This window comes from Enterobacter genomosp. S, assembly GCF_001631805.1.
GTDB classification, from domain to species: domain Bacteria; phylum Pseudomonadota; class Gammaproteobacteria; order Enterobacterales; family Enterobacteriaceae; genus Enterobacter; species Enterobacter quasihormaechei.
Map to the genome: position 1 here is coordinate 1 of NZ_LVVA01000004.1, position 57,671 is coordinate 57,671.

Genomic DNA, 57,671 nt, shown 5'->3' on the forward strand with positions numbered 1-57,671 from the left:
TGCCGAACTCAGAAGTGAAACGCCGTAGCGCCGATGGTAGTGTGGGGTCTCCCCATGTGAGAGTAGGGAACTGCCAGGCATCAAACAAGTGAAAAGGCCATCCTTGCGGATGGCCTTTTTGCGTTTATACGTCGAAAAAAATGTAGGCCAGGTAAGGCGAAGCCGTCACCTGGCAGATCTCAGACTGCACACCACTCCACAATAAACTCAGCAATCCCGTTCACATTATTCAAATCCAGAACCGGTACGTCCAGCGACAACGCAACGTCACTGGCTACGGCAATAACATGCTCATCCAGCGTTAACTCACTTACGTCATGCCCGGCATCGCTTCTGAACAGCAGGATCTTCGCAACAGCCTCATGCTTGAACCCCTCAACCAGCACCAGATCCAGCGTGGAGTGATCCATCCGACTGACAAGATAAGCGAGATCCAGCGGGGCTTCATCTGGGGTTTCTGTCATTAACGCCCAGCGCTGGTGACTCGCCACCATCGTTTGCGCAGCGCCAGCCTTACGCAGCTCATAGCTATCTTTCCCCGGCTTATCGACGTCCATGTTATGGTGCGTGTGCTTAATCAGTCCGGGGCGAATGCCTTTAGCGCAAAGTGCAGGTATCAGTTTTTTTAGCAGCGTAGTTTTCCCGGTGCCGCTCCAGGCAGAGATCGCTAAAACGGGTATCATTTCTTCTCCTGCATCATCTGCAAATCTTCCGTCGTGTTTACATTTACAAACGCCGATTTCATGTCGCTAAAATCAACGGCGTGCCCCCCTGACTGGCGCATAAATACCATTACGCGTCGCTCTCCTGAATCCAGATAAGCGTCCAGTGCGGGGATTAACGCGCGGTGAATCAATGCGATCGTTGGATGGTCGCGTTCACCGTCGTGCACCCAGACGACGGGAGCACCATCGCGCCGCTGCACCAGACGTTCAGCCAGACAGGACGGGATGAAGGGCGTATCACATGAACAAAAGAGAAACCACTCTCCGTGTGACTGCTGCATAACGGAAAGCATTCCCGCCAGCGGGCCGGGGTAGTCCACCAGGTTATCCTGATAAACCGGATATCCACTGCGCTGATAAATATCGATATGCCGGTTAGCGCTGATCGCCATCGACGACACCTGATTTGCCAGCGTATCAGCAACATGCTGCCACAAGGGGGTATTGTTCAGGAGCTGAAGACCTTTATCTTTTCCGCCCATTCGCGTTGCCCGGCCCCCGGCCAGAACGACCCCGATGATTTGCTGGCATTGATTCACGAATATCGCCTCTTTTATTGTGGGATTGACCCTGCTAACGTGTCTCTCTAAATGAAAGGAGCACTACCATGAAATGTAAACGTCTTAATGAAGTCATTGAGCTTCTCCAGCCGGCCTGGCAAAAAGAGCCAGAGCTGAATCTGATGCAATTTTTACAGAAACTGGCGAAAGAGTCAGGTTTTGATGGTGAACTGGCAGACCTTTCTGACGATATCCTGATCTACCACCTCAAAATGCGTGACTCGGCTAAAGATGCTGTAATCCCTGGTATTCAGAAAGATTATGAAGAGGATTTTAAAACCGCATTACTGCGCGCCCGAGGCGTAATTAAAGAGTAAAAGCTTGTAAGCGGAGCCACCGAAATCGCTACAAGATGATATCCTGAATCATTCGTATAATTTCCGGATGATCGGATGAACGACCAGGCTTTTACTTTCCAGACATTACACCCGGATACCATTGTGGATGCGCTGTTCGAGCAGGGTATTCGGGTGGATTCCGGGTTAACCCCTTTAAACAGCTACGAAAACCGCGTCTATCAATTCCAGGACGAAGAGCGCCAGCGCTTTGTCGTAAAGTTCTATCGTCCGCAGCGCTGGTCCGCAGAACAAATTCAGGAAGAGCATCAGTTTGCCCACGATCTGCTGGATGACGATGTTCCCGTTGCGGCACCGATCACATTCAATAACCAAACGCTGCTGAGCCATCAGGGCTTTTACTACGCGATATTTCCGAGCCTGGGCGGAAGACAGTTTGAGGCGGATAATATCGATCAGATGGAATGGGTCGCCCGCTATCTGGGGCGCATTCATCAGACGGGACGCAAAAAACCGTTTGTTGCCCGTCCGACGATTGGTGTTCAGGAATACCTTATTGAGCCGCGACAGGTATTCGAAACATCGGCGCTGATCCCGAAGGCGCTTAAGGATAAATTTCTTACGGCGACCGATAAGCTTATTAATGCAGTAAGAACCTGCTGGCGGGATGATATTACCGCTCTGCGCCTGCACGGTGATTGCCACGCCGGGAATATTCTCTGGCGTGATGACCCCCTGTTTGTCGATCTCGATGACGCACGTATGGGGCCCGCGGTTCAGGATCTGTGGATGTTGCTCAATGGTGATAAAGCCGAGCAGCGCATGCAGCTTGAGACCATAATTGAAGCTTATGAAGAATTTAGCCCCTTTAATTCAGACGAAATTGCCTTGATAGAGCCTTTACGTGCGATGCGATTTGTTTATTATCTCGCGTGGTTAATCAGGCGTTGGGAAGACCCGGCTTTTCCCCGAAATTTCCCCTGGCTTACCGGGGAGGATTACTGGCGCAGCCAGATATCCACATTTACCGAGCAGGTTAAGGTTCTTCAGGAACCCCCTTTGCAATTAACGCCGATGTATTAATTGGACACACTCAGGAGAGAGTTAATCATGAAAAAAATTTGGCTGGCGCTGGCTGGTATGATTCTGGCATTTAGCGCAACTGCTGCGCAGTTTACCGACGGCAAGCAGTACATTACGCTGGACAAGCCTGTTGCTGGCGAGCCTCAGGTGCTGGAGTTCTTCTCCTTCTACTGCCCGCACTGCTACGAGTTTGAGCAGGTGCTTCATGTTTCTGACAACGTGAAGAAAAAGCTGCCGGAAGGCACCAAAATGACGAAATACCACGTTGAGTTCCTTGGCCCATTGGGTAAAGACCTGACTCAGGCGTGGGCGGTGGCGATCGCGCTCGGTGTGGAAGATAAGATCACCGCGCCAATGTTTGAAGCCGTACAGAAAACCCAGACCGTACAGACCACGGCAGATATCCGTAAAGTGTTCGTGGATGCCGGCGTGAAAGGGGAAGACTACGACGCAGCCTGGAACAGCTTTGTGGTGAAATCTCTCGTGGCACAGCAGGAAAAAGCTGCCGCGGACTTCCAGTTGCAGGGCGTGCCGGCGATGTATGTTAACGGCAAATACCAGGTGAATATGCGTGGTATGGACACGACCAGCATGGATATCTTCGTACAACAGTACGCTGATACCGTGAAACACCTGGTTGAGAAGAAGTAACAAACATAAAGAAAAACGCCGGTCATTGACCGGCGTTTTTGTATGAAGATTTAATCTTCGCTATCTGTTCGTCTTTCTCTTTCCAGAGTGTATTAAGCCAAAGCTGGAAACGACGTTTGAAATTCTTATCGTTTACGTAATCACCGTGCAGCGCCGTGTCTACGGGCACCAGATCAACGCGGACTACGATACGTGTCAGCCTGCCGCTGAGCATATCGTAAAACGGCGTCCTGTCGTTTTCCGGATAGCAGAGCGTTACGTTCAGCAACTTATCAAACTGCTCGCCCAGCACGTTGAGCGCCATTGCGATACCCGCGGCCTTTGGCGGCAATAGATTCTGATAGGGAGAGCGCGTCTGCTGTCGCTTCTCTTCGGTAAAGCGTGACCCTTCGACGAAGTTAACGATAGTGGTGGGATGCGCGCGAAACTTCTCGCAAGAACGGCGTGTGGTTTCCACATCCTTACCGCGGCGTTCCGGATGACGAATTAAATAGCTGCGTGAATAGCGTTTCATAAACGGCATATCCAGCGCCCAGCAGGCCAAACCAATGAAGGGCACCCAGGCCAGCTGTTGCTTCAGGAAGTACTTATTCATCGGGATATGTTTGCGAAACAGCACACACAATACAACGATGTCGGCCCAGCTGTGGTGATTGCAGATCAGCAGATACCAGTGCTTTTTGTTCAGCTTCTCCAGGCCCTGAACGTCCCACTTCAGCCGGGGGTTCAGATACAACAGGATCGCCAGCCCTTCACACCAGCAGTACATCATAAAATTACAAAAAGCAGACACTGCGCGCCATACCGGAGGGACGGGCAGCAGGAGCTTAATTATTCCGGCAACGATGATTGGCACAGAACAGGCAATGGTAACCAGAATAGTTAATATAACGCTTAGCAATAAAGTTATCGCAGCGAGAAGTCTCGACATAATGATTATTTTCAGATAGTTAGCTGTAATTGAGCAGCCGGCTATCCGGTGCTGGGCGCCGATCTTATCAGAAATATGCCCAGACCAGGGCGCTTTCACACGAAGAGGCTGCTGCTTTTCCTGTCATACAGCAAAATTCTCTATATAGACACGGTGCTTAAGGCTTATATCCACATAGACTAAATAAACACCAGTGGGAAGGGATCTTAAGTGATCTCAATTCAACCGATTGTTTTTATTAAATAAATAAGTTTACGCCATCAGTTTTATAGAACTGTTATTCACCAGTATTAAAAATATGCACAAACTTATCCACAGTTTGATTTTGCGAGCGATCTTCACGATCGCAAAATCTTTTCCTGTATAAAGCGCTAAAACCTGATGTTTTCATCCTTCTGTGGCATCCTTTACCCATAAATTCATAACAGGCACGGACATTATGGTTCAGATCCCAGAAAACCCACTTATACTCGTCGATGGCTCTTCTTACCTGTATCGGGCGTATCATGCGTTTCCTCCTCTGACCAACAGCGCAGGGGAACCTACCGGCGCAATGTACGGCGTGCTGAATATGCTACGCAGCCTCATTCTGCAATATCACCCAACCCATGCGGCCGTGGTGTTTGATGCGAAGGGTAAAACCTTCCGCGATGAATTATTTGAGCATTACAAATCTCACCGTCCTCCCATGCCTGACGATCTGCGTGCGCAGATTGAACCGCTGCACGCTATGGTAAAAGCGATGGGGCTGCCGTTGCTGGCGGTCTCAGGTGTTGAAGCTGATGACGTAATAGGTACTCTGGCGCGCGAAGCGGAAAAAGCTGGCCGCCCGGTCCTGATCAGCACCGGTGATAAAGATATGGCGCAGCTGGTAACGCCAGGGATCACGCTGATCAACACCATGACCAATACCATTCTTGGCCCGGAAGAAGTTGTCGCCAAATATGGCGTGCCGCCAGAACTCATTATTGATTTCCTCGCCCTGATGGGGGATTCCTCAGATAACATTCCTGGCGTGCCGGGCGTGGGCGAAAAAACGGCTCAGGCGCTGCTGCAAGGGCTGGGTGGGCTGGATACGCTGTACGCACAGTCCGACAAAATTGCCGGACTGACCTTCCGTGGCGCAAAAACCATGGCCGGAAAGCTCGCCGATAACAAAGAGGTGGCTTATCTCTCCTATCAGCTGGCCACCATCAAAACCGACGTAGAACTGGAGCTTACCTGCGAGCAGCTTGAAGTACAGGAACCCGCCGCAGACGAACTGCTTGGCCTGTTCAGAAAATACGAATTTAAACGCTGGACCACGGATGTCGAAGCCGGGAAATGGCTTCAGGCGAAAGGGGCAAAACCTGCCGCGAAGCCGAAAGAGCCCCTCGTCGTTGATGCTGAAGAGCTGGATGAAGAAGAGGCGGCAGCGCTCTCCTTCGACAACTATGAAACCCTCCTTGAGGAATCACAGCTCGTCGCCTGGATTGAAAAGCTGAAAAAAGCACCCGTATTTGCTTTCGATACCGAAACGGACAGCCTCGATAATATTTCTGCCAATATGGTGGGCCTGTCCTTCGCAACGGAGCCGGGTATTGCAGCCTACGTTCCGGTAGCGCACGACTATCTGGATGCGCCGGATCAAATCTCCCGCGAGCGAGCCTTAGAACTGCTGAAGCCGATTCTGGAAGACGAGAAAGCGCTGAAGGTGGGGCAAAACCTGAAGTACGACCGCGGCATTCTGCAAAACTACGGCATTGAGCTGCGTGGTATCGCTTTTGACACCATGCTGGAATCCTACATTCTGGACAGCGTGGCGGGCCGCCATGATATGGACTCCTTATCTGACCGTTGGCTGAAGCACAAAACCATCACCTTTGAAGAAATTGCCGGTAAGGGTAAAAATCAGCTGACCTTTAACCAGATTGCACTGGAAGAAGCTGGCCGCTACGCTGCGGAAGACGCTGACGTCACGCTACAGCTGCACCTTAAAATGTGGCCAAAATTGCAGAAGCACGAAGGGCCGCTGAATGTGTTCCAGAACATTGAGATGCCGCTGGTGCCGGTGCTGTCCCGCATTGAGCGTAACGGCGTTAAAATCGACCCAACCGTGCTGCATAACCACTCTGGCGAGCTGGCGCAGCGACTGACCGAGCTGGAACAGAAAGCGCATGAGCTGGCGGGCGAGGCGTTCAACCTGTCCTCTCCGAAACAGCTGCAAACCATCCTGTTTGAAAAACAGGGTATCAAGCCGCTGAAGAAAACCCCGGGTGGCGCTCCTTCAACCTCTGAAGAGGTGCTGGAAGAGCTGGCGCTGGACTACCCGCTGCCAAAAGTTATTCTGCAATACCGTGGTCTGGCGAAGCTGAAATCGACCTATACCGACAAACTGCCGCTGATGATCAATCCGAAAACGGGCCGCGTACACACCTCTTATCATCAGGCCGTGGCGGCGACCGGGCGCCTTTCATCAACCGATCCTAACCTCCAGAACATTCCGGTGCGTAATGAAGAGGGCCGCCGTATTCGCCAGGCTTTCATTGCGCCAGAGGATTATCTGATTGTTTCCGCAGACTACTCGCAAATCGAACTGCGCATTATGGCGCACCTGTCGCGTGACAAAGGCCTGCTGACGGCGTTTGCCGAAGGGAAAGACATCCACCGGGCAACCGCTGCCGAAGTGTTTGGGCTGCCGCTGGAGAGCGTGACGAACGAACAGCGTCGTAGCGCAAAAGCGATCAATTTTGGTCTGATTTACGGCATGAGCGCCTTTGGCCTTTCACGTCAGCTCAACATTCCGCGTAAAGAGTCGCAGAAGTATATGGATCTCTACTTCGAGCGGTATCCGGGCGTGCTGGAATATATGGAGCGCACCCGCGCGCAGGCGAAAGAGAAAGGCTACGTTGAAACGCTGGACGGTCGTCGTCTCTACCTTCCGGACATCAAATCCAGCAACGCCGCGCGCCGCGCGGGTGCTGAACGTGCTGCGATCAACGCCCCGATGCAGGGCACGGCCGCAGACATCATTAAACGTGCGATGATCGCCGTTGATGCCTGGCTGGAAAAAGAGAAACCGCGCGTAAAAATGATCATGCAGGTACACGATGAACTGGTATTTGAAGTTCATAAAGACGACCTGGATACGGTCTCACAGAAAATCCATGAACTGATGGAAAACAGCATGAAGCTGGACGTTCCGTTGCTGGTGGAAGTAGGCAGCGGCGAAAACTGGGATCAGGCTCACTAAAGGTTCACGGAACAACGCGCGTTTTATGTAAGTAAGCAACATAAGAACGCGCATTTTGTGACGATCATTAGAATTCCCTATGTAAAGAATGAAAAAAAACTACAAAAAGTGCTTTTTCCAGCGATAAAAAAAGAGTAGAGTTAGCGATGTAGGGTACAGAGGTAAGATGTTCTATCTTTCAGACCTTTTACTTCACGTAATCGGATTTGGCTGAATATTTTAGCCGCCCCAGTCAGTAATGACTGGGGCGTTTTTTATTGCGGCAAGGAAAGTTTCGGGCGAAAAAAACGCGGTCATCGCCGCGCCTGTTGTTACTCTGCTTCTGCTTCTGTCGCCGGTTCCAGGTCGTTAAACCAGCTATCGAGCTTCTGCCGCAGTTTGTCCACGCCCTGCTTTTTCAGCGAGGAGAACGGTTCAACCTGCACATCACCGTTGAATGCCAGCACCGCCTCACGAACCTTGTTCACCTGCGCCTTGCGCGCGCCGCTCGCCAGCTTATCCGCTTTTGTCAGCAGCACCAGCACCGCAATATCGCTTGCCACCGCCCAGTCAATCATCTGCTGGTCGAGATCTTTTAGCGGGTGTCGAATATCCATCAGCACCACCAGACCTTTCAGACACATGCGTTTTTCCAGGTATTCACCCAGCGCACGCTGCCATTTGATCTTCATCTCTTCCGGAACCTGCGCGTAACCGTAGCCCGGTAAGTCGACCAGGCGTTTGCCTTCAGCCACTTCAAACAGGTTAATCAGCTGAGTACGGCCAGGTGTTTTTGAGGTACGCGCCAGGTTTTTTTGATTGGTCAGCGTATTCAGGGCGCTGGATTTTCCCGCATTGGAGCGGCCAGCAAATGCCACTTCAATCCCTGTGTCTGAGGGCAGGTGGCGAATATCGGGCGCACTGGTGACAAAATGCGTCTGTTGGTAGTTCCAGGTAGTCACGTGGTCGTCTCCAAAAATCGTAATCTGCGGGGGATTATACCTGAATGCGGGCAAAAGGCTTTTCCCATCGTCATTGAGCTGTAAGTAAAGACCCTACGGCATGTGAGAGATCTGCCTTTATGTGTATGAGAAATTTAAGAGAAATCGCAGGCACTAAAAAAATCAAAACATTAAAATTCAAAGAGTTAATAATGAGTAATTATCTGAAAATCCGGTTTTGTACCTTTTCATTGCTTGTTAGTTTAAGAGAAAAAGGTAAAGTGTGCGTCAAGGCGAGGATGCCAGCAGGATAACGACTTAAGGATAAGGGTCAGGAGCGCCAGGAGGCGAAGACTAAGGATTGTCAGGACGACCGGCGCCTGGAGGCGTTTTTAACAGGAAACGGAACCGTATCACGGACGGTAGTAGCCAAGGGATAAACAGGGTTTGTTGTAGGCAAACACGGAATGTCTGACCCGTTAAGGGTTGTGAGTCAGGAAAAAAGGCGACAGATTGCTCTGTCGCCTTTTTTCTTTGCTTGCTTTCTGCTAGATTTCGCCGCAATTCTATACTGAAGAAAACGACTTAAAGATAAACATCATGAAAAAACCGACCTCCGCTGCGGGCGCGAAACGCCCTGCAAAAGCACGCCGCAAAACGCGCGAAGAACTGAATCAGGAAGCGCGCGATCGCAAACGCGATAAAAAACACCGTGGCCATGCTTCGGGTAGCCGTGCTAACGGTGGCGGTGCCGCAGGCGCTTCTGCAAAAGGCAAACAGCAGAAAGATCCTCGTATCGGCAGTAAAACTCCCATTCCACTGGGCGTGACAGACACGCCGGTCACTAAGCAGCACAAACCAAAGAGCGAGAAACCTATGCTTTCACCGCAGGCTGAGCTGGATATGCTGGAGAACGATGAGCGCCTGGACGCGCTGCTGGAACGTCTTGAAGAGGGTGAAACCCTGACCGCCGAAGAGCAGTCCTGGGTGGACGCCAAACTGGACCGCATTGATGAACTGATGCAAAAGCTGGGTCTGTCCTACGATGATGAAGAAGACGAAGAGGAAGACGAAAAGCAGGAAGATATGATGCGTTTGCTGAAAGGTGGAAACTAACATTTGCACCCGGCAGGTACACTCGTCCTGCTTATAACCCTTCCGGTTATATGTTATCTGGTGTGGTTATTCGTTAAACTACGGCGGTTGTCGCGGCGACAGAAGTGGCTGCGCACCCGAATGATGGCCCGCAACGGGACCAGAACGGGCCGCCGTATACGAACGCGACACCAACGGAAGGAGTGAGCATGTCTGTACCATCTATCGACTGGGATTTGGCCCTGATCCAGAAATATAACTATTCCGGGCCGCGTTATACTTCATACCCCACCGCGCTGGAGTTCTCTGACGCTTTCGGCGAGGCGGATTTTCAGCAGGCTGTCGCGCGCTACCCCGATCGCCCGCTGTCGCTCTACGTCCATATTCCGTTCTGCCACAAGCTTTGCTACTTCTGCGGTTGCAATAAAATCGTTACCCGCCAGCAGCACAAAGCTGACCAATACCTCGATGCGCTAGAGCAGGAAATCCTGCACCGCGCACCGCTGTTTTCCGGGCGCCACGTCAGCCAGCTTCACTGGGGCGGCGGTACGCCAACCTATCTGAATAAAGCGCAAATTAGCCGCCTGATGACGCTGCTGCGCGAGAATTTCAGCTTCCTCAACGACGCTGAAATCTCGATCGAGGTCGATCCGCGTGAAATCGAGCTGGATGTGCTCGATCATTTACGCGCCGAGGGCTTCAACCGCCTGAGCATGGGCGTGCAGGACTTCAACAAAGAAGTACAGCGCCTGGTCAACCGCGAGCAGGACGAAGCGTTTATCTTTGCCTTACTCAACCATGCGCGTGAAATCGGCTTTACCTCAACGAACATCGACCTGATTTACGGCCTGCCGAAGCAGACGCCGGAAAGCTTTGCCTTCACGCTTAAACGCGTGGCTGAGCTGAACCCGGACCGCCTGAGCGTCTTTAACTATGCGCACCTGCCGACGCTGTTCGCCGCTCAGCGCAAAATCAAAGATGCGGATCTGCCCTCCGCCCAGCAGAAGCTGGACATTTTGCAGGAGACCATCGCCTCGCTGACCGAAACCGGCTATCAGTTTATCGGTATGGATCACTTTGCCCGTCCGGACGACGAGCTGGCGATTGCCCAGCGCGAAGGTGTTCTCCACCGTAACTTCCAGGGGTACACCACTCAGGGCGATACCGATCTGCTCGGAATGGGCGTCTCCGCCATTAGCATGATTGGCGACTGCTACGCCCAGAACCAGAAAGAACTGAAGCTGTACTATCAGCAGGTAGACGAAACCGGCAACGCGCTGTGGCGCGGCATCGCGTTAACGCGCGACGACTGCATCCGTCGTGATGTGATTAAGGCGCTGATCTGCAACTTCCGCCTCGATTTCAGCGAGGTGGAGTCGCAATGGGATCTGTACTTCAGCGAATACTTTGCAGAAGACCTTAAGCTTCTGGCGCCGTTGGCGAAAGACGGGCTGGTGGATGTGTCGGAAAGCGCGATTGAGGTCACGCCGAAAGGGCGTCTGTTGATTCGTAATATCTGCATGTGCTTCGACGCCTATCTGCGCCAGAAAGCGCGTATGCAGCAGTTCTCGCGGGTGATTTGAGCTGCAATGCCGGGTGGCGCTTCGCTTACCCGGCCTACATCTCGCACTTATGTAGGCCGGGTAAGGCAAAGCCGCCACCCGGTTTTTCATCGACAGCTCGCTAGCTAAACAGCCCAACCAGCGCCGCACACAGCACCGCCGCAACGGCAGTTTGTGGCGTGTGGCTTTCCGCTGCTCCGCTCGAAAGCATAGTCACTAATGATTCCAGCATGATGCTCCCCCCAATTTCCGGGCACGATCATACAAAACTCATCGGAACAGTAAAGCGCAAAATAACGGCAATTTGCGCTCAATTAATCATCTTTACACTGCGGTAAAGATCACTCCATACCCAGCTCTTTCAGCTTGCGCGTCAGGGTGTTTCGACCCCATCCCAGCAGGCGAGCCGCTTCCTGTTTGTGGCCCTGAGTATGACGAAGCGCGGTAGTCAACAGCGTGCGCTCCATCTCAGGCTGCGCTTCGGAAAGCAGATTTTGATGACCGGAACGCAGCGCGCGATCGGCCCACTGCGCCAGCAGCGTCGCCCAGCTGTCCGGCAGCGCATGTCCGGTGCTGCTTTCGGGCACGGTGGCTTCAAACAGTTCGGCAGGGAGATCCTGAATCAATACTTCCTGTCCGGCGGCCATCACGGTCAGCCAGCGGCAGGTGTTTTCCAGCTGACGCACGTTGCCTGGCCACGCCAGACGGGTGAGGGCGGCATCCGTTTCGGGGTGAAGCTGCTTGGCTTCCACGCCCAGCTCGCGGGCCGCCACTTGCAGGAAATGACGCGCCAGGCGCGGGATATCTTCCCGACGCTCGCGCAGCGGCGGCAGGTGCACGCGGATCACGTTCAGGCGGTGGAATAAATCCTCACGGAACTTGCCCTCCTGCACGCGCAGCTCCAGGTTCTGGTGCGTCGCGGCGATAATACGCACGTCCACCTTCACCGGCGCGTAGCCGCCCACACGGTAAAACTGACCATCTGCCAGCACGCGCAGCAGACGGGTCTGAACATCCAGCGGCATATCGCCGATTTCATCCAGGAAAAGCGTTCCGCCGTCGGCCTGTTCAAAGCGTCCCTGACGTATGGTGTTCGCGCCGGTAAACGCCCCTTTTTCGTGGCCAAACAGCTCAGATTCAATCAAATCTTTGGGGATCGCCGCCATGTTGAGGGCGATAAAGGGTGCTTTCGCCCGCGGGCTGTGGCGATGCAGGGCGTGCGCGACCAGCTCTTTACCGGTCCCTGATTCACCGTTAATCAATACGCTGATGGACGACCGGGACAAACGCCCGATGATGCGAAACACGTCCTGCATGGCCGGCGCTTCACCGATGATGTCCGTCGTAGGCCCGAAATCCGGCGCGTGGCGGGGCTGCTGTTGCTCCTGATAGTGGCTGATGGCGCGTTCGACCAGGGCAACGGCTTCGTCGATATCAAACGGTTTTGGCAGGTAATCAAACGCCCCCTGCTGGTATGCGCTGACGGCGGCATCCAGGTCGGAGTGGGCGGTCATTATGATGACCGGAAGCATGGGGTGGCGCTGTTTGATCTGCTTTAAGAGCGCCAGTCCGTCCATTCCCGGCATGCGAATATCCGAGAGCAGCACGTCCGGCGTTTTGGTGGTAAGCGCATCGAGCACCTCGCTGCCGCTCTCAAACGTCGTGCAGCTTAATCCCGCTCCCGTGAGCGCGCGTTCAAGCACCCAACGGATGGAGCTATCGTCATCGACTACCCAGACTATCCCTCGTTGCATAAACGTCACCTTTATTTTTTAATCGGCAGGAAAACCGAAAACTCGGTATGTCCCGGCCAACTGGTAAATTCAATTTTGCCGGAGTGTTGGTCAATCAAATTACGGGCTATGGATAACCCCAGCCCGGTGCCGCCTTCGCGACCGCTGACCATCGGGTAGAACAGGGTGTCCTGAAGATGCGGCGGGATCCCCGGCCCGTTATCTTCCACATCAATACGTGCCGCCAGACGATAACGCACACCGTGCAGCGTCAGCTGGAACGCGGTGCGGGTACGCAGAATAATTTCGCCCCCCTCCGGGCCCAGCGCCTGCAACGCGTTACGCACAATGTTCAACAGCACCTGTTCAATCTGGTCCGGATCGTGCGCCAGCTCCGGCAGGCTTGGGTCGTAATCACGCACCAGCGTGACGTTATCCGGCAGCTCCATAGAGACGAGTTTCACCACTCGCTCCGCAACTTTGTGAATGCTTTCTGAAACGTGCATCCCCGGCTGCTGTGGCCCGAGCAGACGATCGACCAGATTACGCAGACGGTCCGCCTGCTCAATAATGACGTTGGTATACTCCGCCAGGGCAGGGTCTGGCAGCGCTTTGGTCAGGAGCTGTGCCGCACCGCGTAAGCCGCCCAGCGGGTTTTTAATCTCATGCGCCAGCCCGCGCACCAGGTCGCGCGCCGCAATCTGCTGCGCATGCTGAAGCTGCTCCTGGCTGAGACGACGCTGGTTATCCATCGGCGCCATTTCCAGCAGAATCATGCCATCCGGCAGGCGCTGGGCGGTAAGGGACAAAATATGCGAGCGTCCGTCAATCACCAGCGTCACTTCGTTATCGGTGAAGCCCTGGCCCGCCTGCAAACTCTCCTGCATCAGGCCAATATTCAGCGAGAAATAGCTCAGCAGTTCCGGCAATGGCGTGCCAAACAGCTTACGGGCGCTTTGGGCGAGCAACTGCTGCGCCGCCGGGTTGGCGTAATGCACCGCCAGCTCGTCGTCGACCAGCAAAATACTGTTAATCAAAGAATTGAGGATCTGCCCAGCATCGGGCAGCGTGCCAGTTGCCATTCAGCAGTCTCCTGGAGTAGTTGCACTATTTTAGTGCAGTATAGCGTTTTAAAGGTAAAAAGCGCGTGAGATCAGGTTGTTGGTGGAGAAAAAAGCCCATCCGAAGATGGGCTAAAGTTTCCACGGCAACTACTCCCGACGCGAAAGCGCCGGGCAAAACAAATCAATTAAACGCTGTAGTACAGCTCGAACTCAACCGGGTGCGGCGTCATGCGAACGCGGTCGTTTTCTTCGGTACGCAGCGCGATGTAAGCGTCGATCGCTTCATCGGTGAACACGCCGCCAGCGGTCAGGAACTCGCGGTCTGCGTCCAGCGCTTGCAGGGCTTCTTCCAGAGAGCCGGCAACCTGTGGGATCTCTTTCGCTTCTTCTGGCGGCAGGTCGTACAGGTTTTTGTCCATTGCTTCGCCTGGGTGGATCTTGTTCTTGATACCGTCCAGACCGGCCATCAGCAGTGCTGCGAAGCACAGGTATGGGTTAGCCGCCGGGTCCGGGAAGCGCACTTCGATACGACGCGCTTTCGGAGACGCCACCACCGGGATACGGATAGACGCAGAACGGTTACGGGCAGAGTAAGCCAGCATCACCGGTGCTTCGTAGCCTGGGACCAGACGCTTGTAGGAGTTGGTGGTCGGGTTCGCCAGGGCGTTGATCGCTTTAGCGTGCTTGATAACACCGCCGATGTAGTGCAGCGCCTGCTCAGACAGACCCGCGTACTTGTCGCCAGAGAACAGGTTGGTGCCGTTCTTGGACAGGGACATGTGGCAGTGCATACCGGAACCGTTATCGCCGAACATTGGTTTTGGCATGAAGGTCGCGGTTTTACCGAAACGGTGCGCAACGTTGTGCACAACGTATTTGTAGATCTGAATCTCATCCGCTTTTTTGGTCATGGTGTTGAAGCGGGTAGCGATTTCGTTCTGGCCAGCCGTCGCCACTTCGTGGTGGTGCGCTTCAACAACCAGGCCCATCTCTTCCATGATCAGACACATGGTAGAACGGATGTCCTGTGAAGAATCGACCGGAGGAACCGGGAAGTAACCGCCTTTCACGCCAGGACGGTGACCTTTGTTACCGCCTTCGTATTTGGTGGAAGAGTTCCATGCGCCTTCGATGTCATCAATAGCCACGTGGGAGCCAGAAATGGAAGCACCAAAACGGATGTCGTCGAACAGGAAGAACTCTGGCTCTGGCCCGAACAGAACGGTGTCTGCGATGCCGGTAGAGCGCAGGTACTCTTCAGCGCGTTTTGCGATGGAGCGTGGGTCACGGTCATAGCCTTGCAGCGTGCCGGGTTCCAGGATATCGCAGCGGATGATCAGCGTAGGTTCTTCGTAGAACGGGTCAATGAGCGCAGTGGTTGCATCTGGCATCAGAACCATGTCGGATTCGTTGATGCCTTTCCAGCCGCCAATGGAGGAGCCGTCAAACATTTTGCCTTCTTCAAAGAATTCGGCGTTCACCTGATGAGCAGGGATCGTGACGTGCTGTTCTTTACCTTTGGTATCGGTGAAGCGCAGATCAACAAACTTCACTTCATGTTCGTTCAGCATCGTCAAAACGTGTTCAGCGGACATACTTAACTCTCCAGATTGGTCATTGTCGTCGTGGTAACGAGGTCTTCAAATCGGCTGGGCTGCCATATTTTTACTGTATTTCTGTAAAGCGAAATCTGTGCCAACTTTTAAAACACCCCCAAAAGGCGTTATCATGCGCACCATAGTGCAGAAGGGCTGCACCACATTGGATTCGTTGCACCATTATAGTGCTTCAATGTGAACATTGAGCACCATATTGGTGCAATTTACGTTAAAGTGCCCTTTTACCGCTCCGTGAAAGCGATCACAAAGCATCTCTGCAATACTTGTTTGCGGGGGATGTTTGTGATCCTGTTTTGTAGTGCGATTAATCCGTGTACAATAACGCGCTATTTCTAAATGCCTGAGGCAAAGTTGTGATCGAAAAATTGCGTAATATCGCCATCATCGCGCACGTCGACCATGGTAAAACTACCCTGGTTGATAAGCTGCTACAGCAGTCTGGTACGTTTGATGCTCGTGCCGAAACTCAAGAGCGTGTGATGGACTCCAACGATTTGGAGAAAGAGCGTGGGATTACCATCCTCGCCAAAAACACCGCTATCAAATGGAATGACTACCGTATCAACATCGTTGATACCCCAGGGCACGCCGACTTCGGTGGTGAAGTTGAGCGCGTGATGTCCATGGTGGATTCCGTGCTGCTGGTGGTTGACGCATTTGATGGCCCTATGCCGCAAACGCGCTTCGTGACCAAAAAAGCATTTGCCCACGGCCTGAAACCTATCGTTGTGATCAACAAGGTTGACCGTCCTGGCGCGCGTCCTGACTGGGTTGTTGACCAGGTATTCGACCTGTTCGTTAACCTCGACGCGACCGACGAGCAGCTGGACTTCCCTATCGTTTACGCCTCTGCGCTGAACGGTATCGCGGGTCTGGATCACGAAGACATGGCTGAAGACATGACTCCGCTGTACCAGACGATTGTTGACCGCGTTCCTGCGCCAAACGTTGACCTGGAAGGCACCCTGCAAATGCAGATCTCCCAGCTCGACTACAACAACTACGTTGGCGTAATCGGCATTGGTCGTATCAAGCGCGGTAAAGTGAAGCCTAACCAGCAGGTCACTATCATCGATAGCGAAGGCAAAACCCGTAACGGTAAAGTCGGTAAAGTCCTGACTCACCTGGGTCTTGAGCGTATCGAGAGCGACATCGCTGAAGCGGGCGACATCATCGCCATCACCGGTCTGGGTGAACTGAACATCTCCGACACCATCTGCGATCCGCAGAACGTTGAAGCGCTGCCAGCCCTGTCCGTTGATGAACCAACCGTATCCATGTTCTTCAACGTCAACACCTCTCCGTTCTGTGGTAAAGAAGGTAAGTTCGTTACCTCTCGTCAGATCCTTGACCGCCTGAACAAAGAGCTGGTGCACAACGTTGCGCTGCGCGTTGAAGAAACCGAAGACGCTGATGCATTCCGCGTTTCCGGTCGTGGTGAGCTGCACCTGTCCGTTCTGATTGAAAACATGCGTCGTGAAGGTTTCGAGATGGCGGTTTCCCGTCCGAAAGTTATCTTCCGCGAAATCGATGGCCGTAAACAAGAGCCGTTCGAAAACGTAACGCTGGACGTTGAAGAGCAGCACCAGGGTTCTGTGATGCAGGCGCTGGGCGAGCGTAAAGGCGACCTGAAAAACATGAATCCAGATGGCAAAGGCCGCGTACGTCTCGACTACGTGATCCCAAGCCGTGGCCTGATCGGCTTCCGTTCCGAGTTCATGACCATGACCTCCGGTACGGGTCTGCTGTACTCCACCTTCAGCCACTACGACGATGTACGTCCGGGCGAAGTGGGCCAGCGTAACAACGGCGTGCTGATCTCCAACGGTCAGGGTAAAGCGGTTGCGTTTGCGCTGTTCGGTTTACAGGATCGCGGTAAGCTGTTCCTGGGTCACGGTGCTGAAGTTTACGAAGGCCAGATCATCGGTATTCACAGCCGTTCTAACGACCTGACGGTAAACTGCCTGACCGGTAAGAAACTGACCAACATGCGTGCGTCCGGTACTGACGAAGCAACGGTTCTGGTTCCACCGATCAAGATGACCCTGGAGCAGGCTCTGGAATTCATCGATGATGACGAACTGGTCGAAGTGACGCCTCAGTCAATTCGTATCCGTAAACGTCACCTGACCGAGAACGATCGTAAACGTGCTATGCGCGGTGCGAAAGAAGACTAATACGGTCAATCCGTAGTAAAAAAAGCCGCTGAGAAATCAGCGGCTTTTTTATTAGAACGAATAACGTAACCCCAGGCGGATCCTGTACTGCTCGCGGTTGTAATCATTCCATCGGTCCAGCCACTGAAGCTCGAGGTACGGCAGCCAGTTTCTGTCGATCCTGTAGCTGAACTTGTTGGTAATTTCCCAGTGATGGTCTTTGCCATTTTTGCTGTGGTAATCATTTATCCGCTGGAAAAAGTGCGGCTCAAAGGTGTAGAAAAACGCATCCGTCACCTTGAAATTCCAGTAGTTGGCGAATTCGTGCGTGTCGTTCTTATCCATCTGCCCGTTATAGTCCGGCGTATCGTAATTGTTATGGTTATAGCGATAGCGGAATGTCAGATTAAACCCGTCCGTGAATTTATAGTTGGTATCTAAATAAACCGCGCCACCCGAACCGGCGCTGCTGTCGTTGATCAACCCGCCCGGCTGGAAGGTGAGTTTGTCCGTCGGTTTAAAGAGCGGATACCACCCCTCTATTTCGTTATAGCTGTGCTTTAGCTCATCCCATCTCCCCACGTTGTAGGCGTTGGTGAACATCAGCCCCGCGCCCATATCGAAGTTATAGCCGGCACGCAGGATCACCTCGTGCAGCTCAGAGGCCGTATTGTAGGCTTCACGGGTTTCAACATAGGCCCCGGCGAATACCGGGCAGGACACAGACGACACGATCAGTACAGTGATGATTCTTTTCATAATTTGTCCATGTATCAGGTACAGAAAGGCCTCCCTCCTGATGAACAGGAAGGAAATACGGGCCGAATTTATTGTTATAAAGTGACTGCTGACGCTTTATTGTTGGGTGTTATCTCAGGGGTATTCGCTGACTGTTTTTTCCGTTTTCCAATCTCCTCGATGATAAAGGCGAAGCGCGCTTCGTTGAGTTTATAAAACAGCCCCATGGTCACGGCGGCGACGATTGCCAGGCCGCACGGCCAGAGGAAAATAAGCTGACGCAAACCCAGCAGCGTGCCCGCGCTTTGCACCGCATGAGGAACGTAGCCGATCTGGGTCAGCATGATGCCGGGCAGGAAGCCGGCGAGGGCGGCGGAGATTTTGCGCGAGAAGGTGTAGCCGGTGTAAACCGATCCCTCGGCGCGAATGCCGGTTTTCCACTCGCCGTAATCAACGGTATCCGGCACCAGCGCCCAGTTCAGGCTGTTCACAAACGCAGTGCCGAAAAAGGCCATGCAGGAAAAGAGTACGAACAGCAGGGAGCTGGTTCCCCAGAAGAAGTTCAGCACGTCGCCCACCGCCCACAGCGCCAGTCCGCCCAGATAGACCGGCTTCTTGCCAAAGCGCTTCACCGCGCCGGGCACCAGAAACACGCCAATCAGAATGCAGCCCATGCTGAAAAAGCCCATCCACGACAGGAGATGCAGATCGTTCAGCACGTACTGGGTGTAATAGACCTGAATCGCCAGCTTGATGTTAAACGCGGCGAGGGTGCAGAGGTTGGCGATGCACAGCACCAGCAGCGGCGGATTGCGGAAAATCGCACAGAACGATTTCAGAATGCCGGGCTTATGGTGATCGGGCGTTATCTCGACATAGCGCTCTTTCACCCCGCTGTAGCACCACCACATGCAGAACAGGCCGCCGGTGACGAACACCAGCGCGGCCACCAGATAGCCGAGGGAGGGCTGGCTGACGAACAGCGCCTGAATGGGCATAAAGCCGACGGTGCAGAGCAACAGCCCCACCGTTGCGCCGCCCTGTCGCCACGCCGCCAGCTGCGCGCGCTCGTTCGGGTTTTTGGTGATGGCAGGGACCATCGCACCGTAGGCGCAGTTCATCAGGCTGTAGCAGAGCCCAAACATCATGAAGAGCACGGTGGCGAGGGCCGTTTTGACCGTCAGGCTAAAGTCGTTGGCCATAAACTGCGCCGTCGCGACCAGCGCCACCGGCACGGAGGCATACAAAATGAATGGCCGGAATTTTCCCCGCGCTCCGATGTTTCGCCGGGAGTCCAGCAGCACCCCGGTCAGCATATCGGTAAACGCGGTGAAAAACTTCGCCACCAGGAAAATTATGCCGCCGTAGAACGCGGGCATCCCCAGTTCATCGGTGTAAAACTTCAGCAGGTACAGCGTGCCAATACACAGCATCAGGTTCGAGCCAAAATCGCCCATCCCGTAGGCGCACTTCTCTCGCAGGCTCAATTTCAGGGTTAACGGATCAGTATTGTGTGTCATGGTCGATCCTCAGAGCGCCCCGCAGGGCGCTCTATCACGTCATTTATGCCGTACGTTTGCGCAGTTCGATCTCTTCCACGATGCGCACATACATCTTCTCGTTGAGGTTGTAGAAGCAGCCCATCGCCACGATGGTGATGACCGCCAGCAGGCTCGGGTAGATAAATATCAGCTGCCGCAGCCCTTCAACCGTCCCGGCGGATTGCACCACGTTGGGCACATAGCCGATCTGCGTGAGCATGATCCCCGGGAAGAAGCCGGCCAGCGCCTGGGATACCTTCCTGAAGAAGGTAAAGCCGGTGTAGACCGTCCCCTCGGAGCGCACGCCGGTGCGCCACTCGCCGTATTCCACGGTATCGGACACCAGCGCCCAGTTCAGGCTGTTCACGAACGCGGAGCCGAAGAACGCCAGGCAGGAAAACGCCACAAAGCTCACCGAGCCGCCGCCGAAGAAATAGTTAAGCAGATCGCCCGCCACCCAAATTGCCAGCCCGCTGATATAGACCTTTTTCTTGCCGAAGCGCCGCACCGCGCCGGGCATCATAAAGACGCCGATAAAAATACAGCCCATGCTGAAGAAGCCCATGTACGACAGCAGGATCGGGTCGTTCAGCACGTACTGCGTGTAGTAGACCTGAATGGCGAGCTTAACGTTAAACGCGCCCAGCGTGCACAGGTTCGCGATGCACAGGATAAACAACGGACGGTTCCCAGCAATGGCGCGAAACGACTGCAACAGCCCCGGCTTTTGCGCCGGGTTAGCAGGCTGCGTCTCGACGTAACGCTCGGTGACGCCCTTATAGCACCACCACATAAAGAACAGCCCGAACAGCGAGAAGAGGGTGGCGGCAAAGATGTAGCCAAGCTGGTCGTTACCCTCAATCAGGTTCATCACCGGGACAAAGCCCACCGTACAGAGCAGCAGGCCGAGCGTGGCGCCGCCCTGACGCCAGGCCGCCAGCGAGGCGCGTTCGTCCGGGTTTTTGGTAATGGCCGGCACCATCGCGCCGTAAGAGCAGTTCATCATGCTGAAGAACAGGCCGTACAGCATGAACAGCACCGTCGCCATCACCGTTTTACCGGTGATTTCAAACGGCGTGCCGACGAAGTTGGCAATCGCCAGTAAGGTCACCGGGAAGGCCGCATACAGCACGAACGGGCGGAATTTCCCTTTCGGGCCAATCTTGCGTCGGGAGTCGAGCATGATCCCGGTGCCCATATCGGTGAAGGCGGTAAAAAACTTCGCAATCAGGAAGATAATCCCGCCGTAGGTGCCGGGCAGCCCCAGCACGTCGGTGTAAAACTTCAGCAAATAGAGCGTGCCGATATCCAGCAGGATGTTAGAGCCGAGATCGCCCATCCCGTAGGCGAGTTTTTCTTTAAACGGCAGGCGTAGGGTTGCCGGATCGGAAGTATGTTGACTCATTATTGTTCTCCGTCTGCCCGCAGGTTTCCCTGCGGGCGAGCCTTATCAGATATCACGTAAGGTGCTAAACAGATCTGCCCATTCGCTGTGCTGGCGATAGAAGATCGGCGGCTTGCCGATCGGGGCATCTACGGTCACGTCACCGCCCTGGCAGATTTCCCCCGTCCACGCATTGACCCAGCTGTCCTGCGGCAGATAGAGCGACCAGTCCCGGCGGCCCTCTTCATGAACCGGTGCCACCAGCAGATCGCGGCCAAACAGGTACTGGTATTTCAGCGTGTAGGCGCGCGCGTCGTCCTCGTAGTGCAGGAACAGCGGACGCATCACCGGCAGGCCGCTTTTCGCGTTCTGCGCAACCGCAGCTTTGATGTACGGCTTCAGGGTGGTGAACACGGTGGTCATGCGCGCAAAGTGCGCGATGGTTTCCGCATCGCCGTCGAACTGCCAGTTGTCGCCAGGGCGGTTGCCCTCGTGGGTACGCATCATCGGCGTAAAGGCGCTGAAGTCGCACCAGCGCAGGAGCAGCTCCTTGCTGCGCTTCATCTCGAACAGGGTGGTATAGCCGCCAATGTCGCTGTGGTGCAGGCCGTGCCCGGTCATCGCCAGCGACAGTGCCGCAGGCACGACGGACGCCAGACCGTCATCCAGGCTCCAGTCAACGTTCTGATCCCCCGCCCACATCATCACCGAGTGCTTCTGGCTGCCGGTGTAGCCCGCGCGCATGAAGAACAGGATCTCCCCGAGTTTGCCGGTTTCCTGGAGCGCCTCGTAGTTACATTTGGCCCACAGGGCAGGCCAGGCGTTATGCATGATCTCCGCGCTCACGCCGTTATGCAGGAAGGTATCGGTCGGCAGATATTCTCCGAAATCGGCCATCCAGCCGCCGCAGCCCAGTTCGATCAGGTTCTTTTTAATGACCTCTTTGTACCAGCCGTAGGCTTCCGGGTTGGTCAGGTCGATAACGCCCGCGTAGAACTCGCCGAATTCAACGTGGTAATCCTCGCCGTCGGCGTTTTTGGTCAGATAGCCGCGTTTCGCCGCCTCTTCGCAGAGATCTTTATCGCTGGCGACGTACGGGTTGATATAGGAGAGGAACTGCACCCCTTCCTGTTTCCACTTCGCAATCCGCTCATCAAGCTGCGGATAGAGTTCGCTGTTCCACTTCCAGTTCCACATCACGCGTTTGCCGAAGGAGGTCATGCGGATGCCGGACCAGTCCTGCGCCCAGATGCCGTTCACCTTCACGCCGCCCTCGCGCATAGCGTCGAGCTTCTGCTGGCACACCTCGGTGCCGCCCTGTATGCCCAGCGTCACGCCGTCGTACACCCAGTCCGGCAGCTCAGGCTGGCGCCCCAGCAGGCCGGTCAGTTTTTCCAGCAGATCGATGTAGGTTTGTGCACATTCGAAGCGCAGCGTGGCGTTATCTTCCCAGAACGCCAGCTCGTGGAAATCCGGCGCGCTGAAGTCAAAGTTCATGTAGCAGCTGTTATCCACGTGGCAGTAGTACTTCTGGGTGCTCACGAAGGTAGGCTGCGGAAAGAAGGTCCAGTAGTAATCGCCGCCCGCGTTCTCTTTGCAGTCGGCCTGCCAGGTGACGTAGGTCTGCTTGTTGCGGCCCACGCCCTGCTCGCTGGTCCACAGCGGGAACGGCCTGCCGCGCAGATCGAAGTACGAGAACTGCTCGCCGCAGCCGTAGATATGATCTTCCGGCTGCGCCGCCAGCCGCAGCCAGATGCGGTTATGGCTGGCGGCATCATTTTTCAGCTTCAGCTCCAGACGGCCTTCCGCATCCACGCCCACCAGCAGCGTGGCGCTCACCGCATCGCCGCGGGTAAAGCGGATCGCCCAGCCCGCGCTTTGCTGCGTGACGGTCGCGTCCGTCAGGGCAATCTTTTCGTTGAGCTTGTCTTTGATGCTAAAGTTGCCGCGAAACATCTCGATATCGGCCTCGCCTGCACCGATCCACAAGCAAGGCGCTTCTTCGGAGTGAGACAAAATCAGGCGATCCTGCCAGCGCAGGGTGAAGCCACGTTCGTTATTTTTCAGGTCAATATTGTGTAGGGTACGCATAAAAACTCCGTCTTTATTATTTGGCCTGGCTATCCAGCAATCCGGCGGCGACGGCAGGCGCTAAGCCCGGCGCCAGCGGCAGGCGGGGGATCACCAGGCAGTGCAGCAGATGGTAAATATCCTGCTTACCGTCCCAGACTTTGGTGGTCACTTCGTTATTGGTGTCCAGCTCCTGCCACCAGGAACCGTTTTCGTAATCCATCAGGTACTTGATGCAGTAATCCCACCACTTCTGATACCAGGCTTCGTACTGCGCCTCGCCGGTGACGGTGTAGAGCGCATAGGCCGTGCCCATCGCCTCAACGATTGGCCAGCGCACGCGTTCGCGCACGATTGGCTTGCCATCCCAGCCCACGGAATAGACAAACCCGTCGGCGCCGTCGGGTGCCCAGGCGTCGCGGATGGTGGCGTGGAACAGGCCTTTCGCATCTTCCAGCAGCCATTCAGGCGGGGTTTCAAAGCGGGCTTCCAGCGCGGCGCGCAGGTGCAGCATCAGGCGGCCCCACTCAATCCAGTGTCCCGGCGTGCCGCCGTAGGCGCGGAAGCGGTGAGCAGGGTTATCGATGTTGTAATCGCGGATCGGGTTCCAGTCGGTGTCGAAATGCTCGTTAACGCGATACTCACCTTTGCGCGCTACGTCGTGAATAATCACCGAGGCGATGCGCAGGGCGCGGTCGAGCCATTTGCGGTCGTGGGTCACGTCATAGACAATCAGGAAAGCTTCCACGGCGTGCATGTTGGCGTTACCGCCGCGGTAATCTTCCGTTTTGCTGAAGGCTTCATCCCAGGACTCCAGGCACATCTGCTCCTGTTCGCTCCAGAAGTAGCGCTCAATCACCTCGATGGCATCGTCCAGCAGCTTGCGTGCCTGCGGGTGGCCGGTGGTGACGGCGCTCGCCGCGCCCAGCAGGACGAAGAAGTGCTGATAGCCCTGCTTGGAGGCATCAATTACGCCTTCATCGTTTACGCAGGCGTACCAGCCGCCGTGCTGTTTGTCGCGCAGCGGGCCGTTGAGTGCATTAATGCCGTGCTCAACCAGGGTATACGCGCCGGGACGGCCCATGTTTGCCGCCACCGCGTACACGTGCAGCATGCGGGCGGTGATCCACAGATGGGTGCCCATATCGCTGCGAACCTGCCCGTTATTGCCCAGCCAGCCAAAGCCGGTCGGTACGGCGGCGTTTTTGCCGAAATCGAGAATGCGGTCGGTCTCTTGTTCGAGCCAGCGGTTGTGTCTCAGGGTGTTAAACCATTTCATGTTCGGGTCCTTTCTTAACGGCGAGCCATCATTTCGTCGACGATCTCACCCAGACGCTGAAGTTTTGGTACGGAAATATCACGCAGCATCAGCTCGGTATCCGGCAGGCCAATCACCGATGACCAGACGGCGCGACCGGCTAAAAAGCCCGATGCCCCTGCCTGCATCGCCACGCTCACGGCGCGCGGGAACAGCTTATCGTCCACACCGGAGGAGAGGATCACCCACGGCATGGCAATGTTCTCGTTCAGCTTCTGCGAGGCCGCCAGCAGTTCCTGCTGCGTGCCCTTACCAAACAGCGGCATCTCCACCTTGTAGAGGTCGGCACCGCTGTCGCCCAGCTCTTTGGCCGCATCGATAATCGCCTGTTCGCGGTTAAACGCGGCTCCGCGACGCGGCGGACGCACCACCGGCTCGATAATGCTCAGCAGCCCGTTGTCGTGGCACAGCGTATTGAACGCTTTCACCATCTCCAGGCGCTGCTGCGGATCTTCATCGCTACGCCACAGCACCAGCAGCTTCAGCGCCTTGCCGCCGTCGCGTTTGACCGCCTGGGCGTCGATGCTTTTGTCGATCACCACGCTGTCGACCGGAATACCGTTCCCCGGAATAAACTCATCGGCCGCCACAATCATCGCGCAGCTGTTGGCTACGGCCTGCTGCTCCACAATCTGGCGATAGCAGAACTGCTGGTCGACGAGAATGGCAGAGGCGTACGGCGACAGAATCTTCGCCGCGTTGACCTTAAAATCCGTCAGGTGCTGGTCGGTTACCGGCACCGGCGCGCCTGCGGCGGCAAACATCAGGCGCATCGCTTCGCGCTGATCCACGGCCAGCATTGCAAAACCGCCGGAAGGTCGGGTGATATCTTTCAGGGTGTACATCGTCATTCCTCAGTCCTTTCGTATCAGTGTGATTTTTTCAGCCCGGCAGATGCGCGAACCTGTTCAAGAATGGCCGTCCAGTCTTCGCGCCCGCGCCCGGCGGCGCGTGCCTGGTTGTAAACTTCGCGAGACGCCGCGCCCAGCGGCATCGGAACGTGGAGCTGGTTAGCCACGTCGAGGGCGATCCCCAGATCTTTATGCGCAAGGTCGATCATGAAGGCGGGTGAAAGATCCCCTTTCAGCACCTTATTCGGCCATGAGGTGGTGAAGTGGCCTTTACCCGCCGGCGTGCCGCTCATCACCTTCAGCGCCACGTCAAAGGAGAGGCCAAGCGCTTCACACAGCACCGCCGCCTCGGCGGAAAGCGCGTTCAGGGCGATGCTCATGTAGTTATTGATGAGCTTCACGCGGATGCCCATGCCCGGCCCACCAGCGTTAATCAGCTCATTGCCCATCGCCATTAAGACGGGGGTGGCGCGTTCCACCTGCTGCGCGGTGCCGCCTGCCAGCAGGAGCAGCGTGCCGGCGATGGCATGGTCAGACGTGCGTCCCACGGGCACGTCCATCAGGCTGAAGCCGCGCTCAGCCATGTCGCGGGTCAGCGCGTCGGTTTGCAGCGGGTGGATGGTGGACATATCAATCACCAGTGCGTCGCGGGATAACCCTTCGCACACGCCGTGCTCGCCGAACAGCACGCTGCGCACCAGGTCGCCGTTTGGCAGCATGGTGAGGACGAATTCGGCATCCGTTGCGGCATGAGCAGGCGTAGCCGCCGCCCGTGCGCCGCTCTCTACCAGCGCCTGAACCGCCTGCGGATTCACGTCAAAGACGCTAAGCTGATGACCTTGCTTCAACAGATTCTTCGCCATTGGCGCGCCCATCTGCCCTAAACCGATAAATGCGATTGCTGACATGCCTCTCTCCTGTCACATCGTGTCAATTTTTGCGCGTTTGTGTTGTCTGTTTTTGATCGTATTTGTAATTTATAGTCAAAAAATTGACACGGGTCACTTTTTAAACATTTGGTGAAATTAAAATGAAGGCATCAGAAATCGCAGAAGGAATCACCATGACTCGCATCGTTTGTGTCGGCATTACCGTGCTGGATCGCATCTGGTATCTCGATGATTTACCTAAGGAAGGAGGGAAATATGTCGCGAAAGACTACACGGAAGTGGGCGGCGGCCCGGCGGCCACGGCGGCGGTGGCCGCGGCAAAACTGGGTGCGGAAGTGGATTTTATTGGCCGGGTGGGGGACGACGATACCGGCAGACGGTTGCTCGCGGAGCTGGAATCCCTGGGGGTGAACACCCGCTATACGCGCGTAGTTAAGGGAGCCCGCTCGTCGCAATCGGCAGTGCTGGTGGACGCAGGCGGAGAACGAGTGATTGCCAACTACCCCAGTCCCGATCTGCCCGCCGGGGCAGACTGGCTGCATGAAATCGACTTCTCCCAGTGGGATATTGTCTTAGCAGACGTGCGCTGGCATGACGGGGCAAAACAGGCATTTACCCTGGCCCGTCAGCAGGGCGTACCGACGTTGCTTGATGCGGATGTCACCCCGCAGGATATCGCTGAACTGATCGCCTTAAGCGACCACGCGGCCTTCTCCGCGCCGGGGCTGCGCCGCCTTACGCAGCGGGATAAAACAGAAAATGCCCTGAGAAAAGCACAAACGCTCACAAATGGACATGTGTATGTCACGCAGGGGCGAGACGGCTGCTTCTGGCTGGAAAACGGCGCCTTGTGTCATCAATCCGGCTTTGAGGTGAACGTGGTGGATACCACCGGCGCGGGCGACGTTTTCCACGGTGCGCTGGCGTTCAGCCTGGGACAGCAATCCACCGCCGCAGACGCCGTGCGTTTTGCCAGCGCCGTCGCAGCGCTGAAATGCACAAAGCCCGGCGGGCGCGCAGGTATACCCGACTGTGATCAAACCCGCTCTTTTTTGTCACTTTTTGTATAAAATGCGGGGCGTGATGGTTTTCAGAGGACAGCCCATGAGCCTTACCGAACTGACCGGCAACCCGCGTCACGATCAGCTGCTGACGCTGATTGCCGATCGTGGCTATATGAACATTGATGAGCTGGCGCAACTGCTGGATGTCTCCACGCAAACGGTGCGTCGGGATATCCGCAAGCTGAGCGAGCAGGGGCTGATTACGCGTCATCATGGCGGCGCGGGCAGGGCGTCCAGCGTGGTAAACACGGCGTTCGAGCAGCGCGAAGTTTCGCTGACCGCAGAGAAGCGGGCGATTGCCGAAGCCATTGCGGACTATATTCCCGATGGCTCGACCATCTTTATTACTATCGGGACCACCGTGGAGCACGTTGCCCGGGCGCTGCTTAACCATAATCATCTGCGCATCATCACCAACAGCCTGCGGGTGGCGCATATTTTGTATAAGAATCCGCGCTTTGAAGTGATGGTGCCGGGCGGCACGCTGCGTCCGCACAACGGCGGCATTATCGGCCCGGCGGCGACGGCGTTTGTGTCGGGCTTCCGGGCGGACTACCTTGTGACCAGTGTCGGGGCGATTGAACACGACGGCGCGATGATGGAGTTTGATGTCAACGAAGCCAGCGTGGTGAAAACCATGATCGCCCACTCCCGCCACATTTTACTGGCGGCCGATCATACGAAATACCATGCCTCCGCGGCGGTTGAAATCGGCAACGTGGCGCAGGCGACGGCGCTGTTCACCGATGAGCTGCCCGGCTCGGCGCTGCAAAACCACCTCAAATCCAGCAAGGTTGAAGTTGTCGAAGTCAATTCCGGAGAAGAGCAGCAGGCTGGCTGACCTTCTGATGGCCCGATATGTCGATTCGGGCCTTTCCTTTCTCTAAGCTGAATCTGGCGCATAGCTAAAGTTTCTCTTTCCCGCTACAGTTACTTTTCCACGGCGAAAGGAGATAAACATGCTTTATATCTTTGACTTAGGAAATGTAATCGTCGATATCGATTTTAACCGGGTGCTGGGCGCATGGAGCGATTTTAGCCGTGTTCCGCTGGCGACGTTAAAGCAGAATTTCGCGATGGGCGAGACTTTCCATCTGCACGAGCGCGGTGAGATTAGTGATGAAACGTTCGCAGAGCGTTTCTGCCAGGAAATGGGTCTCTCGTTAAGCTACGAGCAGTTTTCCCACGGCTGGCAGGCCATATTTGTCGCGATCCGCCCCGAAGTGATCGACATCATGCACAAGCTGCGCGAACAGGGGCATCGCGTTGTTGTGCTGTCTAATACCAACCGCCTGCATACCACCTTCTGGCCGGATGAATACCCGGAGATCCACGCGGCGGCTGATAAAGTGTATCTCTCCCAGGAGATGGGGATGCGTAAACCGGAGGCGCGCATCTACCAGGCGGTGTTGCAGGAAGAAGGATTCACGGCGGCGGATGCGGTCTTTTTTGACGACAACGCCGATAATATAGAAGGGGCTAACCAGTTAGGCATCACCTCCGTTCTGGTGACCGGAAAAGAGACGATACCGAACTACTTTGCGAAGCAGTTATGCTAAAAACCGTTCATCAAAAAGCCAACCACCACACGCGCCCGCTCAGGGCGTGGCTGAAACTCCTCTGGCACCGCATTGATGAGGACAACATGACCACGCTGGCAGGCAATCTCGCCTACGTGTCGTTGCTCTCGCTGGTTCCGCTGGTGGCGGTGATTTTTGCGCTTTTTTCGGCGTTTCCGATGTTTGCCGATGTGAGCATGCAGCTTCGTCATTTCGTTTTTGCGAACTTCATTCCTGCCACCGGTGACGTGATCCAGAACTACATCGAACAGTTTGTTGCTAACTCCAGCAAGATGACGGCGGTGGGAGCGTGTGGGCTGATTGTCACCGCGCTGCTGCTGATGTACTCCATCGACAGCGCGCTCAACACCATCTGGCGGAGCAAAAAAGTTCGCCCGAAGGTCTATTCCTTTGCCGTCTACTGGATGATATTAACCCTCGGCCCCTTGCTGGCGGGGGCGAGCCTGGCGATCAGTTCCTACCTTCTTTCGCTGCGCTGGGCGAGTGACTTAAACAGCGTGATCGATAACATGCTGCGCATCTTCCCGCTGATTTTATCGTGGCTTTCGTTCTGGCTGCTTTATAGCGTGGTGCCAACCACGCGTGTACCTAACCGGGATGCCGTGGTTGGCGCGCTGGTCGCGGCGTTGCTCTTTGAGCTGGGCAAGAAGGGATTTGCGCTTTATATCACCATGTTCCCCTCTTATCAGCTGATTTACGGCGTGCTGGCGGTGATCCCCATTTTGTTTGTCTGGGTCTACTGGACGTGGTGTATCGTCTTGCTTGGCGCCGAAATAACTGTCACTCTCGGGGTTTACCGCGAACTCAAAAAAGCAGCAGAAGCTGAAAAACAACAAGAAGCAGACCAACCATGATTGCATTAATTCAGCGCGTAACCCGTGCCAGCGTCACCGTGGAGGATGAGGTGACGGGTGAAATTGGCCCAGGACTTTTGGTGCTCCTGGGTGTCGAAAAGGATGATGACGAACAAAAAGCCAACCGCCTGTGCGAGCGCGTGCTGGGCTACCGGATTTTCAGCGATGCGGAAGGCAAGATGAACCTGAACGTTCAACAGGCTGGCGGCAGCGTGCTGGTGGTCTCCCAGTTTACGCTGGCCGCCGATACCGAGCGCGGCATGCGCCCGAGTTTTTCGAAGGGCGCGGCACCGGATCGCGCAGAAGCCCTTTACGCGTATTTTGTTGAGCGCTGTCGCCAACAGGACATGAATACACAAACCGGACGATTCGCTGCGGATATGCAGGTTTCGCTGGTGAACGATGGCCCCGTCACATTCTGGCTCCAGGTTTGAGCCAGCTGGCGGCCTGGCCGCGGGTAACAAGAGAGAGTACAGCTATGTATCACCTTCGAGTACCGCAAACGGAAGAAGAGTTAGAGGTTTATTACCATTTCCGCTGGGAAATGCTGCGCAAGCCATTACATCAGCCGAAAGGATCTGAACGCGACGCCTGGGATGCGATGGCGCATCATCAGATGGTGGTGGATGAAGAGGGCAACCTCGTCGCCGTGGGGCGTCTGTATATCAATGCCGATAACGAAGCCTCTATTCGCTTTATGGCCGTTCACCCCTCCGTACAGGACAAAGGCCTCGGAACGCTGATGGCGATGACGCTGGAATCCGTTGCCCGTCAGGAAGGGGTTAAGCGCGTCACCTGTAGCGCCCGCGAAGATGCCGTTGAGTTCTTTGCCAAGCTCGGTTTCGTGAATCAGGGTGAAATCAGCGCCCCGCAAACCACGCCGATTCGTCACTTTTTGATGATCAAACCTATCGCTACCCTGGATGATATTCTCCATCGCGCCGACTGGTGCGGACAGCTCCAGCAGGCGTGGTATCAGCACATACCGCTCAGTGAAAAAATGGGCGTGCGTATTCAGCAGTATACCGGACAAAAATTTATCACCACCATGCCGGAAACCGGCAACCAGAACCCGCACCATACCCTGTTTGCCGGGAGCCTGTTTTCTCTCGCCACGCTCACCGGCTGGGGGCTGATCTGGCTGATGCTGCGCGAGCGTCATCTCGGCGGCACTATTATTCTTGCCGATGCCCATATTCGTTACAGCGCGCCGATCAGCGGCAAGCCGAGCGCGGTGGCCGACCTGGGCGCTCTGGGCGGCGATCTCGACCGCCTGGCGCGCGGACGTAAAGCACGCGTGCAGATGCAGGTTGAGCTGTTTGGCGATGATACGCCAGGCGCGGTGTTTGAAGGCACCTATATCGTTCTTCCTGCGAAGCCGTATGGCGCGTATGAAGAGGGTGGGAACGAGGAGGAGTAGCCTCCTCTTTACTCTCGCCCGGCATGGTGAATGCGCCAGGCAATATCCCGCATTACGTCTCGTGCTGACTGGCTAATTCCACCCAACTGAAAGAAGCCGTGTATTACACCTCGCCATCGTTGAGCGGTACACTTCACGCCTTGCTCCGTAAGGCGCTGACAAAGCGCCTCGCCTTCGTCGCGTAACGGATCATACTCAGCGGTAACAATGTGGACCTTTGGCAGACCGCTAAAGTCGTTGCGCCACAGTGGACTGACTTCAGGATGCTGACGGTCGGCTCCAGCCAGATACATTTCATAGCCGCTAAAAAGGGTATCGCGAGTAATCACGTAATCCATGCCATTGAGGGTATAGCTTTCAAAACTGGCCGTGGCGTCAAGCATGGGGTAGATAAGAATGAGCTGCGCGGGATCCCAGAGACCTTTGGCCTTAAGCCGCAATGACGTTACCAGCGCAAGATGGCCTCCCGCGCTGTCTCCACAAAGCGTAATCCAGTTTTTATCCACACCTAATTGTTCTGCATTTTGCCAGACAAGATCTGCCGCTCTCTCTGCATCGTCATGCGCAGCGGGGAAGGTATGCTCGGGTGCGAGTCTGTACTGAACCGCAATGACCCGACAGTTACCGTAAAACGCCAGTTGGCGAAGCTGATTATCATGGGTTTCAAACCCACCGCTGACAAAACAACCGCCATGATAGTAGAGGGCACAAGGTAACGTTTCAGGGGCATTGACAGGCGAAAATACCCGAAAGGTCAGATCCTCAAGAACAAGCGTTTCAATCTGAACGCGTGTTTCTGTCTCCCCAGCCAGCGCTGTGCTGGCTACATACCCGGCTCTCCGGTCATCAATACTCTGTTTCCGAGAGGAAGGCCGTCCTGCTGCAATAAACTCTTGTACAAGCTTATCAATACCCTTTTCCAGCGCCATGGCTACGTCCTTTTACTGTATTTTTATACAGTTTATAACCTGATTTACAACAGATGAAAACAGAGAAATGTGAAAAGGTGAACGTTCTGGAAAGCGCCTCGCAAAATTCATTTTTCCCAAAAAAATGCACTTTAACCCTAAAGTATTCAAGTGTATTTTGCCTGAAAATTAACCGCAGATGATATACTAAGGTGATATATGAGTCTTTTGGCGGATTTTGAGATGGGCAGAATACTGATTGATTTGTCTGATGACGTAATTCAACGGCTGGATAACCTGAAGCAGCTGCGTAACCAGCCCCGCGCCGAATTGCTTCGGGAAGCCATTGAACAATATCTCGACCAGCAGAGTTCTTCGGTAATTCGTGATGCGCTTGGTTTGTGGGGAAATCAGCAAGAAGATGGGCTGGAGTACGAACGCAAGCTTCGTGAGGAGTGGTAGTCATGGAACACATGGCAGTGTTTGATACCAATATTCTCATCGATCTCTTTAACAATCGCGTAGAAGCTGCCGATACGATCGATCGTACGGCCTCGCATCGGGCGATTAGCCTTATCACGTGGATGGAGGTCATGGTCGGCGCGCGCAGGCATGGTCATGAAGCGAAAACGGCAGCTGTCATGGGCGCTTTTGAAATTATCGACGTCTCGCGGGATATCGCTGAAAGAAGCGTTGTGCTCCGTGAGAAACACGGGATGAAACTGCCTGATGCCATCATTTTGGCCACAGCCCTAAGCAGAAATTGTCCCCTGGTGTCCCGCAATACCAAAGACTTTGCCGGAATAGCCGGGGTTGTTTCCCCTTACCAGCTGTAGGCCGGGCAAGCTCGCGCCGCCCGGCACGCTTACAGGAGATTACTCCCCTTCACCCGGGAACAGGAACGGGTTAATCGAGCTACGGGCAAAGCCCTCCTGCTCCATCTTCGCATCCAGAATCAGCGAGGCGAGATCGTCGGCCACCGCTTCGACTTTCGGGTCCTTTTCCTGATACAGAATCTTCAGGTAAGTCCCGCAGTCGCCGCAGCTTTCGGCTTTCACCGCCGCGTCTTCATTTTCCAGCGACCAGTAGTTGAGATCGCGAGTCTGCTCGCAGTTGCTGCACTTGATGCGCACCACGTGCCACTCGGTTTCACACAGGTTGCAATGCAGGTAGCGCAGCCCCTGCGTGGTCCCAATCTGCACCATGCTGGAGACCGGCATTGAGCCGCACACCGGACAGAACTGACGCGCTTCGCCGTATTCGGCGCGGGCTTTGCCCGGGATCAGGCTCGCCATTTGCGCCCAGTAAAGCGACAGCGCAGCCCAGATAAACGGCGCTTTATCGCTGCTGACCAGCGAGAAGTCGGAGGCAAACAGCGCGCTCGCCATCTCTTCCAGCTCCAGGTCAGAGGCTTTTTCCAGATTCTCGATGACCGCCAGCGCCGTGCCGCTCATCTCCGGCTTCAGCTCGGCAATCAGCGAATGCAGCAGCTTATGCCAGTGCTTGTCGCGCGGCAGGACGTGAATATCCAGCGGCGGCTTGCCCTGCTCGTTAGCTTCTTTGATGCGCGCGGTCAGGTCCATTTGCAGCGGGTGATCGTACAGCACCACCTCCTGCGCATGGGCGACCAGCGCGGCAAAACGCAGAAAATCGCCCAGCGGGTTGTTCTCTGCCAGCTCGCGCAGACGCTCTGCGCGGCGGTTGTAGAGGTTCTTGAGTCTGGGGAATAACAACGGCGGAATATACTCCGCCGTACGTTTCTCGCTCGACCCCAGCTCATCTTGCGGGATTATGCGAATACTCATTCAGATGACTTTTCCTGTTTCTGGCGGACTTCACGGTACCAGCGCGGGTGATGTTTCTTCGCCCACGTTTTGGTTACCCATCCTTCCACCATCGCGGTAATGGTGCCTTTCACCCAGAGGGCGGCGTAAATATGCACCATGATAACCACAATTAACGCCACTGCGGCAAATGAATGCAGCATTAACGCAAATCGGATCACCGGGATTGAGAAAGCAGGCGCAAAGTACGGACGCCAGATGATCACGCCGCTCACCAGCAACAGGACCAGGAAGATAATCGCCGCCCAGAATACGCATTTCTGACCGAAGTTATAACGCCCGGTATCACCTACTTCCTCGTTGACGACGATCTTACGAATATTCTTCGCCCAAAAGATATCATCCCGATTGATTAGGTTATGGTGCCAGTAACGGAAAAACATGATGATAAACGAGGCAAACATCACCACACCCACGAACGGGTGAAGGATGCGCGCCAGCTGCGGCGTGCCCAGGATCTGCATCAGCCAGTTGAAGGAGGGGAAGAAGAACCCCAGCCCGCTTATCGCCGCCAGCATGAAGCAGAAGGCGGTGACCCAGTGGTTGATGCGTTCCGGCGCGGTGTAGCGCACGATGGTGTCACGTTTTCTCATTTGCGCACCTCGTCTTTCTCTTCATGCAGGTTGTCGTCTTCCTCTTCCGCACGGTTCGGACCGACGCCGACGTAGTGGAAGATGCTCGCTGCGAAGGTGGCAGCAAAGCCCACCGCGGCCAGCGGTTTCCAGATGCCTTTCCAGAACTTCACGGTGGCGCTGATTTCCGGGTTCTCCGGCAGGCCGTGATACAGGTTCGGCTTGTCGGCGTGGTGCAGCACGTACATCACGTGCGTACCGCCAACCCCGGCCGGATCGTACAGGCCCGCGTTGTCGTAACCACGGGTTTTCAGCTCGCCCACGCGCTCTGCCGCCAGCGTTTTCATATCCTCTTTGGAGCCAAAGTGGATAGCGCCGGTTGGGCAGGTCTTCACGCATGCAGGCTCCTGGCCCACGTTAACGCGGTCAACGCACAGGGTACATTTGTAGACGCGGTTGTCTTCCGGGTTCATGCGCGGCACGTCGAACGGACAGCCCGCGATGCAGTAGCCGCAGCCAATGCACTGCTCGGACTGGAAGTCGACGATGCCGTTGGCATACTGAATGATAGCCCCTTCTGACGGACACGCCTTCAGGCAGCCCGGATCCGCGCAGTGCATACAGCCGTCTTTGCGGATAAGCCATTCCAGTTTGTCGTTCTGCTCCACTTCCGAGAAACGCATTACCGTCCAGGACTTGGCGGTCAGGTCTGCCGGGTTGTCGTACACCCCGACGTTGTGACCCACTTCGTCACGGATGTCGTTCCACTCTGAACAGGCCACCTGACAGGCTTTACAGCCGATACAGGTGGTCACGTCGATCAGCTTCGCCACTTCCTGCTGGTGGTCCCGCGCCTGAGGCGCGGGCGTGAAACCGTTAGTCGCGGAACGACGGATAATGTCTTGAGATTGATAAGCCATAAGTCGTCTCCGTTACACCTTTTCCACGTTCACGAGGAAGGCCTTAAACTCCGGCGTCTGCGTGTTCGCATCGCCGACGAACGGCGTCAGGGTGTTCGCAATGAACCCTTTCTTCGCCACGCCCTCATAGCCCCAGTGAATCGGAATACCGATGGTATCCACCTGCTGACCGTGAACGTTCAGCGTGCGAATACGCTTGGTCACCACCGCCTTGGCTTTGATGTAGCCACGGTTAGAGGAGACCTTCACGGTATCGCCATGGGCAATGCCGAGCTTGTTCGCCAGCTTCTCGCCGATCTCCACAAACTGTTCCGGCTGCGCGATAGCGTTAAGCAGCGCGTGCTTGGTCCAGTAGTGGAAGTGTTCGGTCAGACGGTAAGTGGTGCCCACGTACGGGAACTTGTCCTTTTTACCCAGCGCTTCAAAGTCGCCCTTGAAGATACGGGCTGCCGGGTTAGAGACCACGTTCGGGTGCAGCGGGTTGGTGCCCAGCGGCGTCTCAAACGGCTCGTAGTGTTCCGGGAACGGCCCTTCCGCCATCTTGTCGATAGCAAACAGTCGCCCCATCCCTTCAGGCTGCATGATAAACGGCCCGACGTCGCTGCCCGGTGCGGCAGTGCTGTAGTCCGGAATATCCACGCCGCCCCATTTCGCGCCGTCCCACTTCAGAAGCTGACGCTTCGGATCCCACGGGTTGCCCTGCGGATCAGCGGAGGCACGGTTATAGAGGATGCGGCGGTTGAGCGGCCACGCCCATGCCCAGCCCAGCGTATTGCCGAGGCCCGACGGGTCGGCGTTGTCGCGGTTGGCCATCTGGTTACCTTTCGGCGTCCAGCTACCGGCAAAGATCCAGCAGCCGCTTGACGTCGTACCGTCATCGCGCAGGTGCGCGAAGGTGCTGAGCTGGTCGCCTTTCTTCGCCAGAACCGCACCGGTCGCCGGGTCGATAACGTCCGCCAGCGCCTTACCGTTGCTCTCCATGGCCACTTCTTCCGGCGCAGGGTTTTCCGGCGTCGAGTAGTTCCAGGTCATGTTCAGCACCGGCTCAGGCGTTGCGCCGCCCTCAGAGGCGTACATCTTACGCAGGCGTAAGAAGATGCCGGCCAGGATCTCGCCGTCGTTCAGGGCAATGCCCGGGGCGTCCGCGCCTTTCCAGTGCCACTGCAACCAGCGGCCAGAGTTAACGATAGAACCGTTTTCTTCCGCGAAGCAGGTAGACGGCAGACGGAACACTTCGGTCTGAATCTTCGACGGATCGACGTCGTTCGACTCACCGTGATTCTGCCAGAAGGTCGAGGTTTCGGTATTGAGCGGGTCAATCGTCACCAGGAACTTCAGCTTCGACAGAGACTCGACAACCTTGTTCTTGTTCGGGAACGATGCGACCGGGTTAAAGCCCTGGCAGATATAGCCGTTGACCTGGCCCTGGTGCATCATCTCGAAGTACTGGAGGACGTCGTAACCTTTGTCCCACTTCGGCAGCCAGTCAAAGCCCCAGCTGTTTTCCGCCGTCGCCTTGTCGCCGTAGAAGGCTTTCATCAGCGAGACGAAGAACTTCGGATAGTTGCCCCAGTAGTTCACCTGGCCTTCGAGCAGCGGTTTTGGCGTGCTGGCCGTCAGGTAAGTTTGCAGGTCAGTCTGTTTCTCGCTCGGCAGGTTCATGTAGCCCGTCAGGCTCTGCGACAGCAGGCCGAGGTCGGTCAGACCCTGGATGTTAGAGTGACCGCGCAGGGCGTTTACGCCGCCGCCAGCCATTCCCATGTTGCCGAGCAGCAGCTGAACCATTGCCATGGTGCGGATGTTTTGCGCGCCGATGGAGTGCTGCGTCCAGCCGAGCGCATACAGGAACGACGCGGTTTTATCTTTCGCGCTGGTTTCCGCAATCAGCTCGCACACCTTCAGGAAGTCTGCTTTCGGCGTCCCGCAGATGTTTTCGACAACGTCCGGCGTGTAGCGGGAAACGTGCTCTTTCAGCAGGTTCCACACGCAGCGCGGGTGTTGCAGGGTTGTGTCGCGCTTCGCAAAGCCGTTTTCGTCCAGCTCATAGTTCCAGCTGGTTTTGTCGTATTTGCGTTTTTCTGCGTCATAACCGCTGAACAGGCCATCGTCGAAGCTGTAATCCTCACGCACGATCAGGCTGGCGTTGGTATAGGCTTCGGTGTATTCGCGGTTATATTTTTCGTTGGTCATCAGGTACAGCAATACGCCTGACAGGAAAGTGATGTCAGTACCTGAACGAATAGGGGTGTAGAAATCCGCCACTGACGCCGTACGCGTAAAGCGGGGATCGATCACAATCAGTTTCGCACCGTTGTGGATTTTGGCTTCCATCGCCCAGCGGAACCCGACAGGGTGCGCTTCAGCGGCGTTACCGCCCATCACCACAATGAGGTTGGCGTTCTTGATGTCGACCCAGTGGTTGGTCATCGCACCGCGACCAAATGTTGGAGCAAGACTTGCTACCGTTGGTCCGTGTCAGACACGCGCCTGGTTGTCGACCGCGAGCATACCGAGTGCGCGCGTAAATTTCTGGGTTAAATAGCCGGTTTCGTTACTTGAGGCTGAAGCACACAGCATCCCGGTGGAGAGCCAGCGGTTAACGGTGGTGCCTTCGGCATTCTTCGCGATAAAGTTGGCATCGCGGTCTTCTTTCATCAGTTTAGCGATGCGATCGAACGCTTCATCCCAGCTGATTTGCTGCCATTTATCAGAGCCTGGCGCGCGATACTCAGGAAACTTCAGGCGGCTCTCGGAGTGGATAAAATCTACCAGACCGGCCCCTTTCGGACACAGCGCACCACGGTTGACCGGATGATCCGGATCGCCTTCAATGTGGAAAATAGATGCTTTGGCGTTTTTCGCACCGTCGCCGAGGCTATACATTAACAGCCCACAGCCGACGGAGCAGTACGTACAGGTGTTACGGGTTTCGCGGGTGCGCAGCAGTTTATACTGCCGCGTTTCCGCCAGCGCTACGCCGGGCGCAAAGCCCAGTGCCGCCGCCGTGGTGCCTGCCATACCGCCAGCGCAGATCTTAAAGAACTGCCTTCTGCTGACCTGCATGGGTCACTCCTTGGTTCATTACGACATTGCTATGTAGTTTTACTTTGCGGTTGAGAATTAACCGCAAAGGAGAAAAATTTGCATTAAACCCCCATTTCTCCGAGGGATAAGCGCAGAATACCACAATGTCGGTACGCCTGTTCCAACGGCGTTAAAACAAAGTGAACGTATTATCACGGCATTGATTATAAAATGTGATATCAATCACATTTTTCTCTGAGGATGTTAAGGGTGTGTAGCAGGCGACCGGTTGCACCCCTCCGAATTGAGTAGGAGAATGGTTGCTGAAAAGTTGATCCATACTATGCGTAAGGTCTGCTGTTTGTGTTGCAATAGCAGGCTCACTTCCGTGGTTGTTCAGGAATACCGTTGTGTCTAAACAAAACCGTGCTGCCCACGCGTCGCCACTGCCTGCGGGCATTGTGGAACTGTCGGTACACAGACCGCCCCATATCGCAGATGCCACGCCAGATTTTCTGGCGGAAGAAGTCCCCGTTGCCCTGGTGTATAACGGTATTTCGCATGTGGTGATGATGGCCTCGCCGAAAGATCTCGAGCTGTTCGCCATCGGTTTCTCCCTCTCGGAAGGCATTATTGCCCATCCGCAGGAGATCTACGGCATGGATGTCGTGCCGGCCTGCAACGGTCTCGAAGTGCAAATCGAGCTCTCCAGCCGTCGCTTTATGGGGCTGAAAGAGCGACGTCGGGCGCTGGCCGGACGTACCGGCTGCGGGGTGTGCGGCGTTGAACAGCTTAACGACATTGGCAAACCGATTGTTCCCCTGCCGTTCACCCAGACGTTTAATCTGGCGCATCTTGACCGGGCGCTTGAGCATCTGAACGACGTTCAGCCAATCGGCCAGCTCAGCGGCTGTACCCACGCGGCGGCGTGGGTATTGCCGTCAGGGAGTATTGCAGGCGGGCATGAAGACGTTGGCCGCCACGTGGCGCTGGACAAGCTGCTGGGCCGCCGCGCACGGGAAAACAACGTCTGGCAGCAGGGCGCGGCGCTCGTTTCCAGCCGTGCCAGCTATGAGATGGTGCAAAAGTCCGCCATGTGCGGCGTGGAAATTCTGTTTGCGGTGTCGGCGGCAACCACGCTGGCGGTGGAGGTGGCGGAGCGCTGCAATTTGACGCTGGTGGGGTTCTGCAAGCCGGGCAGAGCGACGATTTATACCCATCCGCAGCGGTTAATGGTTGATCAGTAATTTTGAACGATAATAGCAAATCCTTCCGCTTTTAGTTGTTGAGGATGAGGGCTAGTATTTATCTCATCAAGGCACGGTGCCTTACCTAAACAACTTAATGAAAGGGTTTATATCATGAAAAGCATCAAAACTTTTGTCGCTGTAATCGCTCTGGCTGCTTCTTTCGGTTCTTTCGCTGCACAGACAGTGACCGCATCTGCCTCTACGCTGGACGGTGCTGAAGCTAAAATCGCCGCACAGGCTCAGGAAGCGGGCGCGTCATCCTACAAAATTACCCAGGCGTTCACCGGTAACCGCGTACACATGACCGCTGAACTGAACAAATAATTTCGCTATACCGTCGAAAGAGCGCCCCTGGGGCGCTTTTTTAGTTTATACCTGCCAGACGCAGCAGCGCTGTCATCACCGCCGCCGCGACGATCACCACAATTAACGGCATTTTTCGCCAGGCCAGAAATACCGCGAACCCCACGCCCAGTACGCGCGCCATGCCCGCAAAATGTTCCCCTTCATAAAACGTTGTTGCCAGCGCGACGGAGAACAGCAAAACGGTAGCCGCATCGGAAAGCAGCGCCTGCGATCGTTCAGAAAGCGCCAGCCGGTTGCCGAGCTTTGCTCCGCCAAGACGCATCAGATAGGTTCCGGCAGAAAGAATGGCGATGCCGAGAATAAAGACCGTCATGTTTTCCATTATTTTTTCCTCGCGGCGAGACCGAGCAAAGAGAGCAGCACCGGCAGGCCCACCGGCGCAAACGGCACCGCTGCCAGCGACAACACCGCGCCGCTACAGGCGCGGATCAGCGTGGTGCGGTTTTTGAATGCCGGCACGACTAACGCCAGCAGGATCGCCGGAAACACCGCGTCCAGCCCGATGGTCTCCGGGTCCGGCAGCAGCTTGCCGACCATCGCCCCCAGCACTGCCCCCAGCGGCCAGATGATTGCCACGCCTAGCCCGCACAGCCAGTAGGCCGCCTTACGCTGCTCGGCGGTTTTTTGCGAAAGGCCGAACACTACGCTTTCATCGTTCATGATATGACAGCCCAGAAAGCTCAGACCGCGCTTGCCCACCAGTTCACGCACGGTCACGCCGAACGGCACATGGCGCGCGTTGACCAGCAAACCGGCCGCCGCCGCCGCCAGCGGATTGCCGCCGCTCGCCACAATGCCGATGAACATAAACTCGGATGCGCCCGCCAGCACCGTGAGGGAAAGCACAAACGGCACCCACAGCGGGAAGCCGTAGGCCATCGCCAGCGAGCCGTAAGACATGCCGACCACGCCTACCGCGAGGCAGACCAAAATTATCGCTTTTATCGTGTCGCCTTTCAGACAAGAGAGGTGATTCTTCATACCATTTTAGCCATATCGAACGTATTTCCATTATAATGAACGCATCAAAATCGTTTTACAAGATGAACGAATCGTTCGTTATAGAGAGACAGAGGCCGTTTTTATGACGCAGCCAATCAGCGTGATCGCCAAAAGTCTGGTGCGGGAACGCCTGCGAACCGGGCTATCACTGGCGGAAATTGCCCGCCGTGCCGGGATCGCCAAATCCACGCTTTCTCAGCTGGAGTCTGGCAACGGTAACCCTAGCCTGGAAACGCTCTGGTCGCTTTGCGTGGCGCTGGATATTCCGTTTGCCCGGTTACTGGAGCCGCAGCAGCCCGTCACGCAGGTGATCCGCCGCGGCGAGGGCACAAAGGTGGTTGCCGGGCAGGCCAATTACGAGGCGATTTTACTGGCGGCGTGTCCGCCGGGGGCCCGTCGTGATATCTATCTGCTGCTGACTCAGCCGGGCGCAGACCGTATTTCCCAGCCGCATCCGCCGGGGTCGGTTGAGCACATTATCGTGACCCAGGGGCGGGCGATGGTCGGCCTGATCGACGCGGCGGAAGAACTCGGCCCGGGCGATTACATTTGCTACCCCGCCGACCAGCCGCATATCTTTAAGGCGCTGGAGCCGGATACACACGCCCTCCTGGTGGCGGAACAAAATTAACGAAGATACGGAAAATCATGTCGCTCAAAGCCATTGCTAAAGAACTGGGGCTGTCCGTTACTACCGTCAGCCGCGCCCTCAACGGGTATGACGATGTTTCTGCTGAGACGCGCGCCCGCGTGGAGGCAGAGGCCCAGCGCCGTGGTTACCGACCTAATACGTTCGCGCGCCGCCTGAAGATGGGCAAAATTGATGCCGTCGGCCTCGTTTTTCCCGTGCATCCTGTTCCGCTCAATAACAGCGTTTTTATGGACATGGTCGGCGAAATTAGCCACGAACTGGCGCGACATGAGATCGACCTGCTGCTCATCGCTGACGACGATCTGGCGGACAAACACAGCTATATGCGCATGGTGCAAAGCCGGCGCGTGGATGCGCTGATTGTGGCCCATACGCTGGATCGCGATCCGCGTCTTGAGCAGCTTCAGGCCGCCGGTTTCCCCTTCCTGGCGCTCGGCCGCAGCCAGCTGCCGCAGCCGTACGCGTGGTTCGATTTCGACAACTATGCTGGCACGTACCAGGCCACCCGCTGGCTGATTGAGAAAGGCCATCAGCGCATCGCCCTGCTGGGTGAAAGCAATAATCAGGCATTCATCACCCAGCGGCGACAGGGCTACCTGGACGCGCTGCGGGAAGCCGGGCTCTCCAGCGAATGGCTGCGCGCCATGCCCCCTTCGCGCCGCGTGGGGTATGCGACCACGCAAGAACTTCTCTCCCTGCCGCAGCCCCCCACGGCCATCATTACCGACTGCAACACCCACGGCGACGGCGCGGCGATGGCGCTGGCGCAGATGGGGCGCCTGTCCGGCGACGATGCCATCTCGCTGGTGGTTTACGACGGATTACCGCAGGACAGCATTGTCGATATCGACGTGGCGGCGGTGATCCAGTCCACCCGCCAGGGCGTCGGAAAGCAGATTGCGGACATGGTGCGCCAGCTGATCAACGGCGATGACGTCGAACGGCTTCAGGTACTCTGGCAGCCGGAATTCTCTCCGGGCCAGACGGCCTAAACCGGGCAAATTTCCAAACCCGATCACAGATCCGAAACGTTTTGGTTTGTATCCGAAACGTTTCGGATCAACACTCAAGGCATCCCGAAGAAAGGAGATGTCTGATGCAAGAGGCCATTTTACGACTCGAAAGCACCACGGTTGACGTAGTGCTAAAAACCCAACCGTTCGCCGAAATTCTCTACTGGGGGCCGCACCTTCACCACTTTTCGCCGCAGGATGTCGCTACGCTGGCGCGGCCGGTGGCAAACGGCAGGCTGGATGTCGATTCCCCGGTGACGCTGATGGCCGAACTGGGGCACGGGCTGTTTAGTTCACCCGGTATTGAGGGGCATCGCCAGGGGCTGGACGGTTCCCCCGTGTTTACTACCACAGACGTCCAGCAGCAGGGACAAACCCTGACGGTAACGGCGGAGGATAAACAGGCGGGCCTGCGTCTGACCAGCGAGCTGACGCTGGAGGCCAGCGGCGTGCTGGTGGTGCGCCATGGGGTAACCAACCTGAAAGCGCTGGCGTGGCAGGTGGACCGATTCGCCGTCACGCTGCCGGTGGCCGAGCGCGCGCAGGAGGTTATGGCCTTTCACGGACGCTGGATCAGGGAATTTCAGCCGCACCGCGTCACGCTTGAACACGACAGCTTTGTGATTGAAAACCGTCGGGGTAAAACGTCCCACGAACATTTCCCGGCGCTGATCGCCGGTACGCCATCGTTCAGCGAAATGCAGGGCGACGTCTGGGGCGTGCATCTGGGCTGGAGCGGCAACCACCGCCTGCGCGCCGAAGCGAAAACCGATGGTCGCCGTTATATACAGGCCGAAGCGCTTTACCTGCCGGGTGAAATGGCGATTGAAGAGGGCGAAACGCTCTGGACGCCGCGCCTGTATGCCAGCTACTCCCCGCACGGGCTGAACGGCATGAGCCAGCAGTTCCACCGCTACCTGCGCGACAACATCATCCGCTTCCCGGAAAACAAACCGCGCCCGGTACACCTCAATACCTGGGAGGGGATCTACTTCAGCCACGATCCGGAGTACATCATGCGCATGGCCGACGAGGCCGCCGCGCTGGGTGTGGAGCGCTTTATCATTGACGACGGCTGGTTCAAAGGCCGCAACGACGACCATGCCGCGCTGGGCGACTGGTACCTGGATGAGAAAAAATACCCGAACGGCCTGACGCCGGTAATCAGTCACGTTAAACGGCTCGGCATGGAGTTTGGCATCTGGATCGAGCCGGAGATGATTAACCCGGATTCCGATCTGTATCGCGCGCATCCTGACTGGGTGCTGGCGCTGCCGGGCTACGCGCAGGCGACCGGGCGGCACCAGCTGGTGCTCAATCTCAACATCCCGCAGGCCTTTGATTACCTGGTGGAGCGCATGAGCTGGCTGCTGGGCGAGCATGCGGTTGACTACGTGAAATGGGACATGAACCGCGAGCTGGTGCAGCCCGGGCACAACGGTAAAGCTGCCGCCGACGCGCAGACCCGCCAGTTTTACCGCCTGCTGGAAGTGCTGGGCGAGCGTTTTCCGCACATTGAATTTGAATCCTGCTCCTCCGGCGGGGGGCGAATCGATTATGAAGTGCTGACCCGCAGCCATCGCTTCTGGGCTTCCGACAACAACGACGCGCTGGAGCGCAACACGATCCAGCGCGGCATGAGCTATTTCTTCCCGCCGGAGGTGATGGGGGCGCATATCGGTCATCATAAATGTCACGCTACCTTCCGCCAGCACAGCATCGCTTTCCGTGGGCTGACGGCGCTGTTTGGGCATATGGGGCTGGAGCTGGATCCGCTCACCGTCGATGCGCAGGAGCGTGAGGGCTATCGCCATTACGCCGCGCTGTATAAGCGGTGGCGTGAGGTGATTCATCACGGTACTCAGTGGCGCGTGGACATGCCGGATGCCACCACGCTGGCGCAGGGTATAGTGAGTGAAGACAAAACGCAGGGGCTATTTTTGGTCAGCCAGCTCGCGATGCCGGATTACACCCTGATGATGCCGCTGCGCATGCCGGGGCTAGACGCCAGCGCGCAGTACCATATCACGCTGCTGGATCATCCGAACATTCAGATCACGGGCGAGGGGGGGCACACCATGCGCAAGCTGCCGGCGTGGATGGAAGCCTCGCAAACGGCAAGCGGTGAATGGCTGATGCGGGCGGGTATTGCGCTGCCGATTCTGGATCCGGAAACCGCCATTCTGATTGGCGTGGAACGCGTGTAAAGGTGACGGGCCGGGCAACCGGCCCTCCGTTGAGGATAAAAATAATGAACACAACAACCTGTACCCACAAAGACAACCCTAACTTCTGGATCTTCGGGCTGTTCTTCTTTCTCTACTTCTTCATCATGGCCACCTGCTTTCCGTTCCTGCCGATCTGGCTGTCGGACATCATCGGTCTGAATAAAACCCATACCGGGATTGTCTTCTCCTGCATCTCGCTGTCGGCCATCGCGTTCCAGCCGGTGCTGGGCGTCATTTCGGACAAGCTGGGGCTGAAAAAACACCTGCTGTGGGTAATCTCGGTGCTGCTGTTTCTGTTCGCACCGTTCTTCCTGTACGTCTTCGCGCCACTGTTGAAAACCAATATCTGGCTGGGCGCGCTGAGCGGCGGGTTGTATATCGGCTTTGTTTTTTCAGCCGGATCCGGGGCGATTGAGGCCTACATTGAACGCGTGAGCCGCAACAGCTTCTTTGAGTACGGCAAGGCGCGCATGTTTGGCTGCCTCGGCTGGGGGCTGTGCGCCTCAACGGGCGGCATCCTGTTCGGCATCGATCCGTCGTATGTTTTCTGGATGGGATCGGCGGCGGCGCTTTTGCTGATGCTGCTGTTGGTGGTCGCGAAACCGAAGCCCAACCAGACGGCGCAGGTGATGAACGCCCTGGGCGCGAACCAGCCGCAGATCACCGCTAAAACCGTGTTCAACCTGTTCCGCCAGCGCAGAATGTGGATGTTCATTCTGTACGTGATTGGCGTGGCCTGCGTGTATGATGTTTTCGACCAGCAATTTGCCACCTTCTTTAAAACCTTCTTCGCCACGCCGCAGGAAGGGACCCGCGCCTTTGGTTTTGCCACCACGGCGGGGGAGATTTGTAACGCCATCATCATGTTCTGCTCGCCGTGGATCATTAACCGCATCGGCGCGAAGAACACGCTGCTGATCGCCGGGGTAATTATGGCGACGCGCATTATCGGCTCGTCGTTTGCTACCACCGCCGTGGAGGTCATCGCCCTAAAGATGCTGCACGCGCTGGAGGTCCCGTTCCTGCTGGTGGGGGCATTCAAATACATCACCGGAGTGTTTGATACGCGCCTGTCGGCCACCATCTACCTGATTGGCTTCCAGTTTGCGAAACAGTCGGCAGCGATTTTCCTCTCCGCCTTTGCCGGAAATATGTATGACCGGATCGGCTTTCAGGAGACGTACCTGATGCTGGGCTGTTTCGTGCTGGCGATTACGGTGGTGTCGGCGTTTACGCTGAGCAGCAGGCGGGAGATTGCTGCACGAAGTAACACGGTGGAGGCGAACCAGGCATAGGCGCTGTAAAACGACGAAACCCACCAGAGGTGGGTTTCATAAATCGCTTTGCCTATGGTGTACGCAACCAGAACCTATAAAAAGGGGAAGTAGACAGTACAGGCTTTCAGGACCAAATTCTAACGGTTGAAGGATCCACCGTCAACTGTATCTACAGGTCTATGGTATGCTTCGGCACATCGTTCTGGGAGCACGAATAAATGCCGCAAGCTACTAATTATAAACCGATTATTTCATTGATCTCATCAATACGTCTGGACGGATATCGCACAACGTTTCGTCCGAATAATGAATGCGAATTATACGGCATATACATCTGGTCTCAGCATGCAGCAGCGTCCATTTATCCTCTCCTCCAAAACCTTGAGATCTCTTTAAGAAACGCCGTCGACAGAGAAGCCAGGGTGAGATTTGGCGAAATGTGGTGGGAAACGATTCACTGCACAAAAGACCGGGATGAGTGTCATTTCTATAAAAACATCGAAAAGGCTAAAGAGTGCCTTACCCGGGAATGGCGCAAAAAAGAGATGAGACGCAGGCGAGGAGCTTATGCTCAGGTGCAACCGATCCCGGAATGGAGTCACGATCGTATTATTGCCTCAACGGATTTTAGTACCTGGCATTATGTTTTGAATAATGAGTTTAACGCTCCCGCGCCGCGAGATAACCACGGGTATTTATGGCCAAAATCATTGAGTAAAGTCTTTAAAAATTTCGCCAGAATCAACACGAACCCGCAAAAAGTCAGAAAAACGCTGATCGATCTCATCTTTGAACTGAGAGAGTATCGCAACCGTATTTCCCATCACGAACCTATCTGGGTTAAAGCGCCAAACGTGAATGACGCAAGAACGGCGATTGATACGATAAGAGTCAAGATAAACAAGATTGAACTTATCATCGAAGCCCTTGATATTAATCTGCTTAAGGTGATGAAAAAGGTAGGGCTGTTTGAGAATGCCAGACGCGTTTGTTCACTAGAAGAACTCAATATCTATCGTTATACGAAACCGTTTTGTGCGTTATCGCCCGAGCAGATTGCCGTTATTGAACAGTACTGTCACGATGCGAAAGAGAGGAACGAAACCATCATCTGGGAGCATGATACGGTAGTTTATGGATTGAGAACCTTGCGCTAAAAGCAGGTGACGCGTGCGTTGCATCACCTGCTTTGCCGTTACGCTAAGTAAAACACCTCTTTCAGATCCGAACTCACCGGGCTGTTATCCGGGTTCGACGGCATGACGTCAGCCATATGTTTCCACCAGCGCTGGCAGACGTCGGTATTCGCCACCGCGTTCCAGCGCTCCTCCGACTCAATCTCCACCGTCGCAAACAGCAGGTTCCGTTCTCTGTCGAGATAAATGGCGTAGTGGTGCGCGCCGTGGGCTTTCAGCACCGCTTCCAGTTCGGGCCAGATCGGATTGTGGCGTCGGGCGTACTCTTCGTGCGCGTCCGGGTTTACCTGCATCACAAACGCTTTGCGGATCATAATGCCTCCAGATACAGCTCGCGGACCTCGTCGCGGCTGGCGGTGCGCGGGTTGCACGGCGCGCACGGATCGGCGAGGGCTTTATCCAGCCAGCCTTCAATGTCGGCTTTGGTGACGCCAAGCTGGCTGAAGCCGGACGGAATGCCGACGCGGGCGCTCAGGTCACGAATCGCCTGAATCGCTGCCATGCTGGCGGCCTCGTCGCTCATTTCGCGCGTGTCAACGCCCATTGCCTGTGCCACGCGGGCAAAACGCGCGACCGCGTTCGGGCGGTTAAAGTTTTCGATGATCGGCAGCAGGATGGCATTACATACGCCATGAGGCAGGTTGTGCGTTGCGCCCGGCTGATGCGCCAGAGCGTGTACCAGCCCCAGCCCGGCGCTGTTAAACGCCATACCTGCCAGGTACTGACCGAAGGCCATCTGCTCGCGCGCTTCCAGGTTATGACCGTCGTCAACCGCTTTCGGCAGCCAGAGGTTGATCAGGCGAATCGCCTCCAGCGCATTGGCATCGGTCAGCGGATGCGCGCCAACGGACACGTAGGCTTCAATGGCGTGGGTTAATGCGTCCATGCCGGTTGCGGCGGTCACGGAGGCCGGAATATCGAGCATCACACTGGCATCGTCCACGGCGATATCCGGGATGATGTTCGGGTCGATGATGACTTCTTTCACCTGACGCGCGGAATCGATGATCACCGCGTTGCTGGTCATCTCCGCCGCCGTGCCCGCGGTGGTGTTGATGGCCACCAGCGGCACGCCCACGTTTTTCACCTTGCCGACGCCGGAATAATCGGTTGACGGACCGGGGTTAGCGGTGAGGATTTTTATCGCTTTGGCGGTATCAATGGGGCTGCCGCCGCCAAAGGCGATGATGTAATCGCATTCCGCGTCCTGGTAAGCGGCAAAGCCTTTCTGCACCAGCGCCTCCGTTGGGTTCGGGAACACCTCATCGAACAGGTGATACGACATCTGATGGGCGTCCAGCGCGGTAAACAGGCTGTCGAGCAGGCCGAGCTTCACCAGCTGGCCGTCGGTGACAACCAGCGCTTTTTCCCACTGCTTGTTCGCCACCAGATTGACCATATCGCCGATTGCACCCGCGCCGTGCAGGCTGATTTTTGGAAGTGCCAACATAAAGCTCATGATAATTCTCCTTAATTACTGTGAATTTTATGCCCGGCGGCGCTGCGCTTGCGCGGACCTGCGGTTAAGCAGGCCGGGTAAACGCAGCTCCACCCGGCTATGAGATCCGTCTTCGCTGCATCACCCGGCGGGTAATAATTGGCAGTGAAATCACCACAATCAGCATCGCGCCGATAATCACCGACATCACAATGCCAGGCACGTTGAGCAGGCTCAGGCCAAAGGTCACCAGCCCCATCAGGAAGGCAGCGATAATCACGCCGACCATGCTGCCGGACCCGCCGAGAATATTGACGCCGCCGAGCACCGCCATCGTCACCACCGCCAGCTCCCAGCCCATCGCAATCGTCGGGCGAGTGCTGCCCAGACGCGAGGTGAGCAGCACTGACGCCAGGCCGGACATTAGCCCCACCTGCGCGAACAGCATCAGGTTGTGGCGTTTAATGTTGATGCCGGAGTACCACGCGCCGGTCGGATTATTGCCGATGGCGTAGGTGCGGCGGCCAAAGTTGGTGCGGTGCAGCACAAAGGCAAACAGAGCGGCCAGCAGGATAAACAGCGCGAACTCAAACGACAGCGCGCCCCAGACGTAGCCCTGGCCGAACCAGGCGAAGCTCTCAGGGTAGTTGTTCAGCGCCTGGTCCCCGAGCAGGATGTAGGCAATCCCGCGGTACAGGCTCATGGTGCCGATGGTGATGACGATGGACGACAGGTTAAAGCGCGTCACCAGGATGCCGTTAAGCAGTCCGCACAGCAGCCCGACGCCAAGTCCCACGCAGACCAGCAGCGGCGTATCAACGCCCGCCTCCGCGCAAAAGCCCATCACCGTGGAGCTGAGCGCGATGGTGGAGGCCACCGACAGGTCAATTTCCCGGGCGATAATCAGCATCGCCATCGGCAGCACGATGATCGCCTTTTCGGTGAAGTTGAACGTCGCATCGGAGAGGTTCCAGACGTTGAGGAAGTAAGGCGAGGCGAGCGCGTTCACTATGAATACCGCCAGCGTCACTGCCAGCAGGAAACCTTCCCAGCACAGCAGGCGCCGGAAGATGCCCGTCGCAGAGGTCGGTTCGATCGCTTCAGATGTCATCATTTTGCTCATGATTTCACCGCCAGTTTCTGACGCGCCAGCGCGGCGTCGCGCAGGATCAGCCTGCCTTTGCGCCTGTTGCCGCGCTCATTCAGCAGCACTGCAACGACAATTACCGTGCCGGAAATGGCCATCTGCCAGAACGGGGAGACGCCGATCACCGGCAGGGCGTTGTTAATCACCCCGAGGAACAGGGCGCCAAACAGACAGCCGAGTACGCGCCCGGTGCCGCCCATGGTGCTGATCCCACCAATCACGCAGGCGGCCACCACCTGCAATTCAAAACCGTTAGCGACGTCGACATACGCAACGGCAAAGCGCGAGATCCACAGGTAGCCGCAGAACCCGGCCAGCAGTCCGGAGAGGCAAAAGCTGATGAACTGCATTTTTCCGGCGTTGATCCCGGTATAGTACGCCGCCGTCGCGTTACCGCCTGCGGTATAGAGCGCCCGTCCGGTGCGGCTGTAGCGCAGGAAGTAGCCCACCAGCAGCAGCGCGGCGATGGCGCACCAGCTCAGTACCGGCAAGCCCAGCAAAGAGGCACGCGGCAGCCCGAGAAAGTCGGCGCTCATCTGGTTGGCGTTCACCCAGCCGCCGCCGGAGAGCAAAAAGATAATTCCGCGGTAGATGCTCATAGTGCCGAGCGTCACCACAATCGCCGGAATGCCCAGCTTCCACACCAGCAGGCCGTTCATCGCGCCCATCAGCAGCCCAAGCGCGCTTGCAAGAATAAGCAGCGCCCAGACGGGCACGTCCGGGTAATGGAAGTTAATCAGGGCGACAATCATCCCGGTGAGGGCAAGATTGGCCGCCATCGACAGGTCGATGCCTTTGGTGAGCAGCACCATCATCTGTCCGAGCGCGAGGACGATCAGAATGGCGGTGTCATTAAACATTTCCACCAGGTTGCCCGGCGCGATAAACGACGGCACGCGGCTGCCGATGGCGACGATCATCAATACAATCACCGCGCCAAGCAGCGCTTCACGGTGTTTTAAGAGTGAGCTCAGCATTTATGCCGCCTCCTGTTTTGCACCGCTGGCGGCGCTGACGATGGTTTCCGCCGTCGCATCCCCCGCCTGGTATTCGGCGACCATCAGTCCCTCGTGCATTACGATGATGCGGTCCGCCATGCCCATCACTTCGGGGAGTTCGGACGAAACCATAATCACCGCCAGCCCCTGACTGACCAACTCGGACATAAACTGATGAACGGCTGCCTTTGAGCCGATATCAATGCCTTTTGTCGGCTCATCAAGGATGATCACATCAGGGTGTGTTGCCAGCCATTTGCCGATAACGACCTTTTGCTGGTTGCCGCCGGAGAGGGTCTCCACCGCCTGCTTCCAGCTGAAGGCCTTCACGTGCAGACGTTTGGCATACTCGTCTGCCAGCTTCCATTCGCGGTCGTCGTGCAGTACGCCGCTCGGATTGAGCGTGCTGAGCTGAGGCAGGCTGATGTTCTGGGCAATCGGCAGCGCGATAATCGCTCCCTGTTTCTGCCTTTCTTCCGGCACGCAGACAATACCGGCTTTGATGGCATCCGCAGGCTGGCGAAAGCGCCGGGGCTGGCCGTTGAGGGTAATTTCCCCGGACGCTGGCCGCGTAACGCCGGAAAGCGCCTGCATCAGTTCGGTACGCCCGGCACCGACCAGCCCGTAGAAGCCAAGGATTTCGCCTTTACGCAGGGAGAAGGAGATGTTCGCGAACTCGGTCGGGTGGCAGAGGTTTTTCACTTCCAGCACCGTTTCGCCCTTCTCGCAGTCGATTTTCGGGAAGGTTTGCGTAATGGCGCGCCCGACCATCATCGACACCATGCGCTCCTCGGTGATCTCATTTATTGCACCTGCGCCGACGAACGCGCCGTCGCGCAAAATGGTGTAATGGTCCGCCAGCTCAAAAATCTCGTCGAACTTGTGGGAGATAAACAGGATGGCTTTTCCCTCCTGCTTTAAGCGTTCCACAATCTGGTAAAACTCGAGGATTTCATGCTGCGACAGCGCCGCCGTGGGTTCATCAAGAATAACCACCTGCGCCTCAAAGGAGAGCGCGCGGGCAATCGCTACCATGTGACGCTGGGCGATGCTCAGGGTTTTCAGCGTCGCGCGCGGGTCGATTTGCACCTCCAGCCGCGTGAGAATGGCCTGCGCCCGGCGGTGCATCTCCGGCCAGTCGAGTTTTTTCAGGAAACTTTTGTGAAGGTACTGACCGACAAAGATATTTTCGGTGACCGATAGCTCATCGAACAGTACGGTTTCCTGGTGAATGGCGGTGATGCCGATTTTATGCGCCGACTCCGGCGTCGGGAGGTGCACGGGGATCGCTTTGTAGAGGATCTCACCCTCGTCGGGCTGATAAATGCCGGTCATCACTTTGACCAGCGTCGACTTACCCGCGCCGTTTTCGCCGATAAGCGCCGTCACTTTGCCGGGCCACAGCGCAAGCTGCACGTTCTCAAGGGCACGCACGCCGGGAAACACCTTCGTGATGCCAGAAAGCTGTAGCAATGGGGTCATGATAGTTCTCCTGGACAGGGGAATGTGTAGGGCGGGTAAGCGGCAGCGCCACCCGCCTTTTGCCGGATGGCGCTACGCTTATCCGGCCTACAAATCGCATCAAAAGATTTTTGAGAACTTATCAATATTGCTGGCATCGTAGACGAACGGCTCGGCCATCGCGCCGTTGCCGTCCGCATCCAGCTTCACTTTGCCCAGTCTGCCCATGCTGGCCTCGCCTTTCGTGGCCGTACCTTTCACCAGATCATCCGCCAGGTAGGTTGCCGCATAACCGAGGTCGATCGGGTTCCAGATGGCAAAGCTCTTGCTCGCGCCGGATTTCACCGCGCCCGCCATCTCAGACGGCAGGCCTAAGCCGGTGACGTACACTTTGCCAATCTTGCCCTGATCTTTTACCGCCTGCGCTGCGGCCACGATGCCCACGGATGAAGGCGAGACGATGACCTTCAGGTCCGGATAGGTTTTCAGCAGACCGACCGCTTCGCGGTAGCTTTTGTCAGAGAGATCGTCCCCGTAGGCCACCGTCACCAGGTTGACGGAAGGGTACTTCGGCAGCACTTTTTTCATCTCCGCAATCCAGATGTTCTGGTTGGTGGAGGTTGGCGTGGCGCTCAGCACGGCGACGTCGCCCTTTTCCACGTTCAGCGCTTTCAGGGCATCGGCGGCGAGCTTGACGTTGGTTTCGCCAATCAGGGCGTTATTGGACGGATTGAGATGGATTTGACGTCCGGCTTTCGCCACGCCGGAATCCCACGACACAACCTTGATGCCGCGCTGCATCGCTTTTTTCAGCACCGGCACGACGGCGTCCGGATCGTTCGCGGAGATCGCGATCGCATCCACGCCCTGAGCGATCAGCCCGTTCAGCACCTCGATCTGCGCTTCCGCCGTGGTGGTGGTCGGGCCGGTATAAATCACTTTTACATCGCCTAACTCTTTGGCCGCCTCCTGCGCGCCGACGTTCGCTGCTTCGAAGAATCCATTTCCTAAGGACTTCGCCACCAGGGCGATTTTCACTTCTGCTAAAGCGGAACCGGACAACGCCAGAGCGGCAACGGTGAGGATCAAGCTTGCTTTTATTTTCATTGCTTTTACTCCACTGACTTGAGTTAGTTGTAGGGATTGCAGGTGGTTTTCGCCCCGTCTCGGTAAGCGGGGCGCGATGTTGTTAGTTGTACAGATCTAATGCGGACTGCATCGGGGTGACGCCAAAGCGTTTGCCCAGGGCGATCAGCTCTTCCCGGGTGATGGTCTGCTTCATGCCGCCCATGGAGTAGACCTTCACCAGCACCTCCGCGGATTTCTCGGCGGTGTCGATCAGGCCGAAGGTTTCATCCAGCGTCGGGCCGCTGCCGAAAACGCCGTGGAACGGCCACAGCACCAGGGCGTGCTTTTGCATATCCGTCGCGGTCGCCTGGCCGATTTCGTCGGTACCCGGCACCATCCACGGCAGAATGCCGACGCCGTCCGGGAACACCACCAGACACTCGGTGCTGCCTTCCCACAGCTTGCGGGTAAAGAAATCAGAATTATTTTCCAGCACGTAGGTCAGGGCGATCAGGTTAGTGGCGTGGCAGTGCATGATGACGCGGTCTTTGCCGTCAGTCGCCTTGATGCGTTCGCAGTGGGAGAGGAAGTGCGCCGGCAGTTCAGAGGTCGGCACCGCGTCGTCCGTTAGCCCCCACAGAATGTGGTATCCCGCGCCGTCGCTGTCTACCCTCACGACGCCGAGATTGGCTTCCGGGTCCACCTGAACGTTACGGAAGAACTTGCCGGAACCGGTAACGATAAACGGCGTGTTGGCGAGCAGCGGCATCGGCTGGCTCAGGGCGATATAGCGCGGCTTCTGGTGGAAATCGGCGGCAAAGGGCGCGATATCCGCGTCGTCCAGGCGCAACGTGAGATTGCCGCCGTTGCGCTCGTCCCAGCCCTTCAGCCAGGCGTCGGAGGTGGCTTTGATCATGCCCTGGACGAACCAGGAGGTGGTGATGGTCTGCATACAGTGTTTCCTTTGAAAATGCCGGGTGGCGTTACGCTTACCCGGCCTGCTTTTACCTGTAGGCCCGGCATGCAATGCGCTGCCGGGCGATATTTTTTACTGACGAGCGGCGAGAACGTCCTTCTCATACGCCCGCACGTTGTCCAGCCACTGGCTGCCCGCCGGGGCGTCGTGACGCTGGCAGTACATCTCCCACACCGCCTGCCACGGCAGGGATTTCTGCTCTTCCAGCAGGGCCAGGCGCGCGGTGTAATCGCCGCTCTCTTCCAGCTGTTTCAGCGCGGCGGTTGGCTCCAGCAGGGCACGCAGCAGGGCTTTTTTCATGTTACGGGTGCCGATAACCCATGCCGCGATGCGGTTGATGGAGGCGTCGAAGAAGTCGAGCCCGATGTGCACGCGGTCAAACAGATCGTGGCGAATGATTTCGCTGGCAATCGCCTGGGTTTCGTCGTCCAGCAGGACCACGTGGTCGCTGTCCCAGCGCACCGGACGGCTGACGTGCAGCAGCAGGCGCGGCACGTAGAGCATGGCGGCGGAGATTTTGTCGGAGATCACCTCGGTCGGATGGAAGTGGCCAGCATCCAGGCACAGCGCGGTCTGGCGGCTGGTGGCGTAGCCCATGTAGAACTCGTTTGAGCCCACGGTGTAGCTTTCTGCGCCAATGCCGAACAGCTTGCTCTCCACCGCGTCGATATGGTGCGACGGGTCCAGCTTTTCGCTGATGGCTTCATCCAGCGCGGCCAGCAGGCGCTTGCGCGGCGCCAGACGGTCAACGGTGATGTCCTTCATGCCGTCCGGGATCCAGATATTCATCACCGACGGCGTGCCGAGCTGCTCGCCGAAATACGCCGAGACGCGGCGACTGGCCTTCACGTGGTCGATCCAGAACTGCCGGATTTCGTCGTTGGCGTGTGCAAGAGTAAACCCGTCCGCGCTCAGCGGGTGCGAGAAGCAGGACGGGTTAAAATCCAGTCCCAGCCGGTTGGCCTTTGCCCACTCCACCCAGTTCTTAAAGTGTTCCGGTTTGATTTCGTTACGCGCGACCGGCGCGTCGGATTCGAGATAAATCGCGTGCAGGTTCAGGCGTTTTGGCCCCGGGATCAGGCTCAGCGCCAGTTCCAGATCCGCACGCAGTTCGGTGGCGTTGCGCGCTTTGCCCGGGTAGTTACCCGTTGCCTGAATGCCACCCGTCAGGGAACCGCCCGGGTTCTCGAAGCCGGCAACGTCATCACCCTGCCAGCAGTGCATGGAGACGGGCAGACGGTCGAGCTGGCGCAGCGCCTCTTCGACATCCACGCCGACGGCGGCGAAACGCTGTTTAGCCAGGTCCCAGGCTTGTTCAAGTTGAGTGGTCATGCGCAAAGCTCCTTAGTCAGTCGTTTTTGCTGAAACTGCGCCCGGTAGCGGGCAATGTCATGGCAGGGATTGGGGGTGAAGGTGGTCAGGCTGTTATTCGCCGTCACCACCGAACGGAAATCGTCAACGTTTGATAGTTCGTCCAGCGTCATTAGCTGAATGCCGATGTTGCCGAGCGTGGAAGCCTCTACGGGGCCTGCCACCACGGTAATGCCGCAGGCATCGGCGCAGAGCTGGTTCAGCAGCTGGTTCTGGCAGCCGCCGCCCACGATGTGCAGCTGGCTGAACGGTTTACCGCGAAGGTCAGCCAGCTCGCTCAGGATGTCGGCATAGAGCAGGGCGAGACTGTCAAAAATACAGCGTGCCAGCTCGGCGGGGCGGGAAGGTACCGGCTGCCCCGCGTCAAAACAGGCGGCCTGGATCTCAGCGCTCATGTGCACCGGGTTAATAAAGCGGTCGTCGTTCGGGTTAATCAGGAAGGTGCAGGCCTTCAGCTTTTCGGTTTCCGCGATAAGCGCGGGCAGGTCGGTGACGTTCTGCTCTTTCAGCACCCGCTGGAGCAGCCACAGGCCCATGATGTTCTTCAGCACGCGGTAGCGTCCTTCGGCACCGCCTTCGTTGGTGATATTGGCGGCCAGCGCGGCGTCGCTGGTATAGGGCGTTTTGCTCTCAAAACCCATCAGCGACCAGGTGCCGGAGGAGAGATAGGCCGCGTCTTTGCTGGCGAGCGGCGAGGCAATGACCGCGCTTGCGGTGTCGTGACTGGCGACGGCGACAACGGGAATTTCGTTCCCCTGCGGGCAAATCCACTGGCCGATCACGTTGCCCGGATGGGTTGGCGTGCCGAACCAGGACGGCGAGGCGCCCGTCCATGCCAGCAGGTGTTCATCCCAGTTATCGGTGTTGATATTGACCAGCTGCGTGGTGGTGGCGTTGGTGTATTCCCAGTTCATGTTGCCGGTCAGACGATAGCTTAAGTAGTCCGGGATCAGCAGCGCATGCGCCACCTTTTCAACCAGCTCTGGCTGTTGCTCAACCAGCGCCCGCAGCTGATACAGCGTGTTAAACGGCAGAAACTGGATGCCGCTGCGACCATAGATGTTCTCCTTGCCAAGCTGCGCGATGGCGTGCGCCATCAGCCCATCGGTGCGGCTGTCGCGGTAGGAGACGGGCAGGCCGACGCGTTCGCCGTGACGGTCCAGCAGCACGTAATCCACGCCCCAGGTATCAATGCCGATACTGTCGATGCGGATACCGTCTTCGCAGACGTTATGAAGTCCGGTGCGGATCTCCGCTTCCAGCGCATCAATATTCCAGGTCACAAAACCGTCCTGTTTTTGCAGACAATTGGCGAAACGGTGCATTTCGCGAAGCGTAAGGGTGTGCTGGTCACAGTCCCAGGTGGCGAGCATTACACGGCCGCTGGATGCGCCTAAATCGACAGCCACACAATGGCGAAAAGTCATGGTCGGGTCCTTTCTTAAGTCATTAGCGATGAGTGTAAGAAAGGGAAGAAATAGCCACCTTCTCGCCACTGACAGCCCAAATCTCGCGCTGGCAAGAAAGCAAAGGTGAACGTGAGGGAGTTCACAGTTTCCAGTAATGACGGGGTTTGCAGGCAGTGTGACGCTGACCGCATTTCCCGATCTTTCCGCCTGTTTC

Annotated in this window: 53 protein-coding genes and 1 rRNA gene; 23 read left to right on the forward strand and 31 right to left on the reverse strand. The window is 56.5% G+C overall.

Annotated features, from left to right (window positions below):
- A 5S ribosomal RNA gene (rrf, locus tag A3466_RS23850) occupies positions 1-79 on the forward strand; the annotation flags it as partial.
- Between the two features lie 100 nt (positions 80-179).
- Here rrf and mobB read toward each other — a convergent pair.
- Positions 180-683, reverse strand: a complete 504-nt coding sequence (mobB, locus tag A3466_RS04975) for a molybdopterin-guanine dinucleotide biosynthesis protein MobB (protein WP_063449663.1) — start codon at positions 681-683, stop codon at positions 180-182.
- Positions 680-1,264, reverse strand: coding sequence for a molybdenum cofactor guanylyltransferase MobA (gene mobA / locus A3466_RS04980; RefSeq protein ID WP_063449664.1), 585 nt, complete (start codon positions 1,262-1,264; stop codon positions 680-682). Before mobA ends, mobB begins: the two co-directional genes overlap by 4 nt.
- Positions 1,265-1,332: 68 nt before the next feature.
- Between mobA and A3466_RS04985 the strand changes: the two genes are divergently transcribed.
- From A3466_RS04985 to dsbA, 3 genes are all read left to right on the forward strand, one after another.
- Positions 1,333-1,602: a YihD family protein gene (locus A3466_RS04985; RefSeq protein WP_003861904.1), complete on the forward strand. Its 270-nt coding sequence runs from the start codon at positions 1,333-1,335 to the stop codon at positions 1,600-1,602.
- A 75-nt stretch (positions 1,603-1,677) separates the two neighbouring features.
- A complete protein-coding gene (locus A3466_RS04990; protein WP_063449665.1) occupies positions 1,678-2,664 on the forward strand; it encodes a serine/threonine protein kinase in 987 nt (328 codons plus the stop codon).
- 27 nt (positions 2,665-2,691) lie between these two features.
- Complete coding sequence (gene dsbA / locus A3466_RS04995) at positions 2,692-3,315, forward strand: thiol:disulfide interchange protein DsbA (RefSeq protein ID WP_063449666.1); 624 nt, start codon at positions 2,692-2,694, stop codon at positions 3,313-3,315.
- Between the two features lie 22 nt (positions 3,316-3,337).
- Here dsbA and A3466_RS05000 read toward each other — a convergent pair whose 3' ends face one another.
- Positions 3,338-4,246, reverse strand: coding sequence for an acyltransferase (locus tag A3466_RS05000; RefSeq protein WP_063449735.1), 909 nt, complete (start codon positions 4,244-4,246; stop codon positions 3,338-3,340).
- 439 nt (positions 4,247-4,685) lie between these two features.
- On the opposite strand from A3466_RS05000, the gene polA reads away from it, so the two are divergent.
- Positions 4,686-7,478, forward strand: a complete 2,793-nt coding sequence (polA, locus tag A3466_RS05005) for a DNA polymerase I (RefSeq protein ID WP_063449667.1) — start codon at positions 4,686-4,688, stop codon at positions 7,476-7,478.
- Positions 7,479-7,789: 311 nt separating this feature from the next.
- On the opposite strand, the gene yihA is transcribed toward polA, so the two are convergent.
- The gene (yihA, locus tag A3466_RS05010; protein ID WP_003861913.1) at positions 7,790-8,419 is read right to left on the reverse strand and encodes a ribosome biogenesis GTP-binding protein YihA/YsxC; all 630 of its coding nucleotides are present in this window, start codon (positions 8,417-8,419) and stop codon (positions 7,790-7,792) included.
- A gap of 579 nt (positions 8,420-8,998) precedes the next feature.
- Between yihA and yihI the strand changes: the two genes are divergently transcribed.
- Positions 8,999-9,514: a Der GTPase-activating protein YihI gene (gene yihI, locus A3466_RS05015; RefSeq protein WP_006808729.1), complete on the forward strand. Its 516-nt coding sequence runs from the start codon at positions 8,999-9,001 to the stop codon at positions 9,512-9,514.
- Between the two features lie 188 nt (positions 9,515-9,702).
- A complete protein-coding gene (gene hemN, locus A3466_RS05020) occupies positions 9,703-11,076 on the forward strand; it encodes an oxygen-independent coproporphyrinogen III oxidase (RefSeq protein WP_063449668.1) in 1,374 nt (457 codons plus the stop codon).
- Between the two features lie 100 nt (positions 11,077-11,176).
- Here hemN and A3466_RS23025 read toward each other — a convergent pair whose 3' ends face one another.
- From A3466_RS23025 to glnA, 4 genes are all read right to left on the reverse strand, one after another.
- Positions 11,177-11,287, reverse strand: a complete 111-nt coding sequence (locus A3466_RS23025; RefSeq protein ID WP_063449669.1) for a YshB family small membrane protein — start codon at positions 11,285-11,287, stop codon at positions 11,177-11,179.
- A 109-nt stretch (positions 11,288-11,396) separates the two neighbouring features.
- Positions 11,397-12,809 carry a nitrogen regulation protein NR(I) gene (gene glnG / locus A3466_RS05030; RefSeq protein WP_063449670.1) on the reverse strand — a complete coding sequence of 471 codons (1,413 nt, stop codon included), beginning with the start codon at positions 12,807-12,809 and terminating at the stop codon, positions 11,397-11,399.
- Positions 12,810-12,820: 11 nt separating this feature from the next.
- Positions 12,821-13,870: a nitrogen regulation protein NR(II) gene (gene glnL / locus A3466_RS05035; protein WP_003861923.1), complete on the reverse strand. Its 1,050-nt coding sequence runs from the start codon at positions 13,868-13,870 to the stop codon at positions 12,821-12,823.
- 167 nt (positions 13,871-14,037) lie between these two features.
- Complete coding sequence (gene glnA / locus A3466_RS05040; RefSeq protein WP_003861925.1) at positions 14,038-15,447, reverse strand: glutamate--ammonia ligase; 1,410 nt, start codon at positions 15,445-15,447, stop codon at positions 14,038-14,040.
- Positions 15,448-15,824: 377 nt separating this feature from the next.
- Here glnA and typA point away from each other — a divergent pair, with 377 nt between their 5' ends.
- The gene (gene typA, locus A3466_RS05045) at positions 15,825-17,648 is read left to right on the forward strand and encodes a ribosome-dependent GTPase TypA (protein ID WP_003861927.1); all 1,824 of its coding nucleotides are present in this window, start codon (positions 15,825-15,827) and stop codon (positions 17,646-17,648) included.
- Between the two features lie 51 nt (positions 17,649-17,699).
- On the opposite strand, the gene ompL is transcribed toward typA, so the two are convergent.
- From ompL to yihU, 7 genes are all read right to left on the reverse strand, one after another.
- Positions 17,700-18,386 (reverse strand): porin OmpL, encoded by a 687-nt coding sequence (ompL, locus tag A3466_RS05050; RefSeq protein ID WP_049001364.1) that lies wholly within the window; start codon positions 18,384-18,386, stop codon positions 17,700-17,702.
- Between the two features lie 74 nt (positions 18,387-18,460).
- Positions 18,461-19,885, reverse strand: coding sequence for an MFS transporter (locus tag A3466_RS05055; protein ID WP_063449671.1), 1,425 nt, complete (start codon positions 19,883-19,885; stop codon positions 18,461-18,463).
- Between the two features lie 43 nt (positions 19,886-19,928).
- Positions 19,929-21,311 carry an MFS transporter gene (locus A3466_RS05060; RefSeq protein ID WP_058646063.1) on the reverse strand — a complete coding sequence of 461 codons (1,383 nt, stop codon included), beginning with the start codon at positions 21,309-21,311 and terminating at the stop codon, positions 19,929-19,931.
- 45 nt (positions 21,312-21,356) lie between these two features.
- Positions 21,357-23,381, reverse strand: a complete 2,025-nt coding sequence (locus tag A3466_RS05065; protein WP_063449672.1) for an alpha-glucosidase — start codon at positions 23,379-23,381, stop codon at positions 21,357-21,359.
- Positions 23,382-23,397: 16 nt separating this feature from the next.
- Complete coding sequence (gene yihS, locus A3466_RS05070) at positions 23,398-24,639, reverse strand: sulfoquinovose isomerase (RefSeq protein WP_063449673.1); 1,242 nt, start codon at positions 24,637-24,639, stop codon at positions 23,398-23,400.
- A 14-nt stretch (positions 24,640-24,653) separates the two neighbouring features.
- Positions 24,654-25,529: a sulfofructosephosphate aldolase gene (yihT, locus tag A3466_RS05075; RefSeq protein ID WP_063449674.1), complete on the reverse strand. Its 876-nt coding sequence runs from the start codon at positions 25,527-25,529 to the stop codon at positions 24,654-24,656.
- Between the two features lie 17 nt (positions 25,530-25,546).
- Positions 25,547-26,437 (reverse strand): sulfolactaldehyde 3-reductase, encoded by an 891-nt coding sequence (yihU, locus tag A3466_RS05080; RefSeq protein WP_063449675.1) that lies wholly within the window; start codon positions 26,435-26,437, stop codon positions 25,547-25,549.
- Between the two features lie 155 nt (positions 26,438-26,592).
- On the opposite strand from yihU, the gene A3466_RS05085 reads away from it, so the two are divergent.
- The 6 genes from A3466_RS05085 to fabY all read left to right on the forward strand — a co-directional run bounded on the left by A3466_RS05085 (position 26,593) and on the right by fabY (position 31,337).
- The gene (locus A3466_RS05085; protein ID WP_063449676.1) at positions 26,593-27,489 is read left to right on the forward strand and encodes a sugar kinase; all 897 of its coding nucleotides are present in this window, start codon (positions 26,593-26,595) and stop codon (positions 27,487-27,489) included.
- Positions 27,490-27,523: 34 nt separating this feature from the next.
- Positions 27,524-28,324 (forward strand): DeoR/GlpR family DNA-binding transcription regulator, encoded by an 801-nt coding sequence (locus A3466_RS05090; RefSeq protein ID WP_063449677.1) that lies wholly within the window; start codon positions 27,524-27,526, stop codon positions 28,322-28,324.
- Positions 28,325-28,442: 118 nt separating this feature from the next.
- The gene (gene yihX, locus A3466_RS05095; RefSeq protein ID WP_063449678.1) at positions 28,443-29,042 is read left to right on the forward strand and encodes a glucose-1-phosphatase; all 600 of its coding nucleotides are present in this window, start codon (positions 28,443-28,445) and stop codon (positions 29,040-29,042) included.
- Positions 29,036-29,917 (forward strand): virulence factor BrkB family protein, encoded by an 882-nt coding sequence (locus A3466_RS05100; protein ID WP_063449679.1) that lies wholly within the window; start codon positions 29,036-29,038, stop codon positions 29,915-29,917. The genes yihX and A3466_RS05100 overlap by 7 nt, the downstream gene beginning before the upstream one ends.
- The gene (gene dtd, locus A3466_RS05105; protein WP_063449680.1) at positions 29,914-30,351 is read left to right on the forward strand and encodes a D-aminoacyl-tRNA deacylase; all 438 of its coding nucleotides are present in this window, start codon (positions 29,914-29,916) and stop codon (positions 30,349-30,351) included. Before A3466_RS05100 ends, dtd begins: the two co-directional genes overlap by 4 nt.
- A 44-nt stretch (positions 30,352-30,395) precedes the next feature.
- Complete coding sequence (gene fabY, locus A3466_RS05110; RefSeq protein WP_063449681.1) at positions 30,396-31,337, forward strand: fatty acid biosynthesis protein FabY; 942 nt, start codon at positions 30,396-30,398, stop codon at positions 31,335-31,337.
- Positions 31,338-31,345: 8 nt separating this feature from the next.
- On the opposite strand, the gene A3466_RS05115 is transcribed toward fabY, so the two are convergent.
- Entirely contained in the window at positions 31,346-32,266 is a 921-nt protein-coding gene (locus A3466_RS05115) for an alpha/beta hydrolase (protein ID WP_063449682.1), read from the reverse strand.
- Between the two features lie 198 nt (positions 32,267-32,464).
- Here A3466_RS05115 and A3466_RS05120 point away from each other — a divergent pair, with 198 nt between their 5' ends.
- Complete coding sequence (locus A3466_RS05120; protein WP_063449683.1) at positions 32,465-32,707, forward strand: CopG family transcriptional regulator; 243 nt, start codon at positions 32,465-32,467, stop codon at positions 32,705-32,707.
- A gap of 2 nt (positions 32,708-32,709) precedes the next feature.
- Entirely contained in the window at positions 32,710-33,081 is a 372-nt protein-coding gene (locus tag A3466_RS05125; RefSeq protein WP_063449684.1) for a type II toxin-antitoxin system VapC family toxin, read from the forward strand.
- A gap of 39 nt (positions 33,082-33,120) precedes the next feature.
- On the opposite strand, the gene fdhE is transcribed toward A3466_RS05125, so the two are convergent.
- From fdhE to fdnG, 4 genes are read right to left on the reverse strand one after another with little or no spacing between them, the layout of a single operon-like run.
- Positions 33,121-34,050: a formate dehydrogenase accessory protein FdhE gene (gene fdhE, locus A3466_RS05130; protein ID WP_063449685.1), complete on the reverse strand. Its 930-nt coding sequence runs from the start codon at positions 34,048-34,050 to the stop codon at positions 33,121-33,123.
- Positions 34,047-34,682 (reverse strand): formate dehydrogenase cytochrome b556 subunit, encoded by a 636-nt coding sequence (gene fdoI, locus A3466_RS05135; protein ID WP_015569914.1) that lies wholly within the window; start codon positions 34,680-34,682, stop codon positions 34,047-34,049. Before fdoI ends, fdhE begins: the two co-directional genes overlap by 4 nt.
- Positions 34,679-35,581 carry a formate dehydrogenase subunit beta gene (fdxH, locus tag A3466_RS05140; RefSeq protein WP_003861960.1) on the reverse strand — a complete coding sequence of 301 codons (903 nt, stop codon included), beginning with the start codon at positions 35,579-35,581 and terminating at the stop codon, positions 34,679-34,681. Before fdxH ends, fdoI begins: the two co-directional genes overlap by 4 nt.
- A 12-nt stretch (positions 35,582-35,593) precedes the next feature.
- A complete protein-coding gene (fdnG, locus tag A3466_RS05145; protein WP_120286574.1) occupies positions 35,594-38,644 on the reverse strand; it encodes a formate dehydrogenase-N subunit alpha in 3,051 nt (1,016 codons plus the stop codon).
- Between the two features lie 371 nt (positions 38,645-39,015).
- Between fdnG and fdhD the strand changes: the two genes are divergently transcribed.
- On the forward strand, positions 39,016-39,852 hold the full coding sequence (gene fdhD, locus A3466_RS05155; RefSeq protein ID WP_063449688.1) for a formate dehydrogenase accessory sulfurtransferase FdhD: 837 nt from the start codon (positions 39,016-39,018) through the stop codon (positions 39,850-39,852).
- Between the two features lie 114 nt (positions 39,853-39,966).
- Positions 39,967-40,179 (forward strand): DUF1471 domain-containing protein, encoded by a 213-nt coding sequence (locus A3466_RS05160; protein ID WP_015569916.1) that lies wholly within the window; start codon positions 39,967-39,969, stop codon positions 40,177-40,179.
- A 40-nt stretch (positions 40,180-40,219) separates the two neighbouring features.
- Here A3466_RS05160 and A3466_RS05165 read toward each other — a convergent pair whose 3' ends face one another.
- Both A3466_RS05165 and A3466_RS05170 read right to left on the reverse strand, forming a co-directional pair.
- On the reverse strand, positions 40,220-40,543 hold the full coding sequence (locus A3466_RS05165; protein ID WP_063449689.1) for an AzlD domain-containing protein: 324 nt from the start codon (positions 40,541-40,543) through the stop codon (positions 40,220-40,222).
- Positions 40,543-41,202: an AzlC family ABC transporter permease gene (locus A3466_RS05170; RefSeq protein ID WP_063449690.1), complete on the reverse strand. Its 660-nt coding sequence runs from the start codon at positions 41,200-41,202 to the stop codon at positions 40,543-40,545. Before A3466_RS05170 ends, A3466_RS05165 begins: the two co-directional genes overlap by 1 nt.
- Positions 41,203-41,305: 103 nt before the next feature.
- Between A3466_RS05170 and A3466_RS05175 the strand changes: the two genes are divergently transcribed.
- The 5 genes from A3466_RS05175 to A3466_RS05195 all read left to right on the forward strand — a co-directional run bounded on the left by A3466_RS05175 (position 41,306) and on the right by A3466_RS05195 (position 47,550).
- Positions 41,306-41,854 (forward strand): helix-turn-helix domain-containing protein, encoded by a 549-nt coding sequence (locus tag A3466_RS05175; RefSeq protein WP_003861973.1) that lies wholly within the window; start codon positions 41,306-41,308, stop codon positions 41,852-41,854.
- Between the two features lie 17 nt (positions 41,855-41,871).
- On the forward strand, positions 41,872-42,867 hold the full coding sequence (locus tag A3466_RS05180) for a LacI family DNA-binding transcriptional regulator (protein ID WP_063449691.1): 996 nt from the start codon (positions 41,872-41,874) through the stop codon (positions 42,865-42,867).
- Positions 42,868-42,971: 104 nt separating this feature from the next.
- Complete coding sequence (locus A3466_RS05185; RefSeq protein WP_063449692.1) at positions 42,972-45,095, forward strand: alpha-galactosidase; 2,124 nt, start codon at positions 42,972-42,974, stop codon at positions 45,093-45,095.
- Between the two features lie 44 nt (positions 45,096-45,139).
- Positions 45,140-46,411: an MFS transporter gene (locus A3466_RS05190; RefSeq protein ID WP_063449693.1), complete on the forward strand. Its 1,272-nt coding sequence runs from the start codon at positions 45,140-45,142 to the stop codon at positions 46,409-46,411.
- A 200-nt stretch (positions 46,412-46,611) separates the two neighbouring features.
- Positions 46,612-47,550 carry an Abi family protein gene (locus A3466_RS05195; RefSeq protein ID WP_063449694.1) on the forward strand — a complete coding sequence of 313 codons (939 nt, stop codon included), beginning with the start codon at positions 46,612-46,614 and terminating at the stop codon, positions 47,548-47,550.
- A gap of 38 nt (positions 47,551-47,588) precedes the next feature.
- On the opposite strand, the gene rhaM is transcribed toward A3466_RS05195, so the two are convergent.
- From rhaM to rhaB, 9 genes are all read right to left on the reverse strand, one after another.
- Positions 47,589-47,903, reverse strand: coding sequence for an L-rhamnose mutarotase (gene rhaM / locus A3466_RS05200; protein ID WP_063449695.1), 315 nt, complete (start codon positions 47,901-47,903; stop codon positions 47,589-47,591).
- Positions 47,900-49,048, reverse strand: a complete 1,149-nt coding sequence (gene fucO, locus A3466_RS05205) for a lactaldehyde reductase (protein ID WP_063449696.1) — start codon at positions 49,046-49,048, stop codon at positions 47,900-47,902. Before fucO ends, rhaM begins: the two co-directional genes overlap by 4 nt.
- A 97-nt stretch (positions 49,049-49,145) precedes the next feature.
- Positions 49,146-50,150, reverse strand: coding sequence for an ABC transporter permease (locus tag A3466_RS05210; protein ID WP_063449697.1), 1,005 nt, complete (start codon positions 50,148-50,150; stop codon positions 49,146-49,148).
- Positions 50,147-51,151: an ABC transporter permease gene (locus A3466_RS05215; RefSeq protein WP_063449698.1), complete on the reverse strand. Its 1,005-nt coding sequence runs from the start codon at positions 51,149-51,151 to the stop codon at positions 50,147-50,149. The genes A3466_RS05210 and A3466_RS05215 overlap by 4 nt, the downstream gene beginning before the upstream one ends.
- Positions 51,152-52,654: a sugar ABC transporter ATP-binding protein gene (locus A3466_RS05220; protein WP_063449699.1), complete on the reverse strand. Its 1,503-nt coding sequence runs from the start codon at positions 52,652-52,654 to the stop codon at positions 51,152-51,154.
- A 99-nt stretch (positions 52,655-52,753) separates the two neighbouring features.
- Positions 52,754-53,740 (reverse strand): rhamnose ABC transporter substrate-binding protein, encoded by a 987-nt coding sequence (gene rhaS, locus A3466_RS05225; RefSeq protein ID WP_063449700.1) that lies wholly within the window; start codon positions 53,738-53,740, stop codon positions 52,754-52,756.
- A gap of 82 nt (positions 53,741-53,822) precedes the next feature.
- Positions 53,823-54,653 (reverse strand): rhamnulose-1-phosphate aldolase, encoded by an 831-nt coding sequence (gene rhaD, locus A3466_RS05230; RefSeq protein WP_063449701.1) that lies wholly within the window; start codon positions 54,651-54,653, stop codon positions 53,823-53,825.
- A gap of 96 nt (positions 54,654-54,749) precedes the next feature.
- Positions 54,750-56,009: an L-rhamnose isomerase gene (rhaA, locus tag A3466_RS05235; protein ID WP_063449702.1), complete on the reverse strand. Its 1,260-nt coding sequence runs from the start codon at positions 56,007-56,009 to the stop codon at positions 54,750-54,752.
- Positions 56,006-57,475, reverse strand: a complete 1,470-nt coding sequence (rhaB, locus tag A3466_RS05240) for a rhamnulokinase (RefSeq protein WP_063449703.1) — start codon at positions 57,473-57,475, stop codon at positions 56,006-56,008. The genes rhaA and rhaB overlap by 4 nt, the downstream gene beginning before the upstream one ends.
- Positions 57,476-57,671 lie beyond the last annotated feature (196 nt).

Excerpts from the sequence above, each read along its gene's own strand:
- mobB (WP_063449663.1), bottom strand. The coding sequence starts at position 683 with ATGATACCCGTTTTAGCGATCTCTGCCTGGAGCGGCACCGGGAAAACT.
- A3466_RS04985 (WP_003861904.1), top strand. The coding sequence starts at position 1,333 with ATGAAATGTAAACGTCTTAATGAAGTCATTGAGCTTCTCCAGCCGGCC.
- A3466_RS04990 (WP_063449665.1), top strand. The coding sequence starts at position 1,678 with ATGAACGACCAGGCTTTTACTTTCCAGACATTACACCCGGATACCATT.
- dsbA (WP_063449666.1), top strand. The coding sequence starts at position 2,692 with ATGAAAAAAATTTGGCTGGCGCTGGCTGGTATGATTCTGGCATTTAGC.
- A3466_RS05000 (WP_063449735.1), bottom strand. The coding sequence starts at position 4,246 with ATGTCGAGACTTCTCGCTGCGATAACTTTATTGCTAAGCGTTATATTA.
- polA (WP_063449667.1), top strand. The coding sequence starts at position 4,686 with ATGGTTCAGATCCCAGAAAACCCACTTATACTCGTCGATGGCTCTTCT.
- yihI (WP_006808729.1), top strand. The coding sequence starts at position 8,999 with ATGAAAAAACCGACCTCCGCTGCGGGCGCGAAACGCCCTGCAAAAGCA.
- hemN (WP_063449668.1), top strand. The coding sequence starts at position 9,703 with ATGTCTGTACCATCTATCGACTGGGATTTGGCCCTGATCCAGAAATAT.
- A3466_RS23025 (WP_063449669.1), bottom strand. The coding sequence starts at position 11,287 with ATGCTGGAATCATTAGTGACTATGCTTTCGAGCGGAGCAGCGGAAAGC.
- glnG (WP_063449670.1), bottom strand. The coding sequence starts at position 12,809 with ATGCAACGAGGGATAGTCTGGGTAGTCGATGACGATAGCTCCATCCGT.
- glnL (WP_003861923.1), bottom strand. The coding sequence starts at position 13,870 with ATGGCAACTGGCACGCTGCCCGATGCTGGGCAGATCCTCAATTCTTTG.
- glnA (WP_003861925.1), bottom strand. The coding sequence starts at position 15,447 with ATGTCCGCTGAACACGTTTTGACGATGCTGAACGAACATGAAGTGAAG.
- ompL (WP_049001364.1), bottom strand. The coding sequence starts at position 18,386 with ATGAAAAGAATCATCACTGTACTGATCGTGTCGTCTGTGTCCTGCCCG.
- A3466_RS05055 (WP_063449671.1), bottom strand. The coding sequence starts at position 19,885 with ATGACACACAATACTGATCCGTTAACCCTGAAATTGAGCCTGCGAGAG.
- A3466_RS05060 (WP_058646063.1), bottom strand. The coding sequence starts at position 21,311 with ATGAGTCAACATACTTCCGATCCGGCAACCCTACGCCTGCCGTTTAAA.
- A3466_RS05065 (WP_063449672.1), bottom strand. The coding sequence starts at position 23,381 with ATGCGTACCCTACACAATATTGACCTGAAAAATAACGAACGTGGCTTC.
- yihS (WP_063449673.1), bottom strand. The coding sequence starts at position 24,639 with ATGAAATGGTTTAACACCCTGAGACACAACCGCTGGCTCGAACAAGAG.
- yihT (WP_063449674.1), bottom strand. The coding sequence starts at position 25,529 with ATGACGATGTACACCCTGAAAGATATCACCCGACCTTCCGGCGGTTTT.
- yihU (WP_063449675.1), bottom strand. The coding sequence starts at position 26,437 with ATGTCAGCAATCGCATTTATCGGTTTAGGGCAGATGGGCGCGCCAATG.
- A3466_RS05085 (WP_063449676.1), top strand. The coding sequence starts at position 26,593 with ATGACTCGCATCGTTTGTGTCGGCATTACCGTGCTGGATCGCATCTGG.
- A3466_RS05090 (WP_063449677.1), top strand. The coding sequence starts at position 27,524 with ATGAGCCTTACCGAACTGACCGGCAACCCGCGTCACGATCAGCTGCTG.
- yihX (WP_063449678.1), top strand. The coding sequence starts at position 28,443 with ATGCTTTATATCTTTGACTTAGGAAATGTAATCGTCGATATCGATTTT.
- A3466_RS05100 (WP_063449679.1), top strand. The coding sequence starts at position 29,036 with ATGCTAAAAACCGTTCATCAAAAAGCCAACCACCACACGCGCCCGCTC.
- dtd (WP_063449680.1), top strand. The coding sequence starts at position 29,914 with ATGATTGCATTAATTCAGCGCGTAACCCGTGCCAGCGTCACCGTGGAG.
- fabY (WP_063449681.1), top strand. The coding sequence starts at position 30,396 with ATGTATCACCTTCGAGTACCGCAAACGGAAGAAGAGTTAGAGGTTTAT.
- A3466_RS05115 (WP_063449682.1), bottom strand. The coding sequence starts at position 32,266 with ATGGCGCTGGAAAAGGGTATTGATAAGCTTGTACAAGAGTTTATTGCA.
- A3466_RS05120 (WP_063449683.1), top strand. The coding sequence starts at position 32,465 with ATGAGTCTTTTGGCGGATTTTGAGATGGGCAGAATACTGATTGATTTG.
- A3466_RS05125 (WP_063449684.1), top strand. The coding sequence starts at position 32,710 with ATGGAACACATGGCAGTGTTTGATACCAATATTCTCATCGATCTCTTT.
- fdhE (WP_063449685.1), bottom strand. The coding sequence starts at position 34,050 with ATGAGTATTCGCATAATCCCGCAAGATGAGCTGGGGTCGAGCGAGAAA.
- fdoI (WP_015569914.1), bottom strand. The coding sequence starts at position 34,682 with ATGAGAAAACGTGACACCATCGTGCGCTACACCGCGCCGGAACGCATC.
- fdxH (WP_003861960.1), bottom strand. The coding sequence starts at position 35,581 with ATGGCTTATCAATCTCAAGACATTATCCGTCGTTCCGCGACTAACGGT.
- A3466_RS05160 (WP_015569916.1), top strand. The coding sequence starts at position 39,967 with ATGAAAAGCATCAAAACTTTTGTCGCTGTAATCGCTCTGGCTGCTTCT.
- A3466_RS05165 (WP_063449689.1), bottom strand. The coding sequence starts at position 40,543 with ATGGAAAACATGACGGTCTTTATTCTCGGCATCGCCATTCTTTCTGCC.
- A3466_RS05170 (WP_063449690.1), bottom strand. The coding sequence starts at position 41,202 with ATGAAGAATCACCTCTCTTGTCTGAAAGGCGACACGATAAAAGCGATA.
- A3466_RS05175 (WP_003861973.1), top strand. The coding sequence starts at position 41,306 with ATGACGCAGCCAATCAGCGTGATCGCCAAAAGTCTGGTGCGGGAACGC.
- A3466_RS05180 (WP_063449691.1), top strand. The coding sequence starts at position 41,872 with ATGTCGCTCAAAGCCATTGCTAAAGAACTGGGGCTGTCCGTTACTACC.
- A3466_RS05185 (WP_063449692.1), top strand. The coding sequence starts at position 42,972 with ATGCAAGAGGCCATTTTACGACTCGAAAGCACCACGGTTGACGTAGTG.
- A3466_RS05190 (WP_063449693.1), top strand. The coding sequence starts at position 45,140 with ATGAACACAACAACCTGTACCCACAAAGACAACCCTAACTTCTGGATC.
- A3466_RS05195 (WP_063449694.1), top strand. The coding sequence starts at position 46,612 with ATGCCGCAAGCTACTAATTATAAACCGATTATTTCATTGATCTCATCA.
- rhaM (WP_063449695.1), bottom strand. The coding sequence starts at position 47,903 with ATGATCCGCAAAGCGTTTGTGATGCAGGTAAACCCGGACGCGCACGAA.
- fucO (WP_063449696.1), bottom strand. The coding sequence starts at position 49,048 with ATGAGCTTTATGTTGGCACTTCCAAAAATCAGCCTGCACGGCGCGGGT.
- A3466_RS05210 (WP_063449697.1), bottom strand. The coding sequence starts at position 50,150 with ATGAGCAAAATGATGACATCTGAAGCGATCGAACCGACCTCTGCGACG.
- A3466_RS05215 (WP_063449698.1), bottom strand. The coding sequence starts at position 51,151 with ATGCTGAGCTCACTCTTAAAACACCGTGAAGCGCTGCTTGGCGCGGTG.
- A3466_RS05220 (WP_063449699.1), bottom strand. The coding sequence starts at position 52,654 with ATGACCCCATTGCTACAGCTTTCTGGCATCACGAAGGTGTTTCCCGGC.
- rhaS (WP_063449700.1), bottom strand. The coding sequence starts at position 53,740 with ATGAAAATAAAAGCAAGCTTGATCCTCACCGTTGCCGCTCTGGCGTTG.
- rhaD (WP_063449701.1), bottom strand. The coding sequence starts at position 54,653 with ATGCAGACCATCACCACCTCCTGGTTCGTCCAGGGCATGATCAAAGCC.
- rhaA (WP_063449702.1), bottom strand. The coding sequence starts at position 56,009 with ATGACCACTCAACTTGAACAAGCCTGGGACCTGGCTAAACAGCGTTTC.
- rhaB (WP_063449703.1), bottom strand. The coding sequence starts at position 57,475 with ATGACTTTTCGCCATTGTGTGGCTGTCGATTTAGGCGCATCCAGCGGC.